Raw genomic sequence first — 57671 nt, 5'->3', positions numbered from 1 at the left:
GGATGATGTCATCGGTTTAGTCGGCAAAGGGATCACGTTTGATACCGGCGGCTATTCGATTAAGACGAAGAGCGGCATTGTCGGCATGAAGTCAGATATGGGCGGAGCCGCCAGCGTTTTGGGAGCGATGGAAGCCATCGGCGAATTGAGGCCGGAACAAAACGTGCTTGCCGTGATCCCGTCGACTGATAACATGATTTCGGGAAGCGCAATGAAGCCGGACGATGTCATCGTTTCCTTGAGCGGCAAGACGATTGAGATCTTGAATACGGACGCCGAAGGAAGGCTGGCGCTCGCTGATGGACTGACATATGCGAAGCACCACGGTGCCTCCGTGTTGATCGATGTCGCGACACTGACCGGAGGTGTCATCGTAGCTTTGGGAACGGAAACGACGGGCGCGATGACAAATCATGATCCGCTTTATCAGCAGGTGAGACAGGCGGCTGAAGAAGCGGGAGAATCAATTTGGCAGCTGCCGATTACAGAAAAAGACAAAAAAAGAGTGAAAAACAGCCAAATGGCCGATCTTAACAATTCACCGGGCAGGGAAGGCCATGCGATTATGGCCGGAACGTTCCTCGGCGAATTCGCCGAGCGGACGCCATGGGTTCACCTTGACATCGCCGGAACGGCAACGACAGCTCAAAGCTCATGCTTTGGACCGAAAGGCGGAACGGGCGTGATGGTAAGGACGCTTGTCACGTTTGTCGAGCGGTTTTCGGATCAATTGTAGGCTTTTATCCCCTTTGACAGAAGGGGATTTTTTTATGAAAAATACAGAGGAGCCTCATTGACGCATTCATAAAATATGTGGTACTATACGTTCATTACTTTAATTATCTACTACATTAGCAAACTAAAGTGTTTGTTCGGAGGTTTCAAATATGAATGCAGTTGTGATTGCTGTTATTGTCATGCTTATATTAAGCCTGCTGCGGGTCAATGTCGTTCTTGCCTTGATTGTGGGCGCTCTTGCCGGAGGTCTGACGGGCGGTCTCGGTCTCGGCCAGACGGTCAGCGTCTTCACGGAAGGACTCGGAGGCAACGCAACCGTTGCCGTCAGCTACGCGCTCCTTGGCGCATTTGCGGTCGCTTTGACGAAAACGGGTCTTCCGGATGCCATGGTTGAAGCTGCTGTCAAGCTGATCGGCAAAGAAGGTGATACAAGGCGCAAAACTCTTTCAAAAGCGCTGATCGTCTTCGTGATTTTAATCATTTCTTGTATGTCTCAAAATATCGTTCCGGTTCATATCGCATTTATCCCTGTTTTAATTCCGCCGTTATTGAAAATTTTGAATGAACTGCAAGTGGACCGCCGCCTGATTGCGTGTGCGATGACATTCGGATTGACAGCTCCGTATGTTTTGCTTCCTGTCGGCTTCGGCCAGATTTTCCAGGGGATTTTGAAAGACAATATGAAAGACGCCGGACTTTCGGTCACATTGGCTGATATTCCAATCGCCATGATCATCCCGATCGCCGGGATGATTGCCGGTTTGGCTGCCGCTGCTTTTGTGTACCGCAAACCGCGCACGTACGAAATGAAGGAAATCGCCGGTCAAAAATCGGCGGTCTATACGAAAAAAAGCCTTTCGATTGCCGCTTTGGCCATCGCTGTATCACTAAGCGTACAGCTTTATTTGTCTCAAAGTTTAGACGTCGACGGAATGATCTTCGGCGCGCTCAGCGGTTTGGCAGTCTTGTTTTTAAGCGGAGCGATGAAACGCGGCGAAGCGGACGAATTGATCACAAACGGCATGAACATGATGGCGTTTATCGGATTTGTGATGCTGGCCGCAGCCGGTTTTGCCAATGTGCTTGAGAAAACGGGCGATGTCAAAGCTCTTGTTGAAGCGTCAACCGGTTTCATCAGCAATAATCAAGTGATCGGCGCATTGCTGATGCTGATTGTCGGCTTATTGATTACAATGGGGATCGGTTCATCATTTGCGACGATTCCGATTATAGCAACGATATTTGTGCCGCTTTGCATGCAGCTTGGCTTCAGTCCGATGGCGACCATCGCCATTATCGGGACGGCGGCGGCTCTCGGAGACGCCGGTTCACCTGCGAGCGACAGCACGCTTGGCCCGACATCCGGCTTGAATGCAGACGGACAGCACCACCACATTTGGGACACTTGTGTTCCGACATTCATCTTTTATAATATTCCGCTGATTTTGTTTGGCTGGATCGCGGCGATTGTTCTTTAAAAAAATTCCCCTCGCTTTGAGGGGAATTTTTTTCTATGTTTGTTAAAATAAAAAGAGAACCGCACCGCCTGCTTTTTATTAATAAGTCGGGTTTCTTCTGAAGCCTGCGCCTTTTTGAACCGCTCGGAAAACCTTTGAGGCGAGCGCGGCGAGCAGGACGGAGAATGCCAAGTCTTTCACGAAGAACCAGGTCATCATCTTCCAAACGGCTGAATAAGACAACGGTGTATTAAGCCAAGTTGAAAACGCGAGATACGTATAGTTGACGCCAATCAGATAAATGATCAGTGTACCGATCAATGAAGCTGTGAAAAAGTGGCCTGTTTTCGGCTCTGATACTTTGTCCGTGATCCAGCCTGCGGCATATGCGGCAGGAATGTAGGATAGAATAAATCCGGCGCTTCCTTTGAAAAGAACGGAAATACCGCCTGAAAAAGAAGCGAATACAGGAGCGCCTACAAAGCCGACTAACGCATAGACGATCATGGCCAGCGCACCTAATTTGCGGCCGAGCAGAAGCCCGGCAAGCAGACAGAAGAAAGGCTGCATCGTAAGCGGAATACCGCCGATTTGCAGAAACGGGGCAAACGAAGTGATATTAGCGCCGATTCCCATCAGGGCGGCAAACATTCCGACAAGCGCCATATCAGCGGCGCGAAGTTTCTTTTTATTCATGAGCTTTGTTCCTCCTCAGTGATTCAACACAACTTTATCGTAAGAGATCGTAAAATAGTTTGTCAACCATTTTTTAATGAGAGTTAACAAAGGGGGGGTCTTTCGTGTTTTTTGGAAAAACAAAAACGCACAAGTCCGACAGGGTGCCTCCAAACCAAAATGTCACAACATCTTTTCCTGTTCTTCATGCAGGCGATGTTCCGGAATACGAAGACTTGTCAAAATGGAATTTGCAAGTTTACGGACTTGTCGAACAGCCGCTCTTGCTGACCTTGAATGATCTGCATGACATGCCGCAGAGCGAAGTGTCCAATGACATTCATTGTGTAACAGGCTGGTCCCGGCTCGATAATGTTTGGGAAGGGATCAAAACAAAGGAGATCGCTGAAAGAGTAAAGCCGCTTCCGCAAGCCAAATTTGTCATCTTGCATGCAGAGGAAGGCTGGACGACGAATGTTCCGCTCGAAGACTTTTTAAAGGACTCGTCTCTTTTGGCCCATTCCCACAACGGCGCCCCGCTCACGCCGGAGCACGGCTTTCCGCTCAGAGCGGTCATGCCGCATCTGTATTTTTGGAAAAGCGCCAAATGGCTGAGGGGCATTCAGTTAACAAAGGAAAACCATCCGGGCTTTTGGGAGAAAAACGGCTACCATATGAGGGGAGACCCTTGGAAAGAAGAAAGGTACAGCTTTGATTAGCGGGGGAGGGTGAAATGTTTTTCGTACAGCTGTTCATATTTTTCATGCTGACCGTCTGTTTTTGGCTTATCATTGTATCGTTCAAGAAAAAGGCTTTTGCTGTTTTATTAGCGCTGATGGCTGCGGCGGTTCTGTCGCTGTTTGCCGCAGCCGGCGATGTCTCAGACAGGACGCTGTGGGGAATTGTCCTGTTTGCGGCGATCCCTGTTTCTGCAATCGCGGCAAAGTTGTTTCAGGATCGGCGGAAAACGGAATAATAGGAAAAGACAGAGTCACGGAGATATTTCCCGAGGCTCTGTCTTTTTGCTGCTAGGCGCCGGCGGCTGACGACGAATTTTCGATCGCAAGCTCTGCCGGAACGTAATCATAGTTTAAGTCCCTGGCTACGGCTTCATAAGTGATATGGCCGTTTGCTGTGTTTACGCCGGCTTTTAACGCACGGTTTTCAAGAATCGCTTTTTCCGCGCCCTTGTTTGCGATTTCAAGCGCATACGGCACCGTTACATTCGTCAGCGCGACTGTGGATGTCCGCGGAACGGCGCCCGGCATGTTGGCGACGGCGTAATGGACGATTCCGTGTTTGACATAGGTCGGATTGTCGTGGGTTGTGATGTGATCCACCGTCTCGACGATGCCGCCTTGATCGATTGCGACGTCAACGATCACAGAGCCCGGTTTCATCTGTTTAACCATCTCTTCCGTCACTAAAGTCGGCGCTTTGGCACCCGGGATCAGCACCGCGCAGATGAGGAGATCGGCTTCCGCTACGGCATCGGCGATGTTGACCGGATTGGACATCAATGTTTTGATTTGGTTGCCGAATTGATCATCAAGCTGGCGCAGACGTTCTGCGCTTAAATCGATCATCGTCACATCGGCTCCGAGGCCCGCCGCGATTTTTGCCGCATTTGTGCCGACAACGCCTCCGCCGATGATCGTCACTTTCCCGCGCGCGACTCCGGGTACACCGGCCAATAGTATGCCTTTTCCGCCTTTCGGCTTTTCAAGGAACTGTGCGCCGATTTGAGCGGCCATCCGCCCGGCTACCTCTGACATCGGCGTCAGCAATGGAAGGGAACGGCCGTCGCTGACCGTTTCATAGGCAATGGCTGTCACGCCTTTTTGCTTTAATGCTTCAGCCAGGGAAGGCTCTGCGGCCAGATGCAGATAAGTGAACAAAATGAGACCTTCTCTAAAATACGGATATTCTTCAGGGAGCGGCTCTTTGACTTTCATCACCATATCAGCCGTTTCCCAGACAGCTTTTGCCTGTTCTGAGATCTCCGCTCCCACTGAGACGTAATCTTCATTTTCAAACCCGCTTCCAGTTCCCGCGTCTTTTTCCATGATGACGCGGTGTCCGGCCGCGATTAGTTGAGAAGCCGCACCGGGAGTCAAGGCAACACGGTTTTCATTGTTTTTGATTTCTTTCGGTACGCCGATAATCATCCCATTATTCCTCCTTTTTCTGTAAAAATGCTGTTGTTTTAGTTTATACTGACTTTTTAGAATTTTCTTTGTTTGAATCAGAAAATAAAAAAACATGCATTTGTGGAATTTCACAAATGCATGTTGCGAAGCTTGATTTCCAGATAAATCGTAAATTTTTCATTGATGTTTTTTAAATCGATTTCGGCGATTTTACTGATGCGCTTCAGCCTGTAGTTCAGCGTGTTAACGTGAATGTTCAGCTTTTTGGCGGCGGTGTTGACGTTGCTGTCGCATTCGATAAACTGCTCAAGCGTCTCGACAAGATTGGAGTGGTGCTCTTTGTCATATGCTTCAAGCTGCATTAAAGAATAGTTTGGATAGCTTGCGTGTTTCCGTTTTTCGCTGAGCACGTCGAGATACTGATAGATGCCGAGCTCTGAAAAGCTGACGAGCTGCCTTGTTTCTTCGGGAAAACGCTCCTTGACCTTCAGCGCCGAGAGCGCTTCCTGATAAGACTGGTGTACAAGGGTGATCAAGCTGTACATTCCGCCGATCGCAATCGTGCAGTTGTTCAGTTTATAGCGCTCTTCAAGCTGCTTTTGTATATTCGCGGCAAATTGCTTTAAATCATTGAACGGCTGTCCCTTTTGCCCCGTTTTTGGCGAAGCGAGGACAATCAGCTCATTATAGTCGATTGTAGCCAGAAGAATTTGCACCTGCTGCGTCGTCTCCAGCAAGTAATGGAGCTGTTTTTCGGTTTTTTCTTCGATTTCGTCTTTCAGCCGGATGATGATGACCGAGTAAGTTGAAGGAACTCCGATACCAAGCTGATGAAAGCCGTCAGAGATCTCCTGATCTTCCGAAATATGCCCGGTCAAAAGCTTCCAGAAAAATTCCTGGCTGCGCTGTTCATTTTTTCTTTTTCGGACTTGATAAGGCAGCAGCTTGTTTTTGACGGAATCCGCAGCCAGCTTCAAAAGGTGAAGCTCGTCTTCCGACAGCGTTTTTTGGCTTTCCAGCGCCCAGATAAAACCGATAACCTCGCTGTTTTTCCAGATTGATATCGCTACGCGGCTCGACAAGCCGACTTCATCGATTTGCTCGACCCTGATCGGTTCGTCGGTTTTCATCAAGGCGGGAATCGTTCCATCTTTCCAAAGCTTGTTGATGACCTTTTCCGGCACGCGCCTTCCGATGATCGTTGACGTTCTCGCCGGATCCGTGTAGTCGCTGTGGGTGCTGTAAGCAAGGAGACGGTGGTTGATGTCTTCTATTGTAATCGGACAGTCCAGCACCTCGCTGATATGATCTGCCACATCTTCTAAACGGTCATATTGATATTTAAAAGGATTGTTTCGATTGTTCATAAAAAAACCCCTACTTTTATGTTTGCATGAAAAAATTTTGACATATACCCATCTTACTTTTATTATGAATATAGTTGTTTGTTAAAATCAACAAAAAAGTCGCTGATGATTTATTATTTTTCATAAATGCGGCGACGTATTACACCAAATTTAATTATTCTGAAATAAGAGGAGTAGGAACATTGGCGATTCTAGAGAAAATTAACGGCTTTTTATGGGGAGTCCCGGGCATCATTCTGCTTGTGGGAACCGGTTTATTTCTGACGTTCATCCTGCGGGGGCTTCAATTTAAAAGATTGATATATGCATTCAAGCTTGCATTCGGGAAAGAGAAAGAATCAGCCGGAGCAGACGGTGATGTCAGCAATTTCAAGGCGCTGATGACGACGCTTGCCGGAACGATCGGAAACGGGAATATTGCCGGTGTAGCCACGGCGATTACAGTTGGAGGTCCGGGGGCTTTGTTTTGGATGTGGCTCGTCGGTCTTTTAGGGATGGCTACGAAATACAGCGAAGCATTGCTCGCCACGAAATACCGCGTCAAAAATGAGCGGGGCGAATATTCGGGCGGGCCGATGTACTATGTCGAAAAAGGGCTCGGGAAGAAGTGGAAGCCGCTTGCCGTTTTATTTGCATTGTCAGGTGTGCTTGCCTCTTTTGGAATCGGGGATTCCGTCCAGTCCAACACGATTTCGGAAGTCGTCACACACAGTTTCGGAATTTCCGACTGGATCATCGGCCTTGTGCTCGCGGTATTGACGGCTGCGATCATCTTCGGCGGTTTTCAGCGTGTCAGCACGGTTGCGAGCATTTTCGTGCCGGTCATGGCGGTTCTTTATATCAGCGGCTCACTGATCATTATTTTCCTTCATTATGATCAAATCATTCCAGCATTCCAGCTGATTTTTTACCACGCCTTCAACCCGGTGTCAGCTGCAGGGGGCTTTACGGGTGTGATCGTGTCTGAGGCGATCAGAAACGGCATGTCGAAAGGGATCTTTTCAAACGAAGCGGGTCTTGGTACCGCTGCTTTGATCGCAGGTAACACGAAATCCGATCACCCCGTCAAGGCCGCTTTGGTTGCGATGACGGGAACTTTCATCGTCACATTGATCGTATGTACAATGACGGGGCTTGTTCTCATTATCACGGGTTTCTGGGATCCTTCAGGCGGTCTGCTTTCTGGTGTTGCCCACGATACATCGCTTGACGCCGGCGCGCTGACAAACGCCGCATTTGCTTCTTCACTGGGAGCCGCGGGCAAATACATCGTGACGTTTTCAGTTATTTTCTTCGGCTACTCAACCATTGTCGGTTGGTATGTATATGGAGAAAAATGTCTGGAATATTTAGTTGGTTTAAAATGGGTGCCGGTTTACCGTGTCGTGTATGTCATCGCTGCATATTACGGTGCAGTCGCAAGCCTCAATACTGTATGGGCTTTTGCCGACATGGCGAACGCATTAATGATGATCCCGAACCTGATCGCCCTTGTGCTCTTATGGAAAGTCATTCGGGCGGAAACTGACGATTTCTTTTTGCACCATTATAATAAGGAAAAACAAAAGTCAGCCGGCTTGAAAGCGGGCTGATCGAGACAAGCCTGCCTCTCTTAGAGGCGGGCTTTTTTGCGCTTATGCAATCCTTCCTTTATCCTATGGAAACGCTTCAGACTCAAATAGGTATATGCAACCATGTCATTTGACGCAAATGTTCCGAAAGAAGAAAATTGAGATATTTTTACTAGATTTCTATAATTTTTGCCGGGTGGAAATAGAGGAATGATAAACCTTTAGACTCATTTTGTAAAATAACAACAGATTTGTTTGACTGTGCCTCAATCTTGTTTTTATAATAAAAGCGTTCAAAAAAATAAGTTATTTAGCCCATATCTAGGGCGAATAGCGCAGGAGGTATAAGGAATATGTCAGGAATCATTCGTGTTACGCCGGCTGAATTGCGGCAAATGGCTGACAGATATCAAAAAGAAAGCGGAGATGTGACTGAACAGGTCAATCAGCGTCTTGATCAAATGATCAACCAGCTTCAAGATATGTGGGAAGGTGAATCAAGCCGTGCGTTCTCAGAGCAATATCAAGAGCTAAGACCTTCTTTTATTAAAATGGCTGAACTTCTAAGCGACGTTTCTAAACAGCTTCATCAGACTGCTAACACTCTTGAAAGCACTGACCAAGACATCGCTAGCCAAATTCGCGGCTAATTTACAGATTAGAAGAATGAGAGAAGCGCCTAATTCAAAAGAAGATGACGGCGCTTTTTCTATTGAGAGGTGATGAACTGGTGTATGTTGACATTACCATCGATTTAAAACATTACGACGGCAGCGCCTTTGACCTCAGGCTGTCGGATTACCATTCTGTTAAAAAGGTAATCGACATCGCGTGGCAAGCCAAAAGCATACCGGTACCTCCCCGGGAAGGCTACTGGGTAAGGGTGACAAATAAAGATGCCGTTTTTTCAGGCGAATATACATTATCGCAATGCGGAATTACGACAGGTGACCGCCTGGAAATTTTATGAAAGGATCTGGATGAATGGCAGAGAAAAAGAAAACGTATCTCGAAGACCAATTAGAGGCCGTCATGACGAAAGAAGACGGTGCTTATATCTTTCGTTTTCAAAGAGAAAAGATCAATCTTGTGAACGGCTTGGAAGCAAACGTCATCAAAGAAGTCGATCCTTCCTTTAATAAAGAAACCGTCATGACCGATGATGAAGTCCAAATTTTGATTCAGCCTCCTTCCGAATATAAAGAATTTCGTTATATAAAAGGAAAAAATAAAAAGAGCAAATGGCTTTTTGCGTACCAGCTTGTGAAAGCCGTTGAAGAACATTCAATTAAAAGGCTGCACCTGATCGCTGCGCCTGAAAACATCGTTTTTGACAAAGGATTAACACCTAAATTTTTACATTATGGAGTGAAAGAAAGCATTCCACCATATGAACACGACGAAGAAAGACTTTTCAATGAAGTGAAAGCCGCCGCTGCGCTTGCTGTCGACGGGCAGTTTACTTTTGAAGAGTATTTAAAATACAGCGAAACCATCAAGTTTTCAGATCAGGTAAAAGACATCATCACAAGCGGGACGTACGGCGATTTGAAAGCCGTCATTCAAAAGAGGATCGATGAACTGGATGCCGAAGAAAAAACGCTTGTCCATCTTCCGAAGAAGAAATGGAAGATTCAAAGGTACATAGGGTTAGGACTTATTTTATGCTTAATACCGGCTGTTTTATTTTCCTTCTACTCATTATTCTTTGCACAACCGAAACAGCAGGCGTTTATCGAAAGCAACCGCTACTTCTTAAATAAACAGTACAGCAAAGTCATCAGTACGCTGGATAAATATGATGCCGGCGAGATGCCTGATTCTGTTCAATATCAGCTGGCTTATTCGTATATCATCGTTGACAATGTACTGAAGGAAGCGGATTTACAGGAAGATGCCATGAAGAGTCTGACGCTTCAAGTCGATCCGAATAACTTCCTTTACTGGATTCAGATCGGACGCGGCGCCAATAAAGAAGCGCTTGAGACGGCCCGTAAGCTGGAAAACAATGCACAGATTATGTTGGCACTTATGAAATATACAGATGACATTAAAGCCGATGATAAATTGTCCAGTGATGAGAGGCAGAAACAGCTGGAACCGCTCGAAAAAGAACTTGAAGAATTGAAGCGGACAGCAGATGAACAGAAAGCTAAAACTGATGAAAACCAGCAGGCAAACACCGAGCAGAGCCAGGCGGACGTAGAGGCCGCAAAGGCTGAAAAGGAGAAAGCCGAGCAAGAGCAGGCGAAAAAAGAAAATAAAGAAAAGGAAGACAAAAAGAAAAAAGATGATAAATAAAAGCGAAAACACCTGTTGTTGGCAGGAGGCGGAGAAATGAGTCTGTTATGGATTTTTTATCATAAAAACTATCAAAAAATAAAACTGGATGATCAGAACAGCCGCACGCTCACAATCGGGCCGGATTTGAAACATTCTGTCACGATCAAGCATTTTTCTTTTGAAAAAGGCCCGGTGGTACTGGAAAAGCAGAAGGACTCAGACGCTTTCAACGCGCAGCTGGGAGGGGAGACTGTCTCTTCTTTAAAGCTTGGTGGAAAGGCGTCCATCCAAAGCGGCGCTGAACAGCTGACGCTTTTTTTAGCCGAAGAATCCGACAGCGTTCCCGCCTACTATTTGGGAGAGCGGCAGGAAGTCGTCATTTCTTCCCTCGATCAAGAAGCGGATGTTTATTTCCATGAAACGGATTCATTCTTTGGAGAAAAAGGTACGTTCTCCTTCATCCGCCTCGACGGGCGATGGAATGTCCTGCCGAATGGCGCCAAAATTTATTTGAACGGAGAAGAAGTGTCCGCTTCGGTCTCTGTGCAAAATGGAGACGAAATCGCATTTGGACTGAATATTCTTCGCATCGTTGAAGATGACCTCTTGGAAATCGAGGGGTTCGGGCAGTATGATACGTCTTTGGAGAACATTCTCAAGCCGAGCTCCGAGACAAAAAATAAATATCCGCACTACCGCAGGCCGCCGAGAATGATTTACGACCTGCCGGATGAAAAGATATCCTTCAGCTTCCCGGCGCAGGAAAGCGACGGAGACAACAGAGGCTTATGGCTGATGATTCTGCCTCCGATCGTCATGCTGCTCGTCATGGGGATCGTGGCGCTCATTCAGCCGCGGGGAATCTTTATCATCGTCTCCCTTGCGATGTTTATGATGACGCTGATTACGTCAACCGTGCAGTACTTCCGCGATAAAAATCAGCGTAAAAAAAGAGAAGAAAAAAGAGAGCGGGTCTACACCCTTTATCTTGAAAACAAAAAGAAAGAGCTGCATGAACTTGCAGAAAGGCAAAAGTTCGTGCTTGATTTCCACTTTCCTACATTTGAGAGAATGAAATATTTAACAAAGGAAATCAGCGGACGAATTTGGGAAAAATCGATTGAAAGCGCTGATTTTCTGCAAATCCGCCTTGGAACGGGAAACGTTGCATCTTCATACCAAATCAATTTGAACGGCGGAGATTTGGCCAATCGCGATACAGACCATCTCCTCGAACAAACGCAAAAAATGGAAGAGGTCTACAGAGAGCTGAAAAATGCGCCGATCACCGTGAATCTCGCCGAAGGCCCGATGGGCGTCGTCGGAAAATTGTCCGTCGTCAAAAATGAAATTCATCAGCTTGTCGGCCAACTCGCATTTTTCCACAGCTATCATGATTTGCGCTTTGTCTTTATTTTTGACGAAGCCGAGTATCAAGAATGGGAATGGATGAAGTGGCTCCCGCATTTTCAGATGCCTCATATTTATGCGAAAGGGTTTATTTATAACGAACAGACGAGAGATCAGCTCCTTTCAAGCATATATGAGATTTTGAGAGAACGGGATTTAGATGAAAATAAAAAGAAAACACTGTATAAGCCGCACTTTGTGTTTATCATCACAAATCAGCAGCTCATCGCAGAACACGTCATTTTAGAATATTTGGAAGGCAAGCAGAAAAACCTCGGAGTGTCGACAATCGTGGCGGCAGAGACGAAAGAAAGCCTGTCCGAAAACATTCATACCCTTGTTCGTTATATTACTGAACAGGAAGGCGACATTTTGATCAAGCAAAAGAAAGCCGTCCAGATCCCATTTCAGCTGGATCATCACAATAGGGAAGACAATGAACTGTTTTCCCGGACGCTAAGAACGCTTGACCACCAGACGGGCATGACGAATTCGATCCCTGATACCGTATCGTTTCTCGAACTGTTCCAAGTGAAGGAAGTCGATGACATCGGAATCGGCCAAAAATGGCTGACAAGCGAATCGGCCAAATCTTTGGCCGTGCCGATCGGCTATAAAGGAAAAGACGACATTGTTCATTTGAACCTTCATGAAAAAGCACACGGCCCCCACGGGCTGCTTGCCGGAACGACCGGTTCGGGTAAAAGTGAATTTTTGCAGACTTATATTTTGTCTTTGGCGGTTCACTTTCACCCGCATGAAGTCGCATTTTTGCTAATCGACTACAAAGGGGGCGGAATGGCGCAGCCGTTCCGGAACATTCCCCATTTGCTCGGAACGATTACAAACATTGAAGGCAGCAAAAACTTCAGCAACCGGGCGCTGGCGTCCATTAAGAGTGAGCTGAAGAAAAGGCAGCGGCTCTTTGATCAGTACAAAGTCAACCATATCAATGACTATACAAAGCTTTACAAACAGAAAAAAGCGAAAACGGCCATGCCGCACCTTTTCTTAATCTCAGACGAATTTGCCGAGCTGAAAAGCGAAGAACCGGAATTTATCCGCGAGCTTGTCAGCGCGGCAAGGATCGGCCGAAGCCTCGGGGTGCACTTAATCTTGGCGACGCAAAAACCGGGCGGCATCATCGACGACCAGATTTGGAGCAACTCCAGATTTAAGGTCGCCTTGAAGGTGCAGGATGCGAATGACAGTAAAGAAATCCTTAAAAACGGGGATGCGGCTACCATCACGGTAACAGGCCGCGGTTATTTGCAAGTCGGCAACAATGAGGTGTATGAACTGTTCCAGTCTGCATGGAGCGGCGCCCCTTACATGGAGGACGGCTACGGCACAGAGGATGAAGTGGCGATCGTCACAGACACCGGATTAATTCCTTTGTCAGACGTTGATGCCGATCGCGCTGCGAAAAAAGAGGCCGTGACGGAAATTTCCGCCGTCGTCGAACAAATTGAACGGATTCAAGCGGAAATGGGAATCGAGAAGCTTCCGAGCCCTTGGCTGCCGCCGCTTGAAGAGCGCATACCGAAAACGCGCTACCCGTCTGAGGAAGCGGATGCCTTTAACTTTGCTTATATCGATGAACCTGAAAAGCAAAGCCAGGAGCCGATCAGCTACCGCATGATGGATGACGGCAATATCGGCATCGTCGGCTCGTCAGGCTACGGAAAATCCCTGACCGCCACGACGTTCATGATGAGCTTTGCCGAACAATATACGCCGGAAGAATTGCATTACTACATTTTCGATTTTGGCAACGGAACGTTGCTTCCGCTTGCAAGGCTTCCGCACACCGCGGATTATTTCCTGATGGACCAAACGAGAAAAATCGAGAAATTCATGGTCCGGATCAAGGCGGAAATCGAGCACCGGAAAAATCTCTTCCGTGCAAAAGAAATCAGCCATATCAAGATGTACAATGCGCTGAATGAGGAAAAGCTGCCGTTTATTTTCATAACGGTCGACAACTTTGACATCATTAAAGACGAAATGCATGAACTTGAAAGCGAATTTATCCAGTTTTCACGCGACGGCCAGTCGCTTGGAATTTATTTAATCCTGACCGCGACAAGGGTCAATGCGATCAGACAGTCGCTCTTGAACAACCTGAAAACGAGGGTTGTCCACTACCTGATGGATCAGTCTGAAGCATATTCGATCATCGGAAGGCCGGAATTCAGCCTTGAACCGATCCCTGGACGCGTCATTATCAATAAAGAAAACCAATACTTCGCACAAATGTTTATGCCTGTGGAAGCGGACAACGATATCGAGCTGTTTGAAGGGATCAAAGCCGACATTCAGGCGATCGCAGAACGCTCGGAAGGTATGAGAAAGCCGGCGCCTGTGCCGATGCTGCCGCTCGAGCTTTCCGTCACGCAGTTTGTGAGAGATTATCCGCTGCAGCCTGAAAGAGGCCTTATTCCAATGGGGCTCGATGAAGAATCTGTCGAACCCGTATACTTTAACCTTGAGAAAAATAAGCACTGCCTCATCATGGGTCAGACGCAGCGCGGAAAAACAAACGTCATCAAGATCATGCTCGAGCACCTGCTTGACCATGACACGAAAAAAATTGCCGTGTTTGATTCGATAGACAGAGGGCTTTCTCAATATGCGACAGAGGATCAAATCAGCTATCTTGAAACGAAAGACGACATTATGCTCTGGCTGGCTGAGACGGAAGAAATTTGCCGGACAAGAGAAGCGATGTATTTGGAAGCCGTTAAACAAGGCGAAATCGACAACCTTGATTTTTCACCGATGGTCTTTATCGTCGACGGACTTTCACGGTTCCAGCAGACGATCGACGCATCGATTCAGGACAAAATGGCGATGTTCATGAAGTCTTACGCCCATTTAGGCTTCCACTTTATACCTGCAGGTAATCACAGCGAGTTCACAAAAGGCTATGATTCGCTGACAAGCGAAGTCAAGCAGGTCAGACACGCCATGCTATTGATGAAAAAATCCGAGCAGAACTTGATTCAGCTCCCATATGAACGCCAGGAGCCGGAAATTCTCCCGGGCTTTGGTTATATCGTTGAAAACGGCAAAGAGAGGAAAATTCAAATTCCTTTATGTGCCGTAGAAAGGAAGAAAACGAAATGACGGAACAACAAAAAAGCACGCTGAAAATTATCAGCGCCATCGTCACGGTCATCTTGCTGCCCGTCTTGTTCTTTCATTTCATCGGTGAGAACCCGACGAAAAAGGTATCGAACGCGACAAGGGAAATCGCTGTCGTCAATGAAGATACCGGCATTTTGAAAGATGACGGAACCGTTGATCAAGATGCGCTGCTGGGAAACGAAATCTCGGCCTCCCTGGTTGACCGTCCGGACTATAAATGGACGGTCGTCAACCGGAGTGCAGCAGAAAGCGGACTTGCGGAGAAGCAATACGATGCGATTGTCTACATTCCGTCGGACTTTTCGCAAAATATTTTAAGCTACAACCATGAGCGTCCGCAAAAAGCGGAGCTGGAATTCAAAATTCAGGACCAGCTTGACGCCGTCAACAAGGAAAAAGTCCAGCGCGAACTTCAAGACGCGCAAAAAACGGTGAGTAAAAAAATGTCTTCCCTGTACTGGCGCTTTGTCAAACAGGGAGTCAAAAAGGTCAGAAAAGAGTTTGACAGCATCGTAAACAAAGAATCAGAGTTCCAAAACGCGATGTACAATTTCTACAAGCCGAGCTCCAACAATTTAGCGGGCGAAGTAGAGAGACAAAAAGAGATGATCGACAGACTGAAAGAGTCGATCAATGAAACAGAAGGCACATCAAAAGAGCGCAACGCAAGCGTCGAAGACTCCAAAAAACAATTGGACAGCTTCGTCGACAACGTCAATCAGTACAAGCAATATCAAGAAAAGCAATCGGAACTGCTGATGGCTGCACAAGCGGACAGTGAAGGCCAGATCCAAGACGGCCTTACGGTCATTAAGGAAAAGCAGTCCATCGTTGCTAATCGCTTCAGTGATAAAATGAGCGGAATGACGACGGCATTTGGAAATTTACAGAATCAGTTTGGATTAGCTGTGAATTCGAATGATAATTTGCAAGAATACCGGTATAATTGGGTTCCGCAGGATCAGCTTGGTAAGATAAGCACTTTACAGAGTGAATTGATTTCTAACTATAAAAGAGAAGCTAGACAAGTGACAATAAATAATATTGAATCTAATTCTGACATGTTAAAGTATCGTGCGGAATTGTTTAAACCTGATAATAAAGAAACGCCAAAAGATGAAGACCCTGAAGATGATGGAAAAGATGATTCAGGTGAAGATGACGATAGTAAAAATATCGAAATAAATTTAGACAATGAAACAGCTGAGCTTGAGAAAATTTCAAAAGAATTAGAGGAATTGTCTAATAACATTCAAACACCAAATAAAGAAGAGCCAGAACCTCCTTCATCTGGGGAGTCAGAAGCCAATACTTCGGATCCCGCAAATACAGGTCAAACAGACGAAAATAATGTTGATGATACAAATAATGAAGATCCGCCTTCTGCAGGAGAAAGTCCTGATGAACAAGACAGTAATAATCTTGAAGAGTTAAAAAAAGAGTTGAATACGATCTCTGTAAACATTGCAGATGTAAAGTCAAACATTGATCAAAAAACAAAAGAGCATAATGAAGAACTTAAGAAAAAAATTGATAATTTAGATGAAAAAGTAACGAAACTAAATGATAAAATTGATGAATTAAATAATACTGTAGATAAGCTGAATAAAAAGTTTGAAGAGGAAAGAGACAACAATTTTAAGAATATATGTAATAATATAGTGAAGCTCGAAAATGAGTTGAAGGATTATGATATTAGCCCTGAAGTGAAAAAGGTTTTTGAAAATCAGGATTTTGTTAATAGAGACATTAATCAATTAATGGATTACTATAATCTATTATCAGTCTATCATGCTACAGTAACAGGGAAATTCAAAGCGAGTTCATCGCTTGAAGAAGGAATGCTCCAAAATAGCAAAGATAAAGTTGATACCGTCCTCAGAGTCGATGAAGACGAAAACACAAAATGGGAAAACCTAAAAAACAACATGCTAGCCACTAGCGAAGATGTTGAAACTTACACAACAGACATGACCGATTTCGTCAAAAGCTACGGCGATTTCATTAGTGAGAAGCAGACCGACGTGCTAAATGAACTCAGCACGATTTCAGAACGAGCAAATGCCGTATCTGAACAGCTGCGCAATCCGGAAGGCGCCGGAACGGCGGTCATGCAGGGAGACGCGACAGATGGAACGATGGTCATCAGCATGCAGGATACGCTTGGAAATGACATTTTGCAGCTGTCTAACATGCTCGGTTCCTTGTCGGAAACGCAATCAGGCGTCATCGAGTACACGGGCAATATTCAGGAAAGTGTAAACGATGTTCAGAAAAAAGCGGATACCCTGAATTCAAACTGGGGCCAAAATGTCGCGACGACAAAACTGATCCGCGGAGACGTGTATGGCATTCTCGGCAATGCGTTCGGAGGAAACGACGGATATGTATACGATCATCTGGCAAGTCCGGTGAAAATCAGCGGGGATGTTCCAGAGTCGAAAGCGCAAAACGTACCGCCGGTCGTCATTCTCGTGATTGTGATGCTTTCCAGCTTGCTGATCGGATACTTCAGCCATCATTATCAAAATGCTCCGCTCTTAGTCAGAGGCGCGCTGTTTGGCATTTTGAATATTATTGTCGGACTGATGATCAGCCTGTTCGGTTTGAACATTTACTCACTCGCAGACGATCAGGCCGTCATGTGGTCGGTCTTTACGATCTTGCTGCTGGTCGCAAGTTCAGCCATCATCCGGACGGCGTTTATGCTGGGATCGATTGCAGGCGGAATCGCAACAGCCGCTATGGTGCTGTTCTATGTGGCGCCGCTGCTTGACTTGGCGATGCCGAATTTCAGCTTTAACAATCCGGTATCAGCCGTATATATGTCGATTCAGTACGGAACTGGAAGCCAGTTTGCACTCGGAATCGGAGCATTAATTTTAATCACGATCATCGCGATTGCTGTTCCTTTTATTATCGATTTTGCAAAATCAAGAACAGAAGAAAGCGAGACTGACCATGATGCTTAATGCGAAATGGGGAAAGAAGGGGATCATGGCAGTCATGCTCTCCTTCTTTCTTTTCACTCCGATCGTAAAGGCGGAGGAAATCGATAAAGTCGATGTCAAGCCGAACGAGTATGAAAAGCAGGATATTAAAATCGAGACGGACTATCTTCAGGAAGAAGAGACGGAATACAAAGAAGAAATATCAATTCCAGAAGAACTGAAGGAATTCTCATTTACAGATTCGAAAAAAGAAGATGCCATCGAAAAGCTGAAAAGCTTGTCCGGAAGCTTCACGAATGAAAGCAATTCCGTGGCGTCAAAGCTGAAACAGCTTGACCTGTCATTCTCGGCAAATCCGTCCTTATCGGGACGGGAAGATGATGCTGCGGAAAGCCGGCAATCCATCTTCCTGCCGATCTTGTACGGTCTGCTGATCCTCTTATGCATCGCCGGTCTGTTCTTTTTGATTCCGAAAGTCAGCGGCCAGCAGAAAAAATAGGAGCGCTCAACAATGAAAAGTCCGAGGTTTTATAAGGTGCTGTCTGCATGGCTAGCTTTTGCATTGGCGGCGATTTGGTTATTAATGCTTGTGGCAGTACACGGGCTGCTCATATTAGAATCCATTTTCTATTACATTGTAGTCATCTGCACATTAGGCATCATTTTACTGATATACCCCTCGCTGAGGGAGGAACACGACCAGGCAATGGCGGACTTTGTCCACTACGGTTATGGCTTGCTAGGCTCGAGTGTGGCACTTGCCATCATGATCTTTGCTTTGATTCGCGTTTTAAAAGGGAAATGCGGTTCATGGACGCAAGGTCTGCTTGTTTTGGGGGCCGCTCTTCAGCTGATTGTGTTCGAATGGTTCAGTTTACTGACGGCGGTTTTTTACGTGCTCGCCGCGTTTCTTCCGGAACAGAAAACCGCTACACTTGAGAAGCAGGCTGATGAATCAGTACAATAATGGATAAGGAGGGACGCCGTATGCATTTATCCATTGTTACCGGAGCGTCAAAAGGGCTTGGCGCCGCGATTGCCGAAGGGCTTTTGCAAAAAGGCCATATTGTTCACGCTGTCTCAAGGACCAAGTCTGAAGTCAGTCATGACAGGCTGATCCAGCATGAGGCCGATCTGACACAGCTCGCCGAAACAGAAAAATGGTTTCGGCAATTGACAGAATCTGTCCAAGCCCGCGATTTTGCTTCGATCACCTTGATTAACAATGCGGGCATGGTGACGCCGATCAAGCGCGCCGGTGAAGCTGAACCGGAAGAGCTGAGGCTGCATTATGACTTGAATTTGTTAACGCCGGTGATTCTCAGCCAGCTGTTTACCAAATGGCTCAAGCCATACAAAGGCAAAAAATCGATTGTCAATATATCATCAGGCGCGGCCAAAAACCCTTATAAAGGATGGAGCGCCTACTGCAGTTCAAAAGCGGGGCTCGATATGTTCACAAAAACATTCGGCTTTGAACAGGAAGATGAGTCTGATCCGGTGAAGATGATTTCTTTCTCACCGGGGATCATGGATACCGGCATGCAAGAGGTTATCCGTTCATCATCGCAAAAAGACTTTCATGAAATTGAACGATTCAAAACCTATCAAACAGAAGGAAAGCTGAGAAGCACGCCTTATGTCGCCGGCGTTCTGCTCGACCTGCTTGAGACCGACTTTGAAAACGGCAGGGTATATGACATTAAAGAGTTTTTGTGAAAAATAAAAAAACAAGCACATCAAATCGATTGTGCTTGTTTTTATTTTATTATTGCGCCAGTTCATATAGCGGAATTTTGAATATGATGTGTCAGATCAATTGAGATTTGCATGAAAATATGTTAGGATTCTAAAAATATATAAAGGAGGGGTTTACATGAGAAACGTAACATTAGTGGATGTATTCACCCATCCAATCGCACAAAAATATTTAACACGCTCCGGTGTAGCTCATGCCGTAGCCTGCGCTTACCACGCATACCGCCTGGCGGTGCGGGCGGGAGTAGACCCTGATATCGCGACAAAAGCGGCTTTGCTGCACGATATCGGCCATTATGAATGGTATACCGACGGGGAATGGGATTATGAAAAATACAAGCAAAACGACATTCACGCGATAAAGGGAGCCGAGCGCGCCCACAAGCTTCTGATCCGCCTCGGCGAAGATCGGAAAGCGGCAAAAGAGATTGCTTTGGCGATTTTGCTTCATACCGATTCCTATTTGCCGGAAGGGGACCTCGATAAAAACAAGCTGCAGGAAATCGTCAAAAAAGCGGATGAGCTGGACGAAGAGCCGGGCGGAAACCACCATTACCGCAAAATCGATCATAAGCTGGCGCTTGAAAAGATCAGAAAGCTTGACCGCATGGTCGATGAATCTTTATCTCCCATGAAAAGAACGGTTTAATCGGACAAAGGGCTGTTTTCAAACTTCTCCCCTTTGTCATTTACATAAATAGAGCGGATGATCGTCCTGTTAAACGGCGAGTTGTCTGCCGTTTTTCCTGAAAGGTCGATCGTCACCGAATACATGCCCGCTTTTTTGAATGACAGGCTGTTTTGCAGCGCATTGATGGAAGCTGGTTTCAGCGACTTTTTCTCGGCTTGTTTTCCGTTTTCGTAGCGGATAGAACGAACGGACGCCTTAACATTCGCAAGATTTGACGATTCTCTGGTAACCGCGTTTTTAATTTGCTCGTTCAGAGGAGAATCGTACGTCACAATGAACAAAAACGCCTCTTTTTGTTTGACGGATGATGCGATCTTCCATGTACCTGCAGCCGGATTTTTAATGGCAGCGGAATGGACGAATCCCCCTTCAAAAACATCCGCCGTCTTTGCTATTGAAAAGTCTTTGAGCGGCTTGCCGCGCGGATCTGTCAATTTGATATTTCCCGAGGAATGATTGCTCAGCCAGTGAACGGTTATTTCCTTGACGCCTTTTTCAACGGCGAATTCCTCTTCTCTCAATCCGTGATTTTCCCCTCCTCTGATGAAAGGGTACGATAGGTTTTCCTTGATGTTAGCTGTCTCATTTGCATATGCCTGAACCGTCAATAAAGGCATAAATACAGGAAATGTGAGGTTTCCTTTAATAATCGAGAAGTGATCCCACTTCCCTGTATTCAGGTTTGTGGCGTAAGGGAGTCTCGCGTTTTTTTCGGTGACGGCTCCGTCATTTTCGCCAAACATGTTTAAATAGACGCCCCCAAAAAATAAAACGCTGCCGAACCCGCCGATTTTATTGCCTGCCAAGGTGAAATATTTGGTTTTCGATCGATTGGGATGATTGTCGGTCTGATCGCGGAACGATTTCATAAACCCCGTTTGGAGCGAGTAAACGGCATCATTTCTTTGGCCTAAAATAGCGGCGAGCCATCCTGCCCAGCTGCTGTAGGCAAGGTCTGCCAGCTGCGAGCCGTGATGGGGGGTTCCGAGCGTAATCACGCGCTCGACATAATGGTATGCGTTGTGATGAATCAGCGCCGATTGACTGTCAATTCCGCCTTTGCTGTAGGAAACGAGAATGACCTTGCGGCCGAAATGCTGGTAGATTTCGCGCAGTTTGGCGGCCAGCATCGCTCCGTTATCCTGCATGTCTTTATCGGGGTGGAGATCGATAAAAGCCGCATTATATCCGTTTTTCCACGCCTGCTCCGCCATGTCATTTTCGTCAAACCAAGCGCTTGAAGAGCCGTTTAATCCATGGACAAATACAATCGGCGGTTTTGCGGGATCAGGATGTTCAACTGGCTCTCCCGCGAACCAGTGGCCCGGATCGCCTCCTCCTCCTTTAAATCCTCCCGCTTTCGATACATTCGGATACACGAGCAGCAAAACAAGCATGAGCAGCACCAGTTTTTTCATCGTTGTTCACCTCATGGTTTTTGTTGTAAGCGTTTTCATCATATTTTCTTGAGGTGAACTTTATACCAACGGACTGAAAAAATTTAGAAAATCTTCATAAACGGGAGGAATATTTACAGTGAAGACCGAAACCGGTATTCAATATGAGGATATATTCCAACCGTCGACATAACCGCCGCATTTTTTCACCTTTTTTGAAGGAAATGAAACTCTTTTCCCCGCCGTCCGTATTGATGATGTAAAAACAGTTGACAGACGATGGTGTCAATAGTAGTTTTTAGAGTAATGAAAACAACCGGGAGGAAACAAAGCTTGTTAAAATCAAAAACCCATTTTTGGACGCTGCAAATTTTATTGGTTCTTCTTATTATTTATGTATCGACAAAAGTGTCTTTTCTTTTCGAACCGATCATTGTATTTGCATCGACTTTATTTACTCCGATTTTAATTGCGGGAATCTTGTATTTTATATTCAATCCGATCGTGCGGTTTCTTGAGAAAAAGCTGCCGAGAACGCTGTCGATTCTGCTGATCTATTTGGCGTTTGTGGCATTGATCGTGTTTGTATTGTCATCTGTCGGTCCCGTGTTTACAAAGCAGGTGACAGATCTGTTTAACAGCATCCCGTCCTACGTGAAACAGATCCAGATTTTCATTAAGCAAATGTCGAATTCGCAGTGGTTCACTTGGATAATGAATCAGGACTTCGTATCGGTTGCCAAAATCGAAAGCTCAATCGGCGAATACCTGACGAGCCTGCCTGAGAATATTACAGGGAGCCTGTCTTCTGTATTCGGCGTTGTGACCAACATTGCGCTCACGGCTGTTACCGTGCCGTTCATCCTGTTTTATATGCTGAAGGACGGCCACCGTTTCCCGAATTTGGCTGTCAAGATTCTGCCTGACAAGTACAAAAATGAAGGGCTGAAAATTTTTAAGGATTTGTATGAGACGCTGGCGGCTTACATTCAAGGACAGCTTATCGTTTGTATGTTTGTCGGAACGGCGTGCTTCATCGGTTTTTGGATCGCCGGTGTGAAATACGCGCTGATTCTCGGCTTGATCATTGCCGTGACGAATATTATTCCATATGTCGGACCGTTTCTTGGAGCGACACCGGCTGTCATTATCGCTTTTCTCGACTCGCCGACGAAAGCATTCATCGCGCTGATCATCGTCGTTGCCGTTCAGCAGACAGACGGAAATCTGCTGTCGCCGCTGATTATCGGCCGCCGTTTGAATACGCATCCGCTGACGATCATCCTTTTATTAATCGGCGCCGGAAGCTTCGGGGGCATTCTCGGCATGATCCTGGCCGTTCCGGCTTATGCTCTGCTCAAGGCTTTTACATTGAATATCGTCCGCCTTGTCCGTTTAAGGCAGAGGTATAAAAAAGAAACGGCGGAAAATGCTGAAGTCTGAACGTTTTGCCCATTTTCACATATGATGCTAATAAATTGAATGGCGGAGGTGTGAAGATGCCGGCGATCGTTGGACCGATTTTTATCAGGCAAGTCGTTGATGACAGCGCAGCCTTCTTTGGAGATGTGTTTGCCATTTCCCCGAAGTGCACGGATTTTTCCGGAGGAGGAGCGGGTGCATTTTTAACAGGGGACTACGGTTTGATACAAAACAATAGCAATAAAACATCCTTCACAGATGCGGATGTGATGGACGGTTCCCAGTCATTGAACCTGTAACAGCCTCTTTTAAAGAGGCTGTTTCTTTTTTATAGTATAATGGGAAAAAAGATAGATAAGGCAGGTGACAAAGATGAAAATCAGGAAGGCAAACATCTTGAACAAAGATCAGATGATCACAGACGTTTACCTCCATGAAAATAAAAAAGAATTTCATACGCTTGTGGCTGTGCCGCAACTGGAGTGGAGTAAGCTGATTTCCTATGAGGAAGAAAAGACAGAGCTCGCCGAAAAGCTTGACCGGTCATTGTCGAAAGTGGCTGAAGCGGATGCGGCCGAGGAGCTGTCCAAAAAGATTGTACAATGGGTGACCGAAATGTAGCCCGGACTCATGCCCGCTGTTTTCATGGGCATACTGATAAAAAAATGCAGCTTTAAAAAACGCTGCCAGCAAGATAAACTGGAGGGTCTAAGACGTGAGCGACCAATCAATGGATCAATATTTACAGCAGGGAATGTACGGACCACGCGAAACGAAGCCGGATGAACGCAGACTGTTTTTAGGCTCGCTGAGGGAACGGGTCATCATCGCATTGACTAAAGGACAAGTGCTGCGTCCGCAGGCATACCGCGAAGTCATTGATGCGCTTGGCTCAAAAGCGGATGCGACATTATTGCTGAACGGTGAAATCGGCTACTCTCATTTATCTCCTTACATCAAGGAGTCCAATAAACAAGGCGTTCCTTTTTCCATCGTGTCCGATCAGCAATCGGATACTCCCCTTGGACTTGTCCTCGCGGCGCGCGAGGCCGTAGAGAAAGAATCGATTTATGTTCAGGACGACATCTTTGAACAGTCGGTTTTAAACAAGAGATGAGGCGCGGGTTTTCGCACGCGTCTTCCACAGGGCGTGCGAACCCGCGGTTTTTGTTTTTTTCTGAAAAAGAAAAAGCCGCTGCTGGCGCGGCTTGGCAGCCATATCCGCTGCATTCGCCATTCACTTGTCCGTTTAGATAAGTTATAATGTTACCTATCATACAAAAGGCGGGGAGGGCGGCAATGAAAAAAGCTCTTATATGTATCGATTATACGAATGACTTTGTCGCAGCTGACGGAAAGCTGACGTGCGGAGAACCAGGCCGGAAAATCGAAGACGCCGTGACGCGTCTCGCGGAAACGTTTATTCAAAACGGCGATTACGTCGTATTTGCAGTCGATTCACACGAGGCCGGCGATTCGCATCATCCGGAAACCCGTTTGTTTCCTCCACATAATATAAAAGGTACATCAGGACAGGATTTATACGGAAAGCTTGAAGCGCTTTATCGAAAACACGAACATGATCAGAATGTCTATTACATGGAAAAAACAAGGTACTCTGCTTTTGCCGGGACAAACCTTGAGCTGAAGCTTCGTGAAAGGGATATTAAAGAACTGCACCTCGTTGGCGTATGCACAGATATATGCGTGCTCCATACCGCAGTAGACGCTTATAATAAAGGGTTTAATCTTGTCATTCATCAAAACGCAGTGGCTAGCTTTAACCCGGACGGGCACGACTGGGCTCTTTCTCATTTTGCAAACACCCTGGGAGCCTCAGTGTCAGATTGAGGAAGGAGAAATGAAGGTTGGAACACCGTTTTACAGACGACAGTCTAGCACTACACACAGACTTATATCAAATTAATATGGCGGAAACGTATTGGCGCGACGGCATTGATCAAAAGAAAGCCGTTTTTGAACTGTTTTTCAGAAAACTCCCTTTTGACAGCGGTTTTGCCGTTTTTGCCGGTCTTGAAAAAGCGATTGAATTTTTGCGGGATTTCAGATTTACTGAAAGCGATTTAGTTTATTTAAAAGAAGAGCTGGGCTTCAAAGATGACTTTCTCAGCTTTTTAAAAGATATGAGATTCACCGGTTCGCTTTATTCCATGCAGGAAGGCGAAATCGTGTTTGGAAACGAACCGATCATGAGGATCGAAGCGCCTTTGGCCGAAGCGCAGCTGATTGAAACGGCTCTGCTCAACATTGTGAATTACCAAACATTGATCGCGACAAAAGCCGCGAGAATCAAAAGTGTGATAGGAGATGAGACGGCGCTCGAATTTGGAACAAGGCGCGCGCATGAAATGGACGCGGCGATGTGGGGAGCAAGGGCCGCGATTATCGGCGGGTTCGATGCGACAAGCAATGTCCGCGCCGGCAAGCGTTTTGACATTCCGGTATCGGGCACGCACGCCCATGCGCTTGTTCAAGCCTACCGCGACGAATACACGGCATTTAAAAAATATGCGGAAACCCATAAAAAATGTGTCTTTTTGGTCGATACATATGATACGGTGCGTTCCGGCATTCCAAATGCAATCAAAGTGGCGAAGGAATTCGGTGATCAAATTGAATTTTCGGGAATCCGCCTGGACAGCGGAGACCTCGCCTATTTGTCGAAGAAAGCGAGAGCCATGCTGGATGAAGCCGGATTTACTGATACAAAAGTCGTCGCTTCAAGCGATCTTGATGAGTATACGATTATGAACCTGAAAGCCCAGGGCGCAAAAATCGACGTCTGGGGCGTCGGCACAAAGCTGATTACCGCTTATGATCAGCCGGCTCTCGGCGCGGTTTACAAACTCGTTTCCATCGAAGAAGACGGAAAGATGGCAGACACGATTAAAATTTCTTCGAATCCGGAGAAAGTGACGACTCCAGGCTTGAAAAAGGTGTACAGAATCATCAATCAGCTGAACCATCATTCAGAAGGCGATTATATCGCTTTGGACTATGAAAAGGTCAATGAACAGGAGCGGCTGAAGATGTTTCACCCCGTTCATACGTTTATCAGCAAGTTTGTGACGAATTTTGATGCGAAAGACCTTCACCAGCCGATCTTTGAAAAAGGCGAGCTTGTTTATGAGAATCCGAGCATTCAGGATATTAAGCGGTATGTTCAAGAAAATCTCAGTTTGCTTTGGGAAGAGTATAAGCGGATCAGCAAGCCCGAAGAATATCCTGTCGATTTAAGCGAAGCTTGCTGGAACAACAAGATGCAGCAAATTCACGAAGCGAAAATCAAGGCGAAAAAAGGTCTGGATCAAGGTTGACTCTGTAAACGATAGTTTTTAATATAACTGGGGATTGAAACAGATAATTTCTTCGGGGATTATCTGTTTTTCAATATTAAGTTCAATATTTGGGCGGATTTTTTAAGCAGCCGGGATTTGCTCATTTATTTGATATACTTAAAAGCGAAGGCACCTCAGTCGCTAGGGGGAAGAAGAATGAGGGTATTCGTTGCCAGACAGCCAATATTCAACAGAAAAGAACAAGTTGTCGCATACGAGCTTTTATACAGGGAAAGCGAGAAAAACTTTTTTTCCGGTATTGACGGTGATCAAGCGACAACAGAATTGATGATTAACAGCTTTTTAAACATTGGAATCGATAAATTGACAGAAGGCAAAAGGTATTACGTGAATTTTACCGAAGGTCTTTTGGCATCAGGGCTGCCGACTTATTTTGATCCGGACCAGCTCGTTGTAGAAATCCTTGAAGATGTGCCGATCACCCCTGAGCTTATCGAAAGGTGCAGGCATTTGAAAAGCCTCGGCTACACGATTGCCCTTGATGATTTTTGTTTAAAACATCGCGTGGAGAGGGACTTGCTCCATCAGCTTTTGGCATCCATTGATATTTTGAAGATCGATTTTTTCAAAACGACGCGGCAGGAAAGACAGAGCATCCTTCGATCATGCCGGAACCACCGTCTGACGTTCCTCGCTGAAAAAGTGGAGACGCGAAAGGATTATGAACAGGCTGCAAAAGACGGATTTCAACTGTTTCAAGGCTATTTCTTCAGCGAGCCCGCTGTGATTGACGGTCAGGACATTACATATCATTTCCATGCTTATTATGAGCTGCTGCATGAATTAAGCGAAGATCAGCCTGATATTGAAAACGTCACAAATATTATAGAACGCGATTTGTCGCTTTCCTACCAGCTGCTGAAGCTGTTGAACTCTCCAGCCAACCGGCCGATTCAAAAGATTAAAAGCATCCGCCAGGCTATCGTGCTTCTCGGATTTAAAGAAATCAAAAGGTGGATCTTCATCCTCTCGTTTAAGGATTTAACGAAAAAGCAAAACTCCAGCAAGAACGAAGTCGTCAAGATTTCGCTGATCCGCGCCAAGCTTTGCGAATTGCTGGCGAAAAAAACGAATCGCCCTCAGCCGGCTTCTTATATGCTGACAGGCATGTTTTCATTTATTGATACACTGCTGCACAAAGAACTGGCGGAAGTCATCAGCGAACTGCCGCTGACGGACGAAGTAGGACAAGCACTGCTCGGCAAAGAAAACGATTATCGAAAAATCTTGCGGCTTGCAAAATCGATCGAACGAAACAAATGGGAAGACAACACGCCAGAAACAGAAGGCTTAACAAAAGATGAAGCGTATCAATGCTATCTTGAAGCCGTTGATTGGTGTCAAAAACTTTTATAAAAAATTCCGGCTCTTTTTTAGGGGCCGGAATTTTTTTGCGCTAAGACCAACGCAATAGCAGGAATATTCTGCTGCGAGGGCTGATGAGTATGATGCGGATGCCGTCGGGATCGAAAGAGGCATCAAGCTGGCTGTGGACGCCGGTTTGCCTGAGCAGGGCAAGGACGGTATTTTTTTGGTTGCTTTGGGCAGCCGTCATGATTTGGTGAGCTAAAGCACGCGATGCTGAAAGCCGGCTTAAAATTCTTTGTCCGTCAGCCATCAAGCCCTCCGCTTCTTTTGCCGAACGCGAAAAGGCGCTGGCTTCAACTTCGGGATAGACCTGCCGGCAGTGGACATGTTGATATGGATACATCCAAAAGCAATAAGGCGGAAGCAATATGAACACCTCTTTTCAATTTTTACGGGTCAAATTGCGGTTTTTGCGGTGTAAGGCGAAGGGATGGTTTTTTTAAAGGACCGAAATGCGTGTCGGTCTATTGCGTGTTTTTCGGTGGTGCATACCCGATCTGCGTTCCGTGAACAATCAAGTTTTTCTATTCCCCGCTAGTTATTACTTTAGACTCAAGGTCGCAAAACGAACAAAAAATAACTGAACTTGTGATGTTAAAGGGATTTGTAAGTGATCTTTATTTGACTCCTTGAAAAACAAACTAAAATTTTATGTTTCATTAGGAATTGTGAACTAACCGCAAAACGTGTAAAATGGGTGTTATGGTCTATTTGAAGTTTGCGGTGTAACGCATGAATTTATATGCAACTTTTCGGTGAAAAATAGACCAATTCCCTTTAAACTTGTATTAACAGATCAAATACCTATGACTCGTTCACTATACACAAATTGATTGATCTTCCAAAAGGAGTGTGGAACCGGTGGAAAAGCAACAAATTGAAGAATTAAAACAACTGCTTTGGCGGCTTGAAAATGAAATCAGAGAAACAAAGGACTCCTTGCGCAAGATTAACAAAAGCATTGATCAATACGATAAGTACACATATCTAAAAACCTCGTAAAAAGACTTGTTTCAGACAAGTCTTTTTTTTTTGTGCAAACGAATCCAAAAAAAGGATAAATTATTATATAATTGTTAAATAAAAAAATTGCTCTGTCAATCGGGAATTTGATTTAGTAAAATATTAAGAAAGGAGGGAGCACCATCTCTAAGCTTTTTTGTCTAGATCACAGTAAAATCAAGCAAAGAATGAATCATTTTATAGACATTGAGATTCCCAACGAGGACTTAAATCGGACGCTGCACGCTTTTCTAGATGCAAAGGACCAGTTGCATTTCAGCGAACTTGCTTTTTATCATTACCAAAGTTTCGGCGGCACGGACACTGATGCGGCGGAAACGCTTGGAGCAGGCATAGAACTCTTGATTCTTGCGTTTGATATATTCGATGATTTAGAGGATGAAGACAGCCCCGATGAACCATGGATGAAAATCAACCGTTCAGTCGCAATGAATGCGGCGACTGCGCTTTATACAATAAGCATTAAAGTGATTAGTTCGGTGTCGAAAGAACCGGTGTTTTTTGAAAAATTGATGGAATATATACTTCAATCGATGCAGGGACAGCATGACGATCTCAGCAACCGGCCTGCCACTGAAGATGAGTGCCTTGACATGATCAAGCGTAAATCCGGGGCGCTGACGGCTTTGCCATGCGTGCTGGGGGCGATGCTTGCCAAGGGCAACTTTGACCCGACGGTTGAAAAGTACGCCTATCAGCTGGGCATTGCTTCACAAATCGAAAATGATTATAAAGCACTTTTTTATGATTCAAAAAGCGATATCGCCAAGAAAAAGCGGACGCTTGCGTACTTATATTTGTCAAGAAAATTTAACCAGCCGTCGATTGATTTGTTAAAAACATTTGAAACTAAGGATAAAATTGCCGATAAAGAAATAAAATGCTATAAAGAGAAATTGAAAGCAGCAGGCGTCACTCAGTATATGTATGTTATGAATCAGCTCGCTATTCAGAAATTTAAAAAGGGAATTGGGGAGCTGCAGTTGGGGGATATGGAGAAAGAACGTTTGATGTCTGCGCTTTTAAACGAGTCTTTACGAGGAGAGTATTATGCAGGAGATCGTGAGTTTTTTGGTTGAACACCCGGAAGTGTTGGAACAGGTTATTGCTGGCAAAGCCAGTCTTATAGGTGTTGATAAAGACCAAGTTTTCAGTTTAATTGAAGGTTTTAAAAGAATTGAAGCAGGTTGGGGTCCTTACCCTAATTTATGGTTCAAATAATGAATAGTAGGGATTTCTAAATGAAGTCATATTATAACAAGGTTTCACTAGTTCTCATATTGTTAAGTTTTATTTATGTTCTCTATGTTTGCTATCTTAGTTTTAATAATAATCTAGTTGGGTTAAAGGTGAAAAATCTTGATGAATACAGTCTTGAAGTTGTGGAAGTGAAAAAACACACTTTAGCCGCTGATTATGCAGAATTAAAAGAAGGAGATATCATTCATAGAATAAATGGGCAGCAGGTTCCATTTAAAAAAGATAAGGAATATACATTGTCAAACGTTTTAACGTTAACAATTGAAAGAAATGGGAAAGTATTTGAGAATGATTCTCTGATATATTTGGATTTAGTCAGTTATGACAGTTTTTTTATATTTATCATTCCGTTGATCTTTTACTTTTTATGTTTAATTTGTGTGTATTTTATTTTTAAAGTAAACAAATCTAAAAATCTTTTCTCAGCATTTTTATTAGTCCTATTTCTGCTTATTACTTCTATAGCTTATGTTAGTGCAGGCGCAGTTGCAAGAGGTGACACTTTCAGTAGATTTGTAAATATACTTACTTTTTTAGCTGTTCCAACTAGCTACTTACATTTTATTTATCGATACTTTAAAGAGATAGGGAAAACATTTTTCAGTAATAAAGTTTTTTTACTTTATTTAATACCATTTATAAACCTCATACTTGAAGCTGGTTTATACTTATTTGAATTTGAGGGAAGTATTCTAAAAAGCATTAACTTATTGTCGTTCTTTATTTCGACGGTTATTGTTTTTATTCTGATTACATATGCCTTAATTAAATTCAAGTATTCTCAACAGTCCTACTTATTGAAAATATTAATGTTGATGAACTTCATTGCATTGGTACCTTTTTTGTTTTTCTATGTACTTCCTATGCTGGTCTTTGGCGATTATATTTTCTCGGCCATTGTTGTGTCCCCGTTTCTGTTGCTGATTCCTTTATCTTTGGTATATCAATTTATGTCTAATAAAATATATGATATTGAATTTTTAATTGGTCGATTGAAATATTATAGTTTTTTAGCGATAATTCCAACTTCTTTAATTATTACTATTTTAGCCATTGTTAAGCATCAAGAAGGAGAATTTTTCACAGTACAGGTTACAATCTTTACATATCTTATCATGGTAGGCGTTTTCTATTTAAAAGAAATTATTGATTTCCGTTTTCGGCTAAAGCGCTTTTCAGAAAAATTTAACTACCAGGATAGTATTTTTAAATTTACTCAAACCATTCGAACATTTACGTCTTTAAATCAAGTTTTAATGGAGTTAAAACAAATCGTTTTGGACGTGCTTCTTGTTAATAATATTTATATGCTCAAAGTAAAAAACGATGGATCGGTATCGATGCTAGAGAATGATGCAGAAGAAAAACCGTGGATCCCGTACGAACAAGAAGTAACCAAGGTCATCACCGACATCGGCAAAATCGTCGAAGTCGACCGCGGATTTTTGATTAAGATCGGTGAACGGGGCGGGACTTCTTATGTCATGCTGTGTTTGTCGGTTTTAAATACGCCTAGGCTGACGCGCGATGAGATTTCGTGGCTTGAGACGCTGGCGTTTTATACGAGTGTTTCCCTGGAAAACGTCTTGAAAATCGGCGAGCTGATGGACCATCTGGAACATGTGAAAAAAGAAGGGCCGAATCCGGCGTGGCTGAATAAATTGATGTTTGCGATTGAAGAGAAGCAGAGATCTGATTTGGCCCGTGATCTTCATGATTCTGTGCTGCAGGACATGATTTCCTTGAAGCATCAAAGCGAGATGTTTCTGGCTGATTTTGAAAAAGATAAAGTCTGTACGAATCAAATCAGGCAAAGGCTCATCAATATGAATGAGCAAATGTCCACCGTCATCCAGACGACAAGGGAAACGTGTCAGGAGCTGAGGCCGCAGCTGTTGTACGATCTCGGACTGGTCAAAGCCCTTTCGAAACTGGCGGCGCAGCATCAGGAGTCCTCATCGATCGATAAGATCCGCCTCAATACGGAAAGGTTCTCAAAGGTGCTCGACCTGGACACGCAGCTGAATTTGTACAGAATTGTGCAGGAGCTTTTAAGCAATGCGGTTAAACACTCGAAAGCTAATGAGGTTTTGATTATGCTTGTCTGCATAAAAGAAAAAGTTGTTCTTCATTATGAAGATGACGGCATCGGTTTTGATCCGGACAAGCTTTATCAAAACAGCGCAAGCATGGGGCTGTCGGGCATTCGCGAGCGAGTCCGCGCGCTGAACGGCAGTCTGGATATACAGACAGCAGAAGGGAAAGGCTTCAGGGTCGCCATTGAAATGGAATTGTAATGTTTAGTTAACATTTTTGCTTGGCATCCGCCAAGTTTTTTCTATAAAATGGTGATAGGGCAAGGTTACGCAAAAGGGAGGAAATTATGAGAAGATTACTTGTGATCGATGATCATCCGGCTGTCATGGAGGGGACGAAGGCAATTCTTGAAACGAACCAGGACTTTGTTGTCGATTGCCTCAGCCCTGAAGCCAGCGAACAATTTCTCAAGAAGCATGATTTTTCTGCGTATGACCTGATCTTAATGGATTTAAATTTGGGTGAAATCAACGGCATGGACCTATCTAAGAAAATCCTTGAGACGTGTTCATCATGCAAAATTATCGTTTACACAGGCTATGAAGTCGAAGATTATTTTGAAGAGGCGATTCGTTCCGGCATGCACGGCGCCATCAGCAAAACGGAATCGAAGGAAAAGATTATAGAGTACATATATCAGGTGCTGGATAATAAAATTGTCGTCGATTATGATTATTTCAAGCAGCTGATTACACAGCAAAAATCGAAGTCAAACAGCCAGCAGACCTAGCACGATCTTTTGACTGAAAGGGAATGCCTGATCTTAAAAGAAGTCGAAAAAGGCTATACAAATCAAGAAATTGCTGATGCGCTTCATTTAAGCAAGCGGTCGATCGAATACAGTCTGACTTCCGTATTCAGCAAACTGAATGTAGGATCACGGACAGAGGCTGTTTTAATCGCGAAATCTGAAGGCGTACTTTGATGAAGGGACGATTGTGATGGAAACGAAACATACACTTCTTGAAGCGTTGGGAATCGAGTTGAAGGAATGCAGCAAAGAGCGCTGTGTTGCCGTCATGCCTGTCGATGAAAGAACGCGTCAGCCTTTCGGCTATCTGCATGGAGGTGCGTCCGTTGCGCTTGCTGAAACGGTGGCAAGCATCGGGGCATATCAGCATATCGATCCAAAAGAGCAGGCATGCTTCGGGCTTGAGATCAACGCCAACCATTTAAAATCGGTGAAAGACGGAACGGTTAAAGCGGTCGCAACGCCTCTGCATGTAGGCAAATCAACAATGGTGTTTCAAATTGAAATACGCGATGAGCAAGACAGCCTGATTTGCACGTCCAGGTGCACGATGGCGGTCATCAGCCGCCCTTCATCGTAAACCAAAAAAACTCGCCTTTTAGGGCGAGTTTTCTTTTTATAAATAGGAATCTTCCTTCTTTTTAATCAGAAAATTTCTGTAGCCTTCATAATCGTCCTGTACGCTTTTCTTTTCCATTTTTACGCCGGTGTTATAGGCGGCCCTTGCGATCAGATGGGCGCCTACAGGAGACGTCAGAAATACAAAGACGATACCGAGCAGCACTTTGGCCGTAATGAAGCCGTGCAGAAACCAGAAGTAAAAGAATACGCCGAGCAGTACGCTGATGATCCCCAATGTCGCTCCTTTAGAAGCGGCGTGGATTCTTGAGTATACGTCAGGCAGCCTCAGCGTTCCAAAAGAAGCGGCTAACGATATCAGTGCGCCAAGAAGGATCAAAACGGCGATAAGCAATTTAGCGGCTTCGATCATTTTCGATAATCTCTCCTTTCTCAAGGAATTTAGAAAATGCGACGGTGCCGATAAAGGCGAGAATACCGATCAAGAGGATGACTTCCAAATATGCTGTCGTATTTAACAGGATGGACACGAGAGCCGTAATTCCGATCAGGTTGATGCCGATCGCATCAAGCGCCACCACTCTGTCCGGGATGCTCGGCCCTTTAATGACCCTCAGGACATACAGAAAAGTGGAGACAGCCAAAATGCCGAGTGACAATTGCAAAATAAATTCAAACATCAGCGGCTTACCTCCTTAATCGCCTCTTCAAACGAAATGCGGATATCACTGATGGCTTTCTCGGCATCATCGATATCGACCGCATGAATATAAAGAATCGAACGGTCATCGGAGATATCGACGACCAATGTGCCCGGTGTCAGCGTAATCAGGTTCGCCAATGTCGTGATTTCCCAGTCCGCTTTAAGGTCTGTCTTGAAGGCGAATATGCCGGGCTTATTTTTTAACCTTGGGGATAAGATCGTCTTTAATACGCTGACGTTTGCGAGAACGAGCTCTTTAATAAAAATAAACAGCAGTTTAATGATCGCCCAAATGTTAATCAAGTAAAAGCGGCGGCGGAAAAAACGCCTCATCAGAAAGAGCGAGAATAATCCGATCACATAACCGACGACAAACCCGGCAGCGGTGTAGTCATTGTTCAGAGACATCCAGCACAACGCAAGAATAAAGTTCAACAATATTTGTAATGCCATGCGATCTACTCCTTCAAAACGGCTTCAATATATTTTTCGGGGTTGACGAGCGTATCAGCCGCCTGATGGAAATACGGCGCGATAAGCTCGGTTCCGAGTCCGATGGCAAGCGACAGAAAGAGCAGTACCGCTGCCGGATACATATAGCCTTTTAGCGGTCTTTTGGCCGGTGCAACTTCCTGTTCATCCCCCCAGAAGCCGTTGATAAATATTTTCATGACGGAATACAAGACGAGCAGGCTGGATAAAAGCATCAGCAGCGTAATCACGAATTCACCGCTTAGAAAGCCGCCCTCTGCAATTTTCAGCTTGCCGATGAATCCGCTGAAAGGAGGCACCCCTGCCAATGAAACGGCTGAAATCATAAACATCCAGCCGAGCACCGGATGGTTTTTGATCAGGCCGCTTATTTTTTTCAGGTTGTTTGTCCCTGTCAGGGCAAACAGCGCTCCGCCAAGCATAAACAGCGCTCCTTTAATGATCATGTCATGAATCAGATAGTAGACAGATCCTTCGATCGAAGCCGGCGTATTGGCGGCGATACCGAACAAGATCACACCGACCGCCGTCACAATATTGTAGATAATGATTTTTTGAACATCCCAGTAGGCGATCGAGCCGATGACACCGAAGATGATCGTAAGAGCCGCAAGCCAGACCATTAATTGATGAGTAAAAGCCGCGTCTTGGGTGAAAATTAATGTAAACACCCTTGTGATCGCGTACAGGCCGACTTTGGTCAGAAGTGCGCCAAACAGTGCGGACACAGCGGCAGGCGGCGCATAATAAGAACCAGGCATCCAGAAATACAGCGGGAAAATCCCGCCTTTTAAACCGAAGACGATCAAAAATAAAACAGCGATGACCGTGATCAGTCCGGTTTGGCCCGATTCACTGATCCGAACGCTCAAATCGGCCATGTTTAATGTGCCCGTCACCGCATATAAATAAGCGACTCCGATGACAAAGAGGGCGGAAGAGATAATGTTAAAGACGATGTACTTTAGAGATTCCCGCAGCTGGATCTTCGTGCCGCCAATGACGATCAGGACATACGAAGCCATCAGGAGAACCTCAAAGAATACAAACAGGTTAAACAAGTCCCCGGTCAAGAATGCGCCGCTCACTCCGGCAAGCAGAAACTGGACCGCGGGATAATAAAAGAAACGCTCGCGTTTTTCGCCGATGGAGCGAAACGAATAAAGAACCGTCAGAAATCCGATAATGGCTGTCGTTAACGCCAGAAGGCTGGCGAATTGATCAGCGACAAGACTGATCCCGAACGGCGGCTTCCACCCGCCGAGATACAAGGTCTGGATTCCGTCCGTATAGACGGTCTGCACAAGAACAGCGGCCGCAACGATCGCCGCAATGGAAGATATGGCGCTGAATGCACGCATCAGCACGATCGACTTGTTCATAAAGATGAGCAGAACTGCGGCCATTAAAGGAATCAGTATTGGCAGAATTACAAGATTATTCATGTTGATCATTTCCCCTCATTTGATCCATATCATCCATTTTCAGCTCTTGGTAGGCGCGGAAAGCCATGACCAGGAGAAACGAGGTGACCCCGAAAGCAATGACGATCGCCGTTAAAATCAACGCCTGAGGGAGAGGGTCGACATAGGATGACGACTCTTCATTTAAAATGGGGGGCGCTCCTTTTTTTAACCCTCCCATTGTCAGCAAAAGCAGGTGAACGCCATGGCTGAGAACGGCAGTTCCGATAATCACCCTCAGAAGGCTTTTTGAAAGCAAGAGATATGTCGCCGCCATAAACAAAATTCCTACAATAAAAGACATTAAAATCTCCATTATTCTCTCTCCCCAATCGTCTGAATAATGGTCATGGTCACGCCGACCACTACGAGATAAACCCCGATATCAAACAATACCGCGGTGGCAAGCTCCGTTTTCCCCAAGAGCGGAAGGTTAAAGTAATCAAACGCGTGGGAAAGAAACTGAGCGCCGAATAAAAATGAGCCGATTCCGGTGGAAACTGAAATGAATAAGCCGATGGCCGCCACATAGATAAAGTTGACGGGCAAAATGTTCTGCACCGTTTTTAAATCATAGGCAAGCAGCAGAAGGACGAGCGAAGACGCCGTCATCAATCCGCCGATAAAACCGCCGCCCGGATTATTATGGCCGGCAAAAAACAGATGGAAAGAAAAGAGCAGAATGATAAAGGATGCAATCTTTGTAACGGTTTGCAGGATCACATCATTCGTCTGAACCTTTTTCAATGCTCTTCCCCTCCTTTCCCCAATCTGAGCCTGATCATGCCGTATATTCCTAAAGCGGCAATGACAAGTACGGTAATTTCAAACAATGTATCAAATCCCCTGAAGTCGACCAATATCACGTTGACGATATTGTGGCCGCCTGCGAGTTTATAGCTGTTTTCAATAAAATACGATGCGATGCTTTCAAGCGAGCGCTGGCTGTTTGCAGAAAGTGCGAGCAGCGTCACAACAGTTCCGACTCCGACCGAGACAAGCGCATTTGTGACCCTGAACTTAGCCGACTTCGGCTTGAATCTGAGCTTCGGCAAATGATAGAAGCAAAGCAGGAACAATGCGACTGAAATCGTTTCGATGATCAGCTGCGTCAGCGCGAGATCCGGCGCTCTGAAAATGACGAAGAACAGCGCGAGTGTGTAGCCGATGACGCCGAGCCCGATAATCGCCGTCAGTCTTGATCTTGCGAAAACGGTGGTGAATGTTGCGGCAATCATGACGGCTGACAGCACAAGCTCATAGATGCCGATTGAAGCATTGCCTTTCACATCGTAGGAAAAGCCTCCGGTAACAGCGAGCGATCCGCCGATGATCACGATAAAGAAGACAAAAACATAGATTAGATAATCGCGGAGAAACCCGGTCATATACGTTCTTGTAATCTTGTTGGAGCCTTTTTCAAGCCCTGACAGTGAGCTGTCGTACAGTTTGTTGAGCGTCAGTTTTTCCGGGAAGAGGCCGTAGACCTTCCGCCATTTTGACAAGGTCAAATAGGCGAGAACTCCGAGCGCAACGACGCCGATTGTCATGTAGAGTTCAGGTGAAAAGCCGTGCCACATGTAAATATGAACCTTGAATTTTTCGTCCCCGTCCAAAAGGGTCGGCATAATCGCCGATGCAGCCGGTTCAATGATGCTGTATGACAGAATGTTCGGGAAAAAGAAAAAAATCACCACGAGAGAGACGAGGACAATCGGCGAAATCAGCATGCCGAGTGGAGCCTCATGCGCTTGTTTTTCAAGCTTTTCGGGCTGATATTTCCCCCCGAACGTTTTAAACAGCAGAACCATGCAGTAAATGAACGTAAACACGCTTCCGATCCAAGCCAGAACAGGAAGCAGAAAACTCCATGTGTCGGCGTTATACAAATTAAAATTCGTAATCCTGAGCATGCTGGTGAAAAACATTTCCTTGCTCAAAAAGCCGTTGAACGGCGGCAGACCAGCCATTGAAAACGCGCCGATCAGCGTAATCGTAAACGTAATCGGCATGATCGTCATCAGACCGCCGAGCTTGCGGATATCCCTCGTGCCCGTTTCATGATCGATGATTCCGACCGCCATGAACAGGCTGCCTTTGAATGTCGCATGGTTGATCAGGTGAAAAACGGCGGCGATTACTGCAACCATATAGTATTCAAAATTTTGATAATGCAGAGCTGCGGCTCCGACGCCGAGCATCGACATAATCATTCCGAGCTGGCTGACCGTAGAAAAGGCAAGTATCGATTTCAGATCAGTCTGCTTGACGGCGTTGAACGAACCCCAGAAAAGCGTGACAATCCCCGTGAGGGACACGATCCAAAACCATTCCCCGGAAAAAGCGAACACAGGGGTGAATCTTGCAACGATATAGATCCCCGCTTTTACCATCGTGGCCGAGTGCAGGTAAGCACTTACAGGCGTTGGTGCTTCCATCGCGTCCGGAAGCCAGATGTAAAAAGGGAACTGCGCCGATTTAGTGAAGGCTCCGATTAAAATAAGCACGAGAGCCGGAATGAAAAAGTCGTGCCCTGAAATTAAATCAACTTGGTTGATCATTTCTCTGATCGAGAATGAACCCGTAATTGTGTAAAGAAGAATGAAGCCTCCAAGCATGGAAAGACCGCCGAAAATGGTGATAAGCATCGATTTTGTCGCGCCGTATCTTGATTTTTCCCGCTTGTACCAATAGCCGATGAGCAGAAAAGACGATATGCTGGTCAATTCCCAAAATAAATAAAGTACAATGACGTTATCAACGAGAACAACGCCGAGCATTGCCCCCATGAACATGAGCAGATAAACGTAAAACGGTCCGAGCTGCTCTCTTTCTTTAGATAGATAATAGATGCTGTAAAGGACAACCAAAGACCCTATCCCTGTAATCAGAAGGGCGAATAGCAACCCGAGTCCGTCAACGTATGCGGTAAAGTTAATGCCAAAGGACGGAATCCATTCCAGTACAGCCTTTAATGTTCCGCCATCCGCCGTCATGTTGATCATGCGGAAAAAATAAATAAATAATAGAACAGGAAGAATCAGGACAAACCAGCCTGTATGAATCTTTCTGACGTTTTTCGCCAATAGCGGAATCAAAAAGGCGAGTGCAAAAGGCGATAAAATTGCAATATGTAAAGCCGTCATATGAACCTCCCTTAAGATAGCATGTATAAATACATTCTGTTCCATACTAAAATTTTCAAACGTTATGTACTTTTTTAGAACTGGTGACCTAGACAAATTATAACTCAAATTTTAATCGGCTGCATGATCTCATGTTAACCGTGGTTTATGCGGTCTTATGAACCTGAAAACAATTTTAACAAAAAATGCGCCATTTGTATAATGGAAAGTTTTTTTGAACAAGATGAATTTGAGGTGATAAAAGATGAGAAGGAAAGCTTTTGTCAGCTTAAGTTTATTTTGTTCGCTTTTTGCGGGAGCGTTTATGATCAACAGGGAAATGACGCGTGAACAGACTCCGGGGATAGGAACGGACGAAGGCCCTCAATACCGCGGGGATTACACGCCGCTCCAGACGGGAGCGGAAGATCAGTCCTTAACGGGAAAAGAAAGAGCTCCCTTTAAACCGAGAGAATATATCAGAGTTGAGAAACGCTGAAAACAAAAAAGGAATCCGATCGTATAGATCAGACTCCTTTTTGTTTTTTTATGCGGCCCTTACGAGGTGAAGAACCTTAGTAAAACGGTCGCCATAATGACGGTTGCTGCCCCGCCGAGACGCGTTGAGATTTGCGCAAACGGCATCAGCCCCATCCGGCCTGAAGCCGAAAGAATGGCCACGTCCCCCGTACCGCCGAGACCGCTGTGACAGCCAGTGACAATCGCTGATTCAACAGGGTACATGTTCATTAATTTGCCGACAAAGTAGCCTGATGTCACCATGGCAATGACGACTGAAGCGCAGACGGCGATGAAGCGCAGGGAAATAACGGACGCCACATCATCAAGCGGGATGTAAAGAATGCCGAGCCCGACCATCAGCGGCCAAGTGAAGCTTGATGACATGAATTTGTAAAGCTGGTGTGCGCCTTTTTCCATGCTTGCAGGCAGAAGCTTTGCATATTTTACGGCAGCCGCCGCGATGATCATCAGGATCGCTCCCGGAATCGCGATGAATTTGGAGACCAAACCGCCGAAAATGAAGAAGGAACATGCGATTAAAACGCCGGCACCCATTAATTTCAAATCGATTTTCGGCTCCTCTTCTTTTTGGTTGAAAATTTCATCGTCTTTTTTCGATTTTACGAGCCTGCCGTTACCGTTCAGTTCAGGACGCTTTTCGCCAAGCTTTTTCATCAGTCCGGCTGAGATGATGGCAACGACGTTTCCGATAATAGCGGCCGGAATGAGCTGTGAAACGAATACATCGGTGGATTGTCCCAAAATTTGCGAGTAAGCGAGTGACAGCGGCAGGATTCCTTCGCCGATGCCTCCGGCAATAATCGGTACAATAATAAAGAAGAAAGCTTCATAAGGGCTGTAGCCAAATAACAGACCGACGAGAATACCGGCGGCAACCGCTGCGACCGTCCCGGCCAACAACGGAACGAACATTCTCATAAAACCTTGAATGAGAACCGTGCGATGCATCCCTAAAATACTTCCTGCTACTAAACATGCAATGTAGAAATACAGAAAATTTGACGTTTTCATCAAAGTTGTAACCGCTTCCATAGATGCGGGGTTAAGCACTTTGAAAAAGACTAAAAACGAAGGAACAAACAGTGAAAGAATGGCAGGTCCGCCGATATCTTTTAAAATCGGAATGCGCTGTCCGACATCCCCGAGAAAAATACCGAGAATCATAATGACCGCGAAACCGCCAAGCATGTCATTCGGCAATTCATTAAAGTAAGCTGCCAGAAAAATAATCAGCGCAAGCGCAATGTATAGCGGAAACGGAATCACGCCGATTTTCCAATTGATCAACTTCTGGAAAAAATTTTTATTTTCTTTATGACCGTGATTTGTAATCGGTTTCAAATCTTTTGCTGCTTCCATCAAAAACACCCCCATGTTTGTATGTGTTCAATTGTAGAAGAAAAGTGTCAATTCTGTGCGTTTTTTAAATTAAAATAATCGATAGATAATTAAATTAAAACGAAAGAGAGCGGAAAAAGAGGAGAAATCTGCTTGATTTTGATCAATTTATAGGTCTTTTAGTTTATTAGGAAGCTGTATCCAGGTGAAAAAAGGGAATTCCCTGTCCGGGGAGAAAGCTTTTTTAAAGCAGCAATTAAAAAAACCCCGAAGCTGTTTTCGGGGGTTTGCATTATGATTTTCTTTTGGCGAGAGATCCTAACGCCTCTCCCATTTTCACTTGAAGAGAGGGGTGAAGGCGCTCATCAGGAATAAAGGTATCCTTTTCAAACAGCAGAATAACGGTCGAGCCGAAAGAGAAATATGCGATTTCGTCGCCTTGGCGCCATTCTTTTGACTCCTGAAGCATTACGATCGAGTTAATATACATCGCTCCGACCTTCACAAGCAGGGCGGACCCATGTTGGTGCTTAAATTCGGAAATCATCCGGTAGTTTTTTGTCAGCGGCGATTTCCCGTAGGTCAAACCGATTTGATTCACGGGGTAAGACGTGCTTCCCAGCGAATATTGCGTTTCAAGTGTACCGTCAGCCGGGCTGTGAATTCTGTGGTAGTCCCTCGGGCTTAAATAGATAATGATATAGGTTCCGCCGATATAGCGGTTCACGATCTCGGATCGTCCGATCATTTCTTCTACGGAATAGAGCTTTTGTTTGACGGTAAATTGCTTGTCACGGGTGATGGCGCCCATTTCTTCGATGACTCCGTCCACAGGGCTGACCAGGCTGTTTGGATCAGCGGGAAGGGGGCGTGCACCGCTCTTTAATTTTCTGATGAACAGCTCGTGCAGGCTGTTAAAAGAGCGGACATCTTCCAGCATCTCTTCTGTATTGATATGAAAGGTTTTGATATAGGAGGGGATGAGAGGTTTGCTGAGCTTTGACTGAGCAAACTTTTTCAGCATCCGGGACACGCCCTTTTTATTCGTCAACTCGATCAAAAACCGGTAAAGCCGCTTTTTCAAGCTGTTCACTCCTTTACTGATCACGCGGGATGCAAGCGGTATTTAAATCACGCCGATTGTGTATCCGATCGTAATAAAAACGAGACACCAAATAAAAGCCCCTGATCCGGCATAAATCAGGAACCTTTTCATGTCCATCTCGTTCATGCCGGACAGATAGCATGTCACATGGCGGATTCCGGGAACAAAGTAGCCGAAAAGAATCGTCCACGGGCCGTATTTTTCAAACCAGCGGTGCACGGTGTCCAGTCTTTTCGGCGTCAGACCGATCCATTTCCCGAACTTATCGAGCAGCGGTTTACCGATTTTCTTCCCTAGAAAGTAACTGATGAGCATCCCTGATACCGCACCTGAAAAACTGATCAAAAGAGACATCTCATAGTTTAATAGATGAATAGAAGACAGATAACCGACAAATGTCATCATGACTTCATCGGGTATCGGCAGGCCAACAATTCCGAGAACAAGCATCCCGAATATCGCAAAATACCCGTATTGGGAAATCAATTCTTTTGCCAACTCCATGAAAAACTAGCTCACTTTCTTCAATAGTTTTTTCCCCTTCAAGCTGATGACTTTGATTTTGCTGACCATGAGAAAGGACAGGAACAGCATAATCAAAATGTACGGCTTTTTGCCAAGGATCTCTGATAAAAGGTTTAAGCAAACCAGAATTGTTCCGGCTGCGGTGATCGGAAGGCCTGTAAAATAATCCTGGTTCTCTGATTGAATATTAAATCGCGCAAGCCGAAGAGCTCCGCAAACAGGGAATAACAATGTCGAAGGAAGGCCTAAGATCGGAGCATCATAAAAAACGATTGAATAGGTGATGATGGCCGGGGCGACTCCGAAAGTGATAATATCAGACAAAGAATCCAATTCTTTTCCAAACGGGCTGACGGCATTTAATTTGCGCGCGGCCATGCCGTCAAGGCTGTCCAAGATAGCGCCGATCAAAACAAATATAATGGCTAAGAATAAATACCCTCTGAATGCAAGCAATATTGAAGAGATGCCCGAAACAAAGTTTCCAATCGTAATTAAACAAGGTATGACTGATTTATTCAATGTTTTCGCATCCTTTAAATAAAAACGTTTTATATAGAAATTAAACAATATTAAATTGTATACGATTTGCTTCCTGTCTGCAATAAAATTCCTGAAATGATTGATAACCAGACTTTTTCATCATACCATAAAAGTGGTAAAGACACTGGCGGCGTCAAAAAAATTTATATTTTGTTAAGGTAACAAAAAAAGAATAAGAGAGCAAACCGCTCTCTTATTCTATCGTTCGGTTGTCGTTTTCCTTTAATATAAGGGATGCCGTTTGCCTCTGCCGATAAATCCGGTCAGCGCGGGAATGATCAAATGCAAGGCGCACGCTTGATATTTCTTTAAAGAAGGGAAGCGTGGACCCGATGCTGTTTATAGCTTTGAGTGAAGCCGAAGAACAGAGCGGATTCGATCGGGTTCCATTTTCCGAACCTAAGCGCAGCGAGCGCGATAAATCCTGGTCCGGTAACGGCGGCATGCGGAAAGTCAAGCGTGACCGTCACAAAAAAACGCCCGCTGTCTTTAGGAAGCAGCGGGCGGGGAGGGGACATGTTATAGATATTGGTTAATCACGTTCAAGTCATTTGTATTTAATTTATATTGGAAAACCGGTCTGCCGATCGTGCCGTAGGCCATTTCTACGTTGAGAACTTCGATTTCCTCCAGAAACTTCAAGTATTTGCGAATTGAAACTTGAGAGATTTCCGTGTGATTGGCCAGATCTTCCGTTGTGAACGTCAAGCTGTCAAACGATCTGATGCTTGACCAAATGAGATTCAGGGTGCTTTTGGTCAGCCCTTTTGGCAAATGCATCTTTTCGGGCGCGCGTTTTTTTTGAAAAAGTTCGAAATCCAGCTCTTTTTGGCTGATATTCCGGTTGCTTGCATAAAGCTGCTGCTTCCGTTTGTAATCGGTTAGGGCGCTTTGAAACCGCTCAAATTCGAACGGCTTGATTAAGTAATCGACAGCCCCGAACCGCAGCGTTTTTTGAACAACATCCATTTCACTGGCCGCTGAGATGACGATCACGTCGACAGCTTGATTCTGGCGTCTGATCTCAGTGAGCAGCTCGACGCCGTTCCTGCCCGGCATATAAATATCGAGCAGGATCAGATCGATGTGCTCTTCCCGGAGGAAGGTGAGAGCCTCTTGAAAAGAAGCGGCAATTCCCTTCAGCTGAAATCCCTCTACCTGGCTGAGGTAACGTTTATTGAGCTCTCTTACCATCGGGTCATCTTCAACAATTAATACATCAATCATGGTCATCCTCCTTTGGTTCATACGGAATGCGGAGACTGAATGTCGTTCCTTCATTCTTTTCGCTTGTCACGATGATATGTCCATTTAAATTTTCAAGGCTTTGTTCGACGAAATAAAGCCCGAACCCCCGGTTGGAGCCCTTTGTTGAAAAGCCTTGATCAAACATTTTCTGCTGTTCCTCCTTGGATATGCCGACTCCCGTATCCGTGACTTCAATATCAAGCTGTCCGTCATGATGGCGGAATGAAATCGAAATATTTTTCTTATCAGTTGCGGAAACGGCATCCAGGGCATTGTTGAGAAGGTTCCCGATAACGGTGATTAAATCGTGTATCACCGCTGTGTTGGCTGTATCCGGAATCCTCGTGCTGCAATGAACCTCCAGCGAGGCCCCCTGTTCCCGGATATAGCTCTGCTTGCCGAGCAAAAAGCCGGCGAGCACCGAGTTTTTAATATGGTTGATAATTTCGCTCGCTTCAGACTGCTGATAGATCGCAATGTCTTTTATATAGTTTCCAAGCTCGTCGTAGTTCTTTAATTGAACGAGACCGAGAATCACGTGGAGCTTGTTCATAAACTCGTGCGACTGCGCCCTGAGCGCGTTTGCGTACATTTTAACACCGGACAGCTGCTCAGCTAAGTGCTTCACTTCGGTTTTGTCGCGGAATGTGGCAATCGCTCCGACGATGTTTCCCTTTTTTAAGTGGATCGGAACTTCATTAAAGACAAGTTCTAGCCCGTTGATTCTAACGTCGCGGTCCAGAACGGGCTTCTGAGTATCGATCACTTGTTTCAGGCGGTTGTTTGGCAAGATGTCGGTGACATCCCGGTCGATCGGATTCTCTTCGATCCCCATTTTATGAAACAGGCGCTTAGCTTCCGCGTTGGCGAGCTTGATTTTTCCTGTTCGGTCAACGGCGAGTATCCCTTCTTTTGTCGACTCAAGCATCGCGCTTCGTTCATTCAAAAGCGTTGCAATTTCATACGGTTCCATACCGAACATAATCGTTTTTACTTTCCTCGCCACGATGACAGCTCCGATGATTCCGGCGAAGATGCTGAGGACGATCACCGTATATAAAGGGCGGAGATTTTGCTGGGTGATCTGCTCAATCTCGTTAAGGGTGATCCCGACCGCTACCGCTCCGATCTGGGTGCCCGTTTTATTATAGATGGGAACAAAAGCCCTCAATGATTCACCGAGCGTGCCTTTTGCCGTACTAATGTGGCGGCGGCCCTTCAGCACTTCTTTTTCGTCCCCGCCGGCAAATTTCTTTCCGATTTTATTCGGATCGGGGTGGGTTTTGCGGATGCTGTTCATATCCATAACCACGACGAATTCGGTCTCGGTGATTTTTTGAACGCGGGCGGTGTATTTTCGGAGCTCATCGTATTCGCCGCTTTCCAGCGATTGCGCCGTAATCGGAGCCTCGGCGACCATCTCCGCCGTCTGCAGGGCAATCTGCTGTTCCTGCTCCCGAATGTTCCTTGCGGTCTCGGACCCGACCATAAAAAACGCGATCAATAAAGAAATCAAAACGACGACGCAGACAAATATCGTTAATCGTGTCTGCAGTTTTAATGTTTTTTTCAACGGCGATTCCTCGCGATCTATTGATTAGTCAACACATAATACTTTACAAGTAAATGGCGAATTTGTGAAGAATCCTGCACCTTTCTGCCGCAACAGCAGGAATTAAAAATATGGAAAATATTCTTGTCAACAGGTCATAAGTCGTACATAATGAATGAGGAACATATCAGAAAGGGACTTTTTTTATGAAAAATACGTATGTAACAGGCTTTTTTCCTTTTATCGCAATTCTTCTTTTCAGTTCATCTCTTGCGATTTCCTCCGTTATCTATGCCATGGGGATGCTGTCTTCTCTCGGCATTTACAAAGGAATGCTCGAATTTTTCTCTGAGAGCGGCATCCGGATGGCTTTGTTTGCTGTGTTTACGCTGATTTTTTTCATGGTATTTTCCGCTTTGAAGCTGATTGCCAATACAGTGACAGAGCTTGCCCTCTTATTTTTCGCCAAAGATCCTGAAGGAGCGAACCTGAGGAAAATCAGGATCGGTTCTGCCGTGTATCTGGGAGCAAGCCTTTTATCCTTTATTTTTGTCCAATATGCCGCTGGAATTGCAGCGCTTTTTTTACTCGCAACACTCGTATATTTAATTTTTATCGTTTATGCGATCCACAGCACGCTTTCATTTATGTCATTAATCGGCTTTATTATGTTTGAGCTGCTGTTTTGGTTTACGTTTTTAATCGGCACGGTGTATATCGTCATCAAGCTATATAACAGCGTCATGGCGAGCCTGCCCGTTTGAGCCATGCAAAAAACCGGAGCGCGGACGTTTGTCCGGCGGCTCCGGTTTTTTTATGACAAAAATCGTTTTCTGATCTCAGGACCGGGAATGGTGCACTCGCTTTTTTGCCCAAACCATTTGTAACGGTTTTTCGCAATAACGCTGTAGACGGCGTCCCGGAGCGGTCTGGGAATGATCAAGAGGGCGGAAGCGGCCCGCCAAAGACCGGGAAGGCTTTTCACCACATGCAAGGCCGCCGTTGATTTCTGATATACCTGTCCGTTTTCGATCAAAATAAAGCTGTCAAAATGATCGGAGGGGAGCTGATATTGCTTGAGCAGCTTCCCTCCGGCGTCAGATTGCAGGGAAGCGAATGAGAATAAGCCTTCAGGATCATGTTTGATAATGAATTGAACGGCTCCGTCGCAAAAGTTGCACACGCCGTCAAACAGAACGATTCGCTCAGGCATATCCGCCACTTTCATCCACCCCTTTTTATTTAAGATGCGTATGCAAGCGTTCCTCTCCAGATTAAAAGCTGAGGTCCCGCGTGATGCAGGTACTCGACATTGCCTTTTGCCTCTTTTCCGACCCATACACTCATTGTATACGTATCCGTCAATCCGACAAACCAAAGGTCTCTGTATCCGTTGGATGTTCCGGTTTTGCCTCCTACATATCCGCCGCTGAAATTCGCTTTTTTCCCGGTTCCTTCTTTGACAACCGCTGATAAGAGCTCGCGCATTTGATTGTTTGTCCGCGTGCTGAATACTTGCTGCGGTTTGTCTTTCCATTTGTAAAGCGTTTTGCCTTTTAAGTCCGTCACCTTTGTGATGGCATGGCTGGACGTGTAGCTGCCGTTATTGCCGAAGGTCGTATAGGCATCGGCCATCTCCAGCGGTGAGAAGCCCCATGTGAATCCGCCCAGTGCAGCAGGAAGACGGTAGTCGTTTTGAACGATTTTATCAAATCCGAACGGTTTTAAATAGCTGAATCCTTTTTGCACGCCGACCCGGTTCAGCATTCGTACGGCCGGTGTATTATACGAATTTTTGAAGGCTGTCTTGATCGACACGGTTCCGTATGTTCTTTCGTTGAAATTGTTTGGACAGTATTCCTTGCTGCAAAATTTGCTTGCGTCAATCATGCTGCCTGCCGTTGCACCCGTTTCTTCAATGTACGGCCCGTAGTCAAGGAGCGGTTTAATCGATGACCCCGGCTGCCTGTAAGCTTGGAATGCCAGGTTATAATCGTATTTCTTATAGTTTTTCCCGCCGGACATGGCGACGATTTGATGGGTTTGGTGGTTGATCACCACCGCTCCGCCTTGCACGCCTTCATAAGGAAGGCGATTCTTTACTTGCTGGACGACCCGGTTTTGCATCCCGGTATCGAGCGCCGTATAAATTTTGATTCCGCTGGTCGTGAGGGAGCTGATGCGGTTAGACAGCTCTTTTTCGATTTTTTTCTTTTCTTCTTTTGTTTTTGCCTTTTTCAGCCGTTCGTCAAACCCTTCCGAAGCAGACACCAATTTGGTGAATTCCTCGTTGACATAAGTCGTATAGTCGGGATAAGCGTCTTTCTTTTCTTTCACATTAAGCGTAATTTTTTGCTTTACGGCTTTGCTGTAGTCTTTTTCCGTGATCACGCCCGCTTTTTTCAGCCCTTCAAGCAGCCGCTTTTGGCGGGTTTTTGTGTAGTCAAAATGTTTCAAAGGATCATATAATGTAGGGTTATTAGGGATCGCGCAAATAAACGCCGTTTCGGCAAGGCTGAGAGATTTCAAAGGCTTGCTGAAATAGAAAGAAGACGCGGATCCAATTCCGTAGACCCCATGATTAAAATAGATCGTGTTTAAATATTTCTCAAAAATTTCTTCTTTTGAAAGCTTTTTTTCCAGCTGATAGGAATACAAGAGCTCTGTGAACTTGCGGTCGAAGGTTCGTTCATGGTTCAAATACAAGTTTCTCGAAAGCTGCTGTGTAATCGTGCTGGCCCCCTGATCAATGCCGCCTTTTTTGACATTGGCTGCGGCGGCCCGGGCCATCCCGATAAAATCAAAGCCTTTATGCTGAAAGAAATGACGATCCTCTGAAGTCAGAAACAGCTGCTTCACATGCTCAGGGATATTTTTATAGGGGACAAATACCCGGTTTTGGTGATCTGAAACGATTTCGGAAATCAGGGCGCCGTCCCTGTCATACATGTAGCTGTTTTGTACAAGGCCGATATCTTTTATATTGATCTTCTCATCGAGCACCTGATCGAGAGGCTTCATAACTTGAGCTTCCCGGCCGGAGGCCATTAAGGTAAAGACAAATATAGGGATTAACATCAACAGAACAATCCATCCAAAAAATGAACGCAACTTTGTCACTCTCTTTTCGCTAAATTCTAGCCATATCGTACCATTCTTTTTCGATATCGAGAAGGATAATTTGATAGATTGGCAGTTTTTTATCCGATTTCAGCTTGCTTTTGCCTCTGATTTTTTTTGCTGGGACCTTTGGAACATCAGAAGGCATGCTCCGCCGAAAAAGAGGACGGCAGTTGCGTAAAAAGCGGAAGAAATACCGAAAAAGCTGGAAAGAACGCCGCCGAGCACCGGACCGATGACATTGCCCAAAAATCTGAAACTAACATTATAGCCAAGCACTTCCCCTTGAATAGGCCCCGGAGATTCAACTCGGATTAAAGCGGTGATGCAGGGAATCATCCCGCCAAGCGCGATTCCGAACAGAAAGCGGAAGAACACAAGCATTTCATACTGAGATGTAAGTCCTTGCGGAATAACGCAAACCGCGGCAGCCAGCGCGAGAATCATCAATATTTTTCCGTGGCCGAACCGGTCGCCTAAGGCGCCCCATTTTCTCGCGGCGAGAAGGCTTCCAAGGCCTGTTGCAGAAAAAGCCAGCCCTGAGAAAAATGCGAGATTGTCAGTTCCGTGCAGCTCGCTGACATATAAGGCGAGCAGCGGCTGAACACTGAAGTTTCCCACTTGAATGACAGCGGTGAGGATCATCGCCGTAATCAGCGGGCGCTGGTGCAGAATCGTCTGCAGCACCTGCTTTCTCGTGTACCCGGCGGAGGCATCGCGCTTCGGCTTCAAAGGACGTTCACGCACTCCGGCAAACACGAGGAAAACGGCGCTGTAAATGGCAAATGCCGTAATGAAAAACGTATATGTAAAACCGACGCGATCGGCGAGCAGACCGCCGAGCAAGGGGCCGAATAACCCTCCTGAGACCGTGCCCATCTGCAGCGTGCCGAGCACTTTGCCAGCCGTTTTTTTCGGCGTCTGAGCCGATATCATGGCAAGGGAAGTGGGAATGAACCCGGTGACGAGCCCCATCGCCATTCTCAAAAAAAAACAGTTCGTATACGGAAGAAACAAGGGACATGAGAAGAATGCAAGTGCCGATGCCGGTACCCGTGATCAAGAGGATTTTTTTATAGCCGTGTTTATCGCCGAACCTTCCCCAAAAAGGAGAAACCAAAAAGGCCATCAAAAATGTGACGCCGAAAACGTATCCGCTCCATTTTGCCGTAAATCCGTCAGAATAGTTGCCGAGCGTTTCAATATAGAGGGAAAGAAACGGCAGAACCATTGTGGAACTTGCGGCCACGAAAAAATTCGCGAACCACATGATCACAAGGTTTTTCTTATAAACAGAGATGCGAATCACCTTCTTAAAAAATTTGAATTTCCTTCATTATAAATGAAATGTGAAAGCTGCATGGAATCGCTGCTCATTGGAATAACGAAAATTGGGTATTTGAAGGAATTTTCAACATTTTCAGAAATCAAAACCTTAAATATAGAAATATAATGATATAATAAGAGAAATATGAACGTACTTGGAAAACATTCAGAAGATCTTAGGCTTGGACGATTTCAATCCGCTGCGCTACATCCATAAGTTTTTTATATTGAGATAGAAAGGCAGGTGTGAAAGTTGGAAGCGAGCACCTTACTGATTATTGATTTTGAATTTACAATGCCTGAGGGAAAGTATCACCCGCAAAATTTTTTCCCGGAAATCATAGAAGCAGGGATTGTAAAGGCGGTTCATGATGAGGTGGTTGAGACATTTTCAAGCTATATTAAGCCGAAGAAGTTTCCTAAGTTAACGAGGCGCTGCAAAAAATTTCTCAGCATTACGCAGGAACAGGTTGACCAAGGCATCACGTTTAACGCGCTGATTGAAAAGCTGCGGGAGCTTGATCCTGACCAAAACAGCGCCATCATTACATGGGGAAACATGGATATGAAAGTGCTGAAGCAAAATTGCATGTTCAACCATGTTCCGTTTCCGTTTAAAGGAGAGATGAGGGATCTTTCCATGGAGTACAAGGAATTCTTTGGCGACAAAACATTGACGAATTTGTGGAAAGCAGCGGAAGAGTACGGCGATTCAGGAACGGGAAAACAGCATAAAGCGCTTGACGACGCGATGACAACGTATAAGCTGTTTCGGCTCGTAGAACGGGATAAGAAGTATTTGGAAAATCCCAAACCGACGACGATCGGCGAACGGGTTGACCTTTCAAAAGTCTTTCCGCACGCCACATAAATAACCCAATCTGGCAAACAGATTGGGTTATTTGTGCGGGAAATATTCATTTTCAAGTGCATGTATAAGCTCAAGCGATTTTGCCGCGTATTCGGACGAATCGTTTTGCAGATCCGTTTTTAAGCGGCTCAAAGCTGAGCGGAGCGAATCCGCATAATCCGGTACAGCTTCATCGAACGGCTTCACCATGCGGTGCTGAATATTTGTCTGTTCACCGAAAGCGAGCGCTTTTCGTTCATGAAAAAAAGGGACGTCTGCCTGATTGGGATGATGAAGATCGCCTTGCTTCGGGTGGGTCAGCACGGCGATGATTTTGACCAGGTAGTGCATCGGTTTAACATCCGTAATTTCGCCGATGTAGACGCCTGTCTTATAAAAGCCCTTTACACGATCTCCGACTTGAAATTGGTTGTTCACTGCATCTGCCTCCTAATGGTATCATAATAAATAAATGGTAAAAAAATCATTTCAGGGAGGAAGAAAAATGGCGCCGTTTCTGATTCAGTTTATGCTCTATTTTCCTGAAGACAAAAGAGAATATATCCCTTCTTTTATTACGCTGGCCGTTTTCTTTATCATCGCGATTGTTGTATTCCGGCTGATCATCAAGCATTCCAAAAAAGAAGCTGAAAAAGCGGAAAAGCTGGAAAGAGAATTGAATGAAACCATCCACAAGCGCTCTTAGAAGCGCCCGGGAACGCTTATGAAAAAGCGGTCTTCAGACGTCTGAGCCCGTCTTTTACAACAGAGAGCGAACATCCGACATTCATTCTGACGAATCCTTCTCCGCCCGGTCCGTACTTCGGTCCCGGCTCTAGAATCAGCTTTCCTTTATGAAGGAGAAGCCGTTTGATGTCCTGATCCGTCAATCCGAGCTTGCGGCAGTCAAGCCATGCCAAGTAAGAGGCGTCTGGCTCCATCATGCGGACCTCGGGCAGCTCCTCTGCTAAAAAGCGGCGGACTTCTTCTATATTTCGTTCGATGTAAGGGATAAGCTGATCGAGCCACGGTTCGCCTGTTGAATAGGCCGCTTCGATTGCTGCAACTGCAAATGTATTTAAAGAATGCAGTCCCTGACGCTGCATAACCTTTGCAAAGGCGGTTCTCTTCGCCTTGTCGGGTATGATGATGGCTGAGGCCTGCAACCCGGCCAAGTTAAACGTTTTGCTCGGTGCAATGCATGTGATCGAAATGTCCGCGAATTCCGGAGATAAAGAGGCGAACGGCGTATGGTTCAGTCCGTTCAGCATCAGGTCTGAATGGATTTCGTAGGAAACAACTGTGACACCGTGTTTAAGGCAGAGTTCGCCCAGCGTTGTCAGCTCTTCTTTCGACCATGAACGTCCGGAAGGGTTGTGCGGATTGCAAAGAATGAACATCTTCACATCCGGTTCCCCAAGCTTTTTTTCAAGGTCGGAAAAATCCATTTCATAGCGGCCGTCTTTTTCGATTAATGGATTGTGTAACACAACCCGTCCGTTTTTTTCAACTATATCAAAGAACGGCGTATATACAGGCGGCTGTATGACCACCCGCTCGCCGGGCTCTGTGTACGCCTGCACCGCTTGGGCGAGCGCTGTTACAATGCCCGGGCTGAAAGTGATAAACGCCGGTTCAGTATTCCATCCGTGCCGGCGGCTGAGCCAATCGGTGACAGCTTCGTTCGTGCCCGCGCTTGCAGATGTATAGCCGAAAACCCCGTGCTCCAAACGCTGCTGAAGAGCGTCAATAACGGGCTGGGGGGCGCGGAAATCCATATCAGCCACCCACATTGGAAGCGCGTCATCTACACCGAATAATTCCTGTGTTAAGTCCCACTTCACAGACTGGGTCCCGCGTCTGTTATGTTCTGTATTAAAATCCATGATCTCACCTCATGTCTTTTTCATATGTTATACATTAACTGTGATAAGGATAGATTGCAATGTTTTAACCATGAAAGCTTTTATAAAATAAAGGGAGTGGTAGCCGGTGGAATGGAGCGATGTGCCCTGAGTGGGCTTTTCAGCGTCATCTCAACCCTATGAGCTGGTATATTCGCCCGGTTTTTCTCGTGGCGCTTGCGTATTTTTGCTATAGGCGGACTTGGAAAGGCGTCATCGTTACTTTTTTGCTGATGACGAGCAGCATGGTTTGGTTTCCCGTCCCAGAGCGGATCAATCCGGAGATGCAGGCTGTTTTGGATTACGAGCTGAAGCTTTTGTCCATCCCGCTTTCTGCCGTGCTCACGCTCGCTTTTATGATGGGGTTTCTCGTGTTGATTGGCGCGGCATTTTGGAAGCGCTCCTTAGGGTGGGGACTTGCGGTATTGAATGTGACGCTGATCGGCAAGGTCGTGCTGTCAGTGATGCTGACGGGGGAAAACGGCTGGGCGCCCCTCGGAAATACCGTCTTCGGATTGATTCTCGTCAACGGCATCGGGCTGCTGCTGATCGCCTGGCGGAGGAAGCGGAGAAAAGCCGGCCGATAGCCTGGTGCTTTCCTTATCGACAAGCCGGCGCGTTATGATACAATAGCTTTTGAAACATTACAATGAAGCGGTGATCATGATGAAAGAAAGTCAGGCAGCAGCACAAATCATCCACATCATAAAGGAATGGGATCCGTTTCAAGCCGGACCCGATTTTTATGAAACGGAAGCGGCCGAGATCGTTCAGGCCGTCTACACGGAAAACGATGCAGAGCGGCTGGGCGAAGCGATCCAGTCCGTTTTTGAAGTATCATTTGATCAGACGCTGCCGCTGGCAAAATGCAAACAGCTGGCTGAACGGCTCCTTGCGATCAAAGACAGCAGTTCGTGCTGATCAGAATTAAAAAAACCGCCAATCGGCGGTTTTTTATATTCATGTCAAAATGAAATTGGCAATTTTGTCTGATACATAATCCGGATTTTCTTCGGGGACGAGGTGTCCGGTATCCCGCAGGGAATAGAAAATGGAATTGGGCAGATCCTGATGAAGCCTTTTTCCGATCTGTACCGGGACGACGCGGTCCTCTTCGCCCCAGATTAAGAGGGAGGGCGTCTCGATTTTCTTCAAATCGTCCGGTAATAAATCGCCTTCCCGGTGTCTGATGAGACGCGCGAGCGCTCTGAAAATTTGATCGTCGAGAAACGGTTTCAGGTAGCCGTTGATCATTTCCTGATCGATCAGAGAACTGTCGTAGACAACATTCATGAGATTTTTCAGCACGCCTTGTTTTGACAGCCAGCGCTTGATGTACAAATAAAAATAAGGAATATGGCTCCCGAAAATGAGCGAGCGGGGCGAACGCTTTAAATAGCCTGAGCTGCACAACAGGACGACTTTTTTGAACAGTTCAGGCCTTTCCTTTATCGCATAAAGTGAAATCTGGCCGCCCATCGAATGCCCGACAAGCACGGCGTCATTAATCTTCAGCCTTTCGATCAGTTCGATGACCACCCTGGCCATGTTTTGATAGGTATACACAAAGGTGCTGGATTTTTCTGATTGGCCGAAGGGAGGCAGGTCAACGGCGACTAAATTAAACTCATCCTTCAGAAGAGGAATGATTTTTCTGTAGCAAAACGAGGAAGAAAGAAAGCCGTGTATTAAAACGAGCGATGTCCTGCCCGGATTCTCGTAATGCTCATAATATATTTTGACCCCTTGAATGGTCTCAATAGAAGGTTTTGTTAACAGCATGATCCAAATCACTCCGAATGTTTTTCTTTCATGTTCAAACAATCTGGCTGCATGTTGTCGCCTAAGTTCTGAGTACGTTATTTATCGTACCCGAAAAAAAATTTTTCACGCTTTGATTTCGCTTTTTTTACCGCCTTACATTCGTTCAAAAACGTGCTATAATATTCAGAAGATTTCTTGACATATAAAAGGTGTGATAACGAGATGAAGCTAACAGAAAAAGAAACAGAAATATTGGAAATATTAGAGGAAAACAGCCGCCTCGAACCTGAAACTATTGCTAAAATGGCGAACATTTCACAGGAAGAAACAAAAGCGATTATCGAAAAGCTTGAAAAAGAAAAGGTCATCATCGATTATTCGGCAATGATCGACTGGCGAAAAGTCGACGGCCATGAAGGCGTGACAGCGATGATCGATGTGAAGGTAACGCCGAAGCGCGGCGTCGGATTTGACGAAGTGGCCGAGCGGATTTATCGTTTTCAGGAAGTTGAATCCGTTTACTTGATGTCAGGCGTATATGATCTGTCGGTTGTCATCCGCGGCAGAACGATGTCGGATATTTCGCATTTCGTGTCCGAAAAATTATCGACGCTCGAATCGGTCGTGTCGACAACCACCCACTTTATTTTAAAGAAATACAAGCATGACGGTAAAGTTTTTGACTCCGGTGATGATGACAAAAGAATCGTGGTGTCTCCTTAAATGAGGACAACTTATATTTCTAAAGCAGCCCAACAAATCAAACCGTCGGGCATCCGCAAATTTTTTGATCTTGCGTCCACAATGGAAGGCGTGATTTCATTGGGTGTCGGAGAGCCCGATTTTGTAACGGCGTGGAATGTCAGGGAAGCGAGCATCCTTTCCCTTGAACAGGGCTACACGTCATATACGGCAAACGCGGGTCTTCTTTCTTTGCGGAAAGAGATCAGCGCTTATCTGGACAAACGCTTTCATCTGGATTATGCTCCTGATGACGAGCTGATTGTCACAGTCGGAGCAAGCCAGGCGCTTGATATTGCGGTTAGGGCGATCCTTGATCCCGGAGAAGAAGTGCTGATTCCCGAGCCTTGTTTTGTCGCTTATGAAGCGCTTGTCTCTTTGGCGGGGGGAAAAGCGGTTCACATTCACACGAACGCAGCGCACGGATTTAAAGCGAGCGCAGCCGATTTTGAAGCCGTTCTGACTGAACGTACGAAGGCCATTATCCTTTGCACCCCGTCTAATCCGACAGGCTCTGTTTATTCAAAAAAAGAACTGGAAGAGATCGCGGCTTTTGCTGAAAAGCATGACCTGATTGTAATAGCGGATGAAATATACGCCGAGCTGACATACGATGAAGCGTATACAAGCTTTGCGGAAATCGCCGGAATGAAAAAGCGGACGATATTGATATCTGGTTTTTCGAAAGGGTTTGCCATGACAGGCTGGCGCCTTGGATATGTCGCAGCTCCTGCATATTTAAGGGATCCTATGCTGAAAATTCACCAGTACTCGATGATGTGCGCGCCGAGCATGGCTCAATTTGCGGCGGAGGAAGCCCTTAAAAACGGTCTCGAAGACGTCGAAAAAATGAAAAAAAGCTACCGCCGCAGAAGGAATGTGTTTGTGGATTCACTGAACGAAATCGGGCTTGACTGTCATCAGCCGGGGGGCGCTTTTTACGCGTTTCCGTCCGTTAAAAAAACGGGCATGAGCTCCGAAGAGTTTGCAGAGGAGCTTCTCATCAGCGAAAAAGTCGCCGTCGTCCCGGGCAATGTTTTCGGTCCGAGCGGCGAAGGCTATATCAGGTGTTCCTATGCTTCCTCACTTGAACAGCTTCAGGAAGCGCTCGTCAGAATGAAACGCTTTGTGCAGAAGGTCGGCGCAGTTCAATAAAAAAATGCGCACCTAAAAGGTCCGCATCAACATAAGGGGGGAATACTAGAAAGCCTTATTTGTTCTTTAGTATTCCCCTTTTATCTCGGTTTTAAACATACAATGATAAAAAAAGTTTTTTTGCTTAATAAAGACTTATATGATATAATTTTTTATTGCGTATAAAAAGAGATTAAATTCATAAGATTTAGGAGTTGTTAGTTATGACAGCAAAATTTGAAGTAGGCAGTGTTTACACTGGAAAAGTGACTGGATTACAGGCGTACGGAGCGTTTGTTGCATTAGATGAAGAAACACAGGGACTCGTGCATATTTCTGAAGTAACACACGGTTTCGTTAAAGATATTAATGAGCACTTGGCGATCGGTGATGAGGTGCAAGTGAAGGTTCTTTCTGTAGATGAGGAAAAAGGCAAAATCAGCCTTTCTATCCGCGCTACACAGGCCGCTCCTGAACGAAAAGAAAGCAAGCCTAGAAGACAAAAGGCTGTTCAAGCCGAAGATACAGCTGCTCCACAAGGGTTCAACACGTTAAAAGACAAACTTGAAGAGTGGATCGAGCAGTCCAACAGAAAAGATCTGATTAAGAAGTAATTGAAAAACTCCGGCCAAAGCCGGAGTTTCAGCTTGTCGACAAAGCCATAAAAAGTGGCTTGATCGACAAGCTTTTTTTGTTAAAATGTGAGTGAAATCTAGT

Annotated in this window: 58 protein-coding genes and 3 pseudogenes (1 of these 61 running past the window's edge); 36 read left to right on the top strand and 25 right to left on the bottom strand. The window is 45.5% G+C overall.

Features of this window, described 5'->3' with window-relative positions; all coding sequences use genetic code 11:
* Together QMZ64_RS14910 and QMZ64_RS14905 are read left to right on the top strand one after the other, a co-directional pair.
* A protein-coding gene (locus QMZ64_RS14910) for a leucyl aminopeptidase (RefSeq protein WP_265625778.1) crosses the window boundary here: on the top strand, positions 1-736 show its 3' end. It extends 755 nt beyond the left edge of the window; only the last 736 of its 1491 coding nucleotides appear in the window; its start codon lies beyond the left edge, outside the window; the stop codon is at positions 734-736.
* Between the two features lie 151 nt (positions 737-887).
* Positions 888-2216: a Na+/H+ antiporter family protein gene (locus tag QMZ64_RS14905; RefSeq protein WP_265625779.1), complete on the top strand. Its 1329-nt coding sequence runs from the start codon at positions 888-890 to the stop codon at positions 2214-2216.
* A 78-nt stretch (positions 2217-2294) separates the two neighbouring features.
* Here the strand turns inward: QMZ64_RS14905 and QMZ64_RS14900 are convergent, their stop codons facing one another.
* Positions 2295-2891: a biotin transporter BioY gene (locus tag QMZ64_RS14900; protein ID WP_243942327.1), complete on the bottom strand. Its 597-nt coding sequence runs from the start codon at positions 2889-2891 to the stop codon at positions 2295-2297.
* 104 nt (positions 2892-2995) lie between these two features.
* Between QMZ64_RS14900 and QMZ64_RS14895 the strand changes: the two genes are divergently transcribed.
* Both QMZ64_RS14895 and QMZ64_RS14890 read left to right on the top strand, forming a co-directional pair.
* Entirely contained in the window at positions 2996-3589 is a 594-nt protein-coding gene (locus tag QMZ64_RS14895) for a sulfite oxidase-like oxidoreductase (protein WP_265625780.1), read from the top strand.
* A gap of 14 nt (positions 3590-3603) precedes the next feature.
* The gene (locus QMZ64_RS14890; RefSeq protein ID WP_265625781.1) at positions 3604-3846 is read left to right on the top strand and encodes a hypothetical protein; all 243 of its coding nucleotides are present in this window, start codon (positions 3604-3606) and stop codon (positions 3844-3846) included.
* 52 nt (positions 3847-3898) lie between these two features.
* Here QMZ64_RS14890 and ald read toward each other — a convergent pair whose 3' ends face one another.
* Both ald and QMZ64_RS14880 read right to left on the bottom strand, forming a co-directional pair.
* Positions 3899-5038, bottom strand: a complete 1140-nt coding sequence (gene ald / locus QMZ64_RS14885) for an alanine dehydrogenase (protein WP_301441403.1) — start codon at positions 5036-5038, stop codon at positions 3899-3901.
* 110 nt (positions 5039-5148) lie between these two features.
* The gene (locus QMZ64_RS14880; protein WP_020452812.1) at positions 5149-6387 is read right to left on the bottom strand and encodes a sporulation transcriptional activator AdeR; all 1239 of its coding nucleotides are present in this window, start codon (positions 6385-6387) and stop codon (positions 5149-5151) included.
* 182 nt (positions 6388-6569) lie between these two features.
* On the opposite strand from QMZ64_RS14880, the gene QMZ64_RS14875 reads away from it, so the two are divergent.
* The 10 genes from QMZ64_RS14875 to QMZ64_RS14830 all read left to right on the top strand — a co-directional run bounded on the left by QMZ64_RS14875 (position 6570) and on the right by QMZ64_RS14830 (position 20159).
* Positions 6570-7979, top strand: coding sequence for an alanine/glycine:cation symporter family protein (locus QMZ64_RS14875; RefSeq protein WP_301441402.1), 1410 nt, complete (start codon positions 6570-6572; stop codon positions 7977-7979).
* A 332-nt stretch (positions 7980-8311) separates the two neighbouring features.
* A complete protein-coding gene (locus QMZ64_RS14870) occupies positions 8312-8608 on the top strand; it encodes a WXG100 family type VII secretion target (RefSeq protein ID WP_003184900.1) in 297 nt (98 codons plus the stop codon).
* Between the two features lie 80 nt (positions 8609-8688).
* Positions 8689-8928 (top strand): ESX secretion system protein YukD, encoded by a 240-nt coding sequence (gene yukD, locus QMZ64_RS14865; protein WP_020452810.1) that lies wholly within the window; start codon positions 8689-8691, stop codon positions 8926-8928.
* Positions 8929-8942: 14 nt separating this feature from the next.
* Entirely contained in the window at positions 8943-10259 is a 1317-nt protein-coding gene (essB, locus tag QMZ64_RS14860) for a type VII secretion protein EssB (protein ID WP_075751295.1), read from the top strand.
* Between the two features lie 36 nt (positions 10260-10295).
* The gene (essC, locus tag QMZ64_RS14855; RefSeq protein ID WP_265625784.1) at positions 10296-14780 is read left to right on the top strand and encodes a type VII secretion protein EssC; all 4485 of its coding nucleotides are present in this window, start codon (positions 10296-10298) and stop codon (positions 14778-14780) included.
* On the top strand, positions 14777-17773 hold the full coding sequence (gene esaA / locus QMZ64_RS14850) for a type VII secretion protein EsaA (protein WP_265625785.1): 2997 nt from the start codon (positions 14777-14779) through the stop codon (positions 17771-17773). Before essC ends, esaA begins: the two co-directional genes overlap by 4 nt.
* Entirely contained in the window at positions 17763-18251 is a 489-nt protein-coding gene (gene essA, locus QMZ64_RS14845; protein ID WP_322784712.1) for a type VII secretion protein EssA, read from the top strand. Before esaA ends, essA begins: the two co-directional genes overlap by 11 nt.
* Positions 18252-18263: 12 nt before the next feature.
* Positions 18264-18719 carry a hypothetical protein gene (locus QMZ64_RS14840; protein ID WP_265625787.1) on the top strand — a complete coding sequence of 152 codons (456 nt, stop codon included), beginning with the start codon at positions 18264-18266 and terminating at the stop codon, positions 18717-18719.
* A 20-nt stretch (positions 18720-18739) separates the two neighbouring features.
* Complete coding sequence (locus QMZ64_RS14835; protein WP_265625788.1) at positions 18740-19471, top strand: (S)-benzoin forming benzil reductase; 732 nt, start codon at positions 18740-18742, stop codon at positions 19469-19471.
* A 157-nt stretch (positions 19472-19628) separates the two neighbouring features.
* Positions 19629-20159 carry an HD domain-containing protein gene (locus tag QMZ64_RS14830; protein ID WP_020452803.1) on the top strand — a complete coding sequence of 177 codons (531 nt, stop codon included), beginning with the start codon at positions 19629-19631 and terminating at the stop codon, positions 20157-20159.
* Here QMZ64_RS14830 and QMZ64_RS14825 read toward each other — a convergent pair.
* Entirely contained in the window at positions 20156-21619 is a 1464-nt protein-coding gene (locus tag QMZ64_RS14825) for an esterase/lipase family protein (RefSeq protein WP_265625789.1), read from the bottom strand. The genes QMZ64_RS14830 and QMZ64_RS14825 overlap by 4 nt on opposite strands.
* A 312-nt stretch (positions 21620-21931) precedes the next feature.
* Between QMZ64_RS14825 and QMZ64_RS14820 the strand changes: the two genes are divergently transcribed.
* The 7 genes from QMZ64_RS14820 to QMZ64_RS14790 all read left to right on the top strand — a co-directional run bounded on the left by QMZ64_RS14820 (position 21932) and on the right by QMZ64_RS14790 (position 27756).
* A complete protein-coding gene (locus QMZ64_RS14820) occupies positions 21932-23041 on the top strand; it encodes an AI-2E family transporter (RefSeq protein WP_165427956.1) in 1110 nt (369 codons plus the stop codon).
* A gap of 56 nt (positions 23042-23097) precedes the next feature.
* Positions 23098-23319, top strand: a complete 222-nt coding sequence (locus tag QMZ64_RS14815; RefSeq protein WP_265625790.1) for a spore germination protein — start codon at positions 23098-23100, stop codon at positions 23317-23319.
* 73 nt (positions 23320-23392) lie between these two features.
* The gene (locus QMZ64_RS14810) at positions 23393-23641 is read left to right on the top strand and encodes a YueH family protein (RefSeq protein WP_152846655.1); all 249 of its coding nucleotides are present in this window, start codon (positions 23393-23395) and stop codon (positions 23639-23641) included.
* Positions 23642-23735: 94 nt separating this feature from the next.
* Positions 23736-24137: a YueI family protein gene (locus QMZ64_RS14805; protein WP_265625791.1), complete on the top strand. Its 402-nt coding sequence runs from the start codon at positions 23736-23738 to the stop codon at positions 24135-24137.
* A 182-nt stretch (positions 24138-24319) separates the two neighbouring features.
* A complete protein-coding gene (locus QMZ64_RS14800) occupies positions 24320-24871 on the top strand; it encodes a cysteine hydrolase family protein (protein ID WP_026580053.1) in 552 nt (183 codons plus the stop codon).
* 17 nt (positions 24872-24888) lie between these two features.
* Complete coding sequence (locus QMZ64_RS14795; RefSeq protein ID WP_023856157.1) at positions 24889-26358, top strand: nicotinate phosphoribosyltransferase; 1470 nt, start codon at positions 24889-24891, stop codon at positions 26356-26358.
* A 177-nt stretch (positions 26359-26535) separates the two neighbouring features.
* Positions 26536-27756 carry an EAL and HDOD domain-containing protein gene (locus QMZ64_RS14790; protein ID WP_265625792.1) on the top strand — a complete coding sequence of 407 codons (1221 nt, stop codon included), beginning with the start codon at positions 26536-26538 and terminating at the stop codon, positions 27754-27756.
* 40 nt (positions 27757-27796) lie between these two features.
* Here QMZ64_RS14790 and QMZ64_RS14785 read toward each other — a convergent pair whose 3' ends face one another.
* Complete coding sequence (locus tag QMZ64_RS14785) at positions 27797-28144, bottom strand: YuzC family spore coat inner layer protein (RefSeq protein ID WP_265625793.1); 348 nt, start codon at positions 28142-28144, stop codon at positions 27797-27799.
* Between the two features lie 485 nt (positions 28145-28629).
* Between QMZ64_RS14785 and degQ the strand changes: the two genes are divergently transcribed.
* From degQ to QMZ64_RS14755, 6 genes and pseudogenes are all read left to right on the top strand, one after another.
* Positions 28630-28770 carry a degradation enzyme regulation protein DegQ gene (gene degQ / locus QMZ64_RS14780; protein WP_003184860.1) on the top strand — a complete coding sequence of 47 codons (141 nt, stop codon included), beginning with the start codon at positions 28630-28632 and terminating at the stop codon, positions 28768-28770.
* 188 nt (positions 28771-28958) lie between these two features.
* Positions 28959-29870 (top strand): polyprenyl synthetase family protein, encoded by a 912-nt coding sequence (locus QMZ64_RS14775; RefSeq protein ID WP_265625794.1) that lies wholly within the window; start codon positions 28959-28961, stop codon positions 29868-29870.
* A complete protein-coding gene (comX, locus tag QMZ64_RS14770; RefSeq protein WP_020452790.1) occupies positions 29842-30012 on the top strand; it encodes a competence pheromone ComX in 171 nt (56 codons plus the stop codon). Before QMZ64_RS14775 ends, comX begins: the two co-directional genes overlap by 29 nt.
* Positions 30013-30032: 20 nt before the next feature.
* The gene (locus QMZ64_RS14765; RefSeq protein ID WP_025809738.1) at positions 30033-32348 is read left to right on the top strand and encodes a sensor histidine kinase; all 2316 of its coding nucleotides are present in this window, start codon (positions 30033-30035) and stop codon (positions 32346-32348) included.
* Positions 32349-32434: 86 nt separating this feature from the next.
* Positions 32435-33073 (top strand): annotated as a pseudogene (gene comA, locus QMZ64_RS14760) (two-component system response regulator ComA).
* Between the two features lie 16 nt (positions 33074-33089).
* On the top strand, positions 33090-33479 hold the full coding sequence (locus tag QMZ64_RS14755) for a hotdog fold thioesterase (protein ID WP_144498842.1): 390 nt from the start codon (positions 33090-33092) through the stop codon (positions 33477-33479).
* Between the two features lie 36 nt (positions 33480-33515).
* Here QMZ64_RS14755 and mnhG read toward each other — a convergent pair whose 3' ends face one another.
* The 7 genes from mnhG to QMZ64_RS14720 are packed head-to-tail and all read right to left on the bottom strand — an operon-like array spanning position 33516 to position 39282.
* Positions 33516-33890, bottom strand: a complete 375-nt coding sequence (gene mnhG, locus QMZ64_RS14750) for a monovalent cation/H(+) antiporter subunit G (RefSeq protein ID WP_265625795.1) — start codon at positions 33888-33890, stop codon at positions 33516-33518.
* On the bottom strand, positions 33874-34158 hold the full coding sequence (locus QMZ64_RS14745) for a Na(+)/H(+) antiporter subunit F1 (RefSeq protein ID WP_003184842.1): 285 nt from the start codon (positions 34156-34158) through the stop codon (positions 33874-33876). Before QMZ64_RS14745 ends, mnhG begins: the two co-directional genes overlap by 17 nt.
* On the bottom strand, positions 34158-34634 hold the full coding sequence (locus QMZ64_RS14740) for a Na+/H+ antiporter subunit E (RefSeq protein ID WP_265625796.1): 477 nt from the start codon (positions 34632-34634) through the stop codon (positions 34158-34160). The genes QMZ64_RS14745 and QMZ64_RS14740 overlap by 1 nt, the downstream gene beginning before the upstream one ends.
* A 5-nt stretch (positions 34635-34639) precedes the next feature.
* The gene (locus QMZ64_RS14735; protein WP_265625797.1) at positions 34640-36118 is read right to left on the bottom strand and encodes a Na+/H+ antiporter subunit D; all 1479 of its coding nucleotides are present in this window, start codon (positions 36116-36118) and stop codon (positions 34640-34642) included.
* Entirely contained in the window at positions 36111-36452 is a 342-nt protein-coding gene (locus QMZ64_RS14730) for a Na(+)/H(+) antiporter subunit C (protein ID WP_043929148.1), read from the bottom strand. Before QMZ64_RS14730 ends, QMZ64_RS14735 begins: the two co-directional genes overlap by 8 nt.
* Positions 36452-36883, bottom strand: coding sequence for a Na(+)/H(+) antiporter subunit B (locus QMZ64_RS14725; RefSeq protein ID WP_043929147.1), 432 nt, complete (start codon positions 36881-36883; stop codon positions 36452-36454). The genes QMZ64_RS14730 and QMZ64_RS14725 overlap by 1 nt, the downstream gene beginning before the upstream one ends.
* The gene (locus QMZ64_RS14720; RefSeq protein WP_265625798.1) at positions 36880-39282 is read right to left on the bottom strand and encodes a Na+/H+ antiporter subunit A; all 2403 of its coding nucleotides are present in this window, start codon (positions 39280-39282) and stop codon (positions 36880-36882) included. The genes QMZ64_RS14725 and QMZ64_RS14720 overlap by 4 nt, the downstream gene beginning before the upstream one ends.
* Before the next feature lie 244 nt (positions 39283-39526).
* Between QMZ64_RS14720 and QMZ64_RS14715 the strand changes: the two genes are divergently transcribed.
* Positions 39527-39760 (top strand): hypothetical protein, encoded by a 234-nt coding sequence (locus tag QMZ64_RS14715; RefSeq protein WP_043929145.1) that lies wholly within the window; start codon positions 39527-39529, stop codon positions 39758-39760.
* A 59-nt stretch (positions 39761-39819) separates the two neighbouring features.
* On the opposite strand, the gene QMZ64_RS14710 is transcribed toward QMZ64_RS14715, so the two are convergent.
* From QMZ64_RS14710 to malK, 7 genes and pseudogenes are all read right to left on the bottom strand, one after another.
* Complete coding sequence (locus QMZ64_RS14710) at positions 39820-41163, bottom strand: 2-hydroxycarboxylate transporter family protein (protein ID WP_243942367.1); 1344 nt, start codon at positions 41161-41163, stop codon at positions 39820-39822.
* Positions 41164-41434: 271 nt separating this feature from the next.
* Entirely contained in the window at positions 41435-42226 is a 792-nt protein-coding gene (locus tag QMZ64_RS14705) for a phosphatidylserine decarboxylase (RefSeq protein ID WP_265625799.1), read from the bottom strand.
* A gap of 42 nt (positions 42227-42268) precedes the next feature.
* On the bottom strand, positions 42269-42751 hold the full coding sequence (locus QMZ64_RS14700; RefSeq protein WP_075751269.1) for a DedA family protein: 483 nt from the start codon (positions 42749-42751) through the stop codon (positions 42269-42271).
* 6 nt (positions 42752-42757) lie between these two features.
* A complete protein-coding gene (gene pssA / locus QMZ64_RS14695) occupies positions 42758-43294 on the bottom strand; it encodes a CDP-diacylglycerol--serine O-phosphatidyltransferase (protein WP_243942371.1) in 537 nt (178 codons plus the stop codon).
* A gap of 164 nt (positions 43295-43458) precedes the next feature.
* A pseudogene (locus QMZ64_RS14690) lies at positions 43459-43797 on the bottom strand (hypothetical protein); the annotation flags it as partial.
* 37 nt (positions 43798-43834) lie between these two features.
* Complete coding sequence (locus QMZ64_RS14685; protein ID WP_265625800.1) at positions 43835-44542, bottom strand: response regulator; 708 nt, start codon at positions 44540-44542, stop codon at positions 43835-43837.
* Entirely contained in the window at positions 44535-46136 is a 1602-nt protein-coding gene (malK, locus tag QMZ64_RS14680) for a malate sensor histidine kinase MalK (RefSeq protein WP_265625801.1), read from the bottom strand. Before malK ends, QMZ64_RS14685 begins: the two co-directional genes overlap by 8 nt.
* Positions 46137-46321: 185 nt before the next feature.
* Here malK and QMZ64_RS14675 point away from each other — a divergent pair, with 185 nt between their 5' ends.
* Entirely contained in the window at positions 46322-46879 is a 558-nt protein-coding gene (locus QMZ64_RS14675; RefSeq protein WP_243942377.1) for a YufK family protein, read from the top strand.
* A gap of 50 nt (positions 46880-46929) precedes the next feature.
* Here the strand turns inward: QMZ64_RS14675 and QMZ64_RS14670 are convergent, their stop codons facing one another.
* The 3 genes and pseudogenes from QMZ64_RS14670 to QMZ64_RS14660 form a co-directional block, all read right to left on the bottom strand.
* The gene (locus QMZ64_RS14670; protein WP_265625802.1) at positions 46930-47343 is read right to left on the bottom strand and encodes a thiol-disulfide oxidoreductase DCC family protein; all 414 of its coding nucleotides are present in this window, start codon (positions 47341-47343) and stop codon (positions 46930-46932) included.
* Positions 47344-47357: 14 nt separating this feature from the next.
* The gene (locus QMZ64_RS14665) at positions 47358-49193 is read right to left on the bottom strand and encodes a transglycosylase domain-containing protein (protein WP_409365379.1); all 1836 of its coding nucleotides are present in this window, start codon (positions 49191-49193) and stop codon (positions 47358-47360) included.
* Positions 49194-49325: 132 nt separating this feature from the next.
* A pseudogene (locus QMZ64_RS14660) lies at positions 49326-50505 on the bottom strand (MFS transporter).
* A gap of 309 nt (positions 50506-50814) precedes the next feature.
* Between QMZ64_RS14660 and kapD the strand changes: the two are divergent.
* Positions 50815-51432, top strand: a complete 618-nt coding sequence (gene kapD / locus QMZ64_RS14650; protein WP_023856141.1) for a 3'-5' exonuclease KapD — start codon at positions 50815-50817, stop codon at positions 51430-51432.
* A gap of 27 nt (positions 51433-51459) precedes the next feature.
* Here kapD and kapB read toward each other — a convergent pair whose 3' ends face one another.
* Entirely contained in the window at positions 51460-51849 is a 390-nt protein-coding gene (kapB, locus tag QMZ64_RS14645; protein ID WP_265625804.1) for a kinase-associated lipoprotein KapB, read from the bottom strand.
* 67 nt (positions 51850-51916) lie between these two features.
* Here kapB and QMZ64_RS14640 point away from each other — a divergent pair, with 67 nt between their 5' ends.
* The gene (locus QMZ64_RS14640) at positions 51917-52117 is read left to right on the top strand and encodes a hypothetical protein (RefSeq protein ID WP_020452772.1); all 201 of its coding nucleotides are present in this window, start codon (positions 51917-51919) and stop codon (positions 52115-52117) included.
* A gap of 16 nt (positions 52118-52133) precedes the next feature.
* Here QMZ64_RS14640 and QMZ64_RS14635 read toward each other — a convergent pair whose 3' ends face one another.
* Complete coding sequence (locus QMZ64_RS14635; protein ID WP_301441400.1) at positions 52134-53297, bottom strand: MalY/PatB family protein; 1164 nt, start codon at positions 53295-53297, stop codon at positions 52134-52136.
* A 119-nt stretch (positions 53298-53416) separates the two neighbouring features.
* Between QMZ64_RS14635 and QMZ64_RS14630 the strand changes: the two genes are divergently transcribed.
* Positions 53417-53902, top strand: coding sequence for a hypothetical protein (locus QMZ64_RS14630; protein WP_265625806.1), 486 nt, complete (start codon positions 53417-53419; stop codon positions 53900-53902).
* Between the two features lie 79 nt (positions 53903-53981).
* Positions 53982-54236 (top strand): DUF1871 family protein, encoded by a 255-nt coding sequence (locus QMZ64_RS14625; RefSeq protein WP_023856137.1) that lies wholly within the window; start codon positions 53982-53984, stop codon positions 54234-54236.
* 39 nt (positions 54237-54275) lie between these two features.
* On the opposite strand, the gene QMZ64_RS14620 is transcribed toward QMZ64_RS14625, so the two are convergent.
* Complete coding sequence (locus QMZ64_RS14620; protein WP_243942392.1) at positions 54276-55097, bottom strand: alpha/beta hydrolase; 822 nt, start codon at positions 55095-55097, stop codon at positions 54276-54278.
* A 204-nt stretch (positions 55098-55301) separates the two neighbouring features.
* Here QMZ64_RS14620 and QMZ64_RS14615 point away from each other — a divergent pair, with 204 nt between their 5' ends.
* The 3 genes from QMZ64_RS14615 (at position 55302) to yugI (ending at position 57568) form a co-directional block, all read left to right on the top strand.
* Complete coding sequence (locus QMZ64_RS14615; RefSeq protein WP_003184796.1) at positions 55302-55802, top strand: Lrp/AsnC family transcriptional regulator; 501 nt, start codon at positions 55302-55304, stop codon at positions 55800-55802.
* Positions 55803-56975, top strand: coding sequence for an aminotransferase (locus tag QMZ64_RS14610; protein WP_301441399.1), 1173 nt, complete (start codon positions 55803-55805; stop codon positions 56973-56975).
* 203 nt (positions 56976-57178) lie between these two features.
* The gene (gene yugI, locus QMZ64_RS14605; RefSeq protein WP_020452765.1) at positions 57179-57568 is read left to right on the top strand and encodes a S1 domain-containing post-transcriptional regulator GSP13; all 390 of its coding nucleotides are present in this window, start codon (positions 57179-57181) and stop codon (positions 57566-57568) included.
* The last annotated feature ends 103 nt before the right edge of the window (positions 57569-57671 follow it).

The sequence above is a fragment of the Bacillus sp. LB7 genome (assembly GCF_030449715.1).
In the GTDB taxonomy this organism is placed as follows: Bacteria; Bacillota; Bacilli; order Bacillales; family Bacillaceae; genus Bacillus; species Bacillus paralicheniformis.
This window is presented reverse-complemented; position numbering and strand designations above follow the sequence as displayed.

Coding starts and splice junctions, on each gene's coding strand:
- QMZ64_RS14905 (WP_265625779.1), top strand. CDS start 888: ATGAATGCAGTTGTGATTGCTGTTATTGTCATGCTTATATTAAGCCTG.
- QMZ64_RS14900 (WP_243942327.1), bottom strand. CDS start 2,891: ATGAATAAAAAGAAACTTCGCGCCGCTGATATGGCGCTTGTCGGAATG.
- QMZ64_RS14890 (WP_265625781.1), top strand. CDS start 3,604: ATGTTTTTCGTACAGCTGTTCATATTTTTCATGCTGACCGTCTGTTTT.
- ald (WP_301441403.1), bottom strand. CDS start 5,038: ATGATTATCGGCGTACCGAAAGAAATCAAAAACAATGAAAACCGTGTT.
- QMZ64_RS14880 (WP_020452812.1), bottom strand. CDS start 6,387: ATGAACAATCGAAACAATCCTTTTAAATATCAATATGACCGTTTAGAA.
- QMZ64_RS14870 (WP_003184900.1), top strand. CDS start 8,312: ATGTCAGGAATCATTCGTGTTACGCCGGCTGAATTGCGGCAAATGGCT.
- essB (WP_075751295.1), top strand. CDS start 8,943: ATGGCAGAGAAAAAGAAAACGTATCTCGAAGACCAATTAGAGGCCGTC.
- essC (WP_265625784.1), top strand. CDS start 10,296: ATGAGTCTGTTATGGATTTTTTATCATAAAAACTATCAAAAAATAAAA.
- esaA (WP_265625785.1), top strand. CDS start 14,777: ATGACGGAACAACAAAAAAGCACGCTGAAAATTATCAGCGCCATCGTC.
- essA (WP_322784712.1), top strand. CDS start 17,763: ATGATGCTTAATGCGAAATGGGGAAAGAAGGGGATCATGGCAGTCATG.
- QMZ64_RS14840 (WP_265625787.1), top strand. CDS start 18,264: ATGAAAAGTCCGAGGTTTTATAAGGTGCTGTCTGCATGGCTAGCTTTT.
- QMZ64_RS14835 (WP_265625788.1), top strand. CDS start 18,740: ATGCATTTATCCATTGTTACCGGAGCGTCAAAAGGGCTTGGCGCCGCG.
- QMZ64_RS14830 (WP_020452803.1), top strand. CDS start 19,629: ATGAGAAACGTAACATTAGTGGATGTATTCACCCATCCAATCGCACAA.
- QMZ64_RS14825 (WP_265625789.1), bottom strand. CDS start 21,619: ATGAAAAAACTGGTGCTGCTCATGCTTGTTTTGCTGCTCGTGTATCCG.
- QMZ64_RS14815 (WP_265625790.1), top strand. CDS start 23,098: ATGCCGGCGATCGTTGGACCGATTTTTATCAGGCAAGTCGTTGATGAC.
- QMZ64_RS14810 (WP_152846655.1), top strand. CDS start 23,393: ATGAAAATCAGGAAGGCAAACATCTTGAACAAAGATCAGATGATCACA.
- QMZ64_RS14800 (WP_026580053.1), top strand. CDS start 24,320: ATGAAAAAAGCTCTTATATGTATCGATTATACGAATGACTTTGTCGCA.
- QMZ64_RS14790 (WP_265625792.1), top strand. CDS start 26,536: ATGAGGGTATTCGTTGCCAGACAGCCAATATTCAACAGAAAAGAACAA.
- QMZ64_RS14775 (WP_265625794.1), top strand. CDS start 28,959: ATGAATCATTTTATAGACATTGAGATTCCCAACGAGGACTTAAATCGG.
- comX (WP_020452790.1), top strand. CDS start 29,842: ATGCAGGAGATCGTGAGTTTTTTGGTTGAACACCCGGAAGTGTTGGAA.
- QMZ64_RS14765 (WP_025809738.1), top strand. CDS start 30,033: ATGAAGTCATATTATAACAAGGTTTCACTAGTTCTCATATTGTTAAGT.
- QMZ64_RS14755 (WP_144498842.1), top strand. CDS start 33,090: ATGGAAACGAAACATACACTTCTTGAAGCGTTGGGAATCGAGTTGAAG.
- mnhG (WP_265625795.1), bottom strand. CDS start 33,890: ATGATCGAAGCCGCTAAATTGCTTATCGCCGTTTTGATCCTTCTTGGC.
- QMZ64_RS14745 (WP_003184842.1), bottom strand. CDS start 34,158: ATGTTTGAATTTATTTTGCAATTGTCACTCGGCATTTTGGCTGTCTCC.
- QMZ64_RS14740 (WP_265625796.1), bottom strand. CDS start 34,634: ATGGCATTACAAATATTGTTGAACTTTATTCTTGCGTTGTGCTGGATG.
- QMZ64_RS14735 (WP_265625797.1), bottom strand. CDS start 36,118: ATGAATAATCTTGTAATTCTGCCAATACTGATTCCTTTAATGGCCGCA.
- QMZ64_RS14730 (WP_043929148.1), bottom strand. CDS start 36,452: ATGGAGATTTTAATGTCTTTTATTGTAGGAATTTTGTTTATGGCGGCG.
- QMZ64_RS14720 (WP_265625798.1), bottom strand. CDS start 39,282: ATGACGGCTTTACATATTGCAATTTTATCGCCTTTTGCACTCGCCTTT.
- QMZ64_RS14715 (WP_043929145.1), top strand. CDS start 39,527: ATGAGAAGGAAAGCTTTTGTCAGCTTAAGTTTATTTTGTTCGCTTTTT.
- QMZ64_RS14710 (WP_243942367.1), bottom strand. CDS start 41,163: ATGGAAGCAGCAAAAGATTTGAAACCGATTACAAATCACGGTCATAAA.
- QMZ64_RS14700 (WP_075751269.1), bottom strand. CDS start 42,751: ATGGAGTTGGCAAAAGAATTGATTTCCCAATACGGGTATTTTGCGATA.
- QMZ64_RS14685 (WP_265625800.1), bottom strand. CDS start 44,542: ATGATTGATGTATTAATTGTTGAAGATGACCCGATGGTAAGAGAGCTC.
- QMZ64_RS14675 (WP_243942377.1), top strand. CDS start 46,322: ATGAAAAATACGTATGTAACAGGCTTTTTTCCTTTTATCGCAATTCTT.
- QMZ64_RS14670 (WP_265625802.1), bottom strand. CDS start 47,343: ATGAAAGTGGCGGATATGCCTGAGCGAATCGTTCTGTTTGACGGCGTG.
- QMZ64_RS14665 (WP_409365379.1), bottom strand. CDS start 49,193: ATGTTAATCCCTATATTTGTCTTTACCTTAATGGCCTCCGGCCGGGAA.
- QMZ64_RS14640 (WP_020452772.1), top strand. CDS start 51,917: ATGGCGCCGTTTCTGATTCAGTTTATGCTCTATTTTCCTGAAGACAAA.
- QMZ64_RS14635 (WP_301441400.1), bottom strand. CDS start 53,297: ATGGATTTTAATACAGAACATAACAGACGCGGGACCCAGTCTGTGAAG.
- QMZ64_RS14630 (WP_265625806.1), top strand. CDS start 53,417: ATGTGCCCTGAGTGGGCTTTTCAGCGTCATCTCAACCCTATGAGCTGG.
- QMZ64_RS14625 (WP_023856137.1), top strand. CDS start 53,982: ATGAAAGAAAGTCAGGCAGCAGCACAAATCATCCACATCATAAAGGAA.
- QMZ64_RS14620 (WP_243942392.1), bottom strand. CDS start 55,097: ATGCTGTTAACAAAACCTTCTATTGAGACCATTCAAGGGGTCAAAATA.
- QMZ64_RS14615 (WP_003184796.1), top strand. CDS start 55,302: ATGAAGCTAACAGAAAAAGAAACAGAAATATTGGAAATATTAGAGGAA.
- QMZ64_RS14610 (WP_301441399.1), top strand. CDS start 55,803: ATGAGGACAACTTATATTTCTAAAGCAGCCCAACAAATCAAACCGTCG.
- yugI (WP_020452765.1), top strand. CDS start 57,179: ATGACAGCAAAATTTGAAGTAGGCAGTGTTTACACTGGAAAAGTGACT.